Here is a 57379-nt window from a genome sequence, read left to right on the forward strand (position 1 = left end):
TGCGGGCGATCGGGAGCCCGGCGGCGGCCGAGGGTGATACTGCCGTGCGTACCTTCCCCGGTGGTACGCACGGAAGTGGTACGCCAGGCGGTGGTACGCCCGGTGCGCGTACGTCCGGCGCGCCTACGCAGGGGGTTCGTACGAAGACCCTTGGTCTGGCTGGCCCGATCGGCCCGCCGCAGCCTTGAGGACATGACGAACGACACGCACCACAGCACGGCAACGACGACCACCACCGAGAGCACCACCGCGAGCACCACCCGCACCGTCGCCGCCTACGCGGCGGAGCGGCCCGACGCCCCGCTGGCGAAGACCACCGTCGTCCGCCGGGCCGTGGGCGAGCACGACATCCTGATCGACATCCGCTACTCCGGCATCTGCCACTCGGACCTCCACCAGGTCGGCGAGGACTGGGGCACCGGGATCTTCCCGATGGTCCCGGGCCACGAGATCGCCGGCGTGGTCAGCGAGGTCGGCCCCGGCGTGACCCGCTGGAAGGTCGGCGACCGGGTCGGCGTCGGCTGCTTCGTCGACTCCTGCCGCACGTGCGACAACTGCCGCGCCGGCCTGCAGCAGTACTGCACCGGCGAGGGCGGCGCCGTCTTCACCTACAACAGCACGGGCAGGGACGGCCTGCCGACGTACGGCGGCTACTCGGCGGAGCTGGTGGTGGACGAGGCGTACGCGCTGAGCATCCCCGACAACCTGCCGCTGGACGCCGCCGCGCCGCTGCTGTGCGCGGGCATCACCCTGTACTCGCCGCTCGCGCACTGGGGCGCCGGACCGGGCAGGAAGGTGGCGATCGTGGGCCTCGGCGGCCTCGGCCACATGGGCGTGAAGTTCGCCCACGCGATGGGCGCGGAGGTCACCGTGCTCAGCCAGTCGCTGCGCAAGCGCGAGGACGGGCTGAAGCTCGGCGCCGACCACTTCCGGGCCACCGCCGACCCGGCGACCTTCACCGAGCTGGCGGGCGGCTTCGACCTGATCGTCAACACCGTCTCCGCCGACCTGGACCTGAGCGCCTACCTGGGCCTGCTGCGCACCGACGGCACCCTGGTGCAGGTCGGAGCGCCGGAGAAGCCCGTCTCCGTCAACGCCCATGCCCTGATCAGCGGACGCCGCTCGGTGGCCGGCTCGATGATCGGCGGACTGCCGGCCACCCAGGAGATGCTGGACTTCTGCGGCGAGCACGGCATCACCGCCGAGATCGAGCTCATCCGGGCCGACCGGATCAACGAGGCCTACCAGCGCGTCCTGGACGGCGACGTCCGCTTCCGCTTCGTGATCGACGCCTCGACCATCTGATCCGCGGCGGCTCGACCCGCAGGCCCCGGCTGCCATCGCTGCCCCCGCTGCCCCTGGGCAACCGCGGCAACCGCGGCAACCCGCAGACAGGCGCCCCGCGTCCCGGTGCTCTCCCATCACCAGGGCGCGGGGCGCCCGCGTTCAGGCCGAGGCGGTCTTGGCCGCCCGGCGTTCCTCGCGGCGGTCCAGCCGGCGCTGCCTGCCGCGGCGCAGCGGCTGGTCGGGCAGCCAGCCGAAGGTGAGGCAGGAGCCCACCACGCCGAGCGTCATCCCGATCAGGAAGCCGCCCAGGTTGGAGGTGACCCAGGTGGCCAGCGAGGCCAGCACGGCGAGGATGGAGTAGAACAGCCGCTGCGCCGGGTTGAACAGGATCAGCAGGCCGCACAGGACCATCACCGCCGGCACCAGGTATCCGGCCAGCCCCTGCATCCCGATGTGCAGGACGACGGGCAGCGGGGCCCGCAGGGTGAACAGGATCTCGGCGCCGCCGAGCAGCACCAGCAGCCCGCCCCAGAACGGTCGCCTGCCCCGCCAGTCGCGCTTGACCGGGCCGGTGGCGGGTCCGGTGGTGGCGCCTGCTCCGGCGGTGGCGGAGGCCGAGGCGGAGGCGGAAGCAGCCGGTTCGGCGACGGCCGGGGCCGCGGTGCCGGGCGCGGCGGCCGTCCCCTCGGCCGCCACCCCCTCGACCCCTGCCTCGACCCGTGCCTCGGCGCCCGGGCCGGTCCCGGCCGGCTCCGGTACGGACTCCGTCACGGTCAGCAGCCCTGGGAGCTGAAGCTCAGCCGCAGGTTCGGCAGTTTGAACCCGACGGCGGTGCTCGCGTAGTTGTGCTGCTTGAGGTGGTTGATCTGGACGGTGTCGGCCTGCTGGCCGAAGACGCCCGGGTTGCCCTTGCCGACCGGGCCGGCCTTGGTGAAGGTGCTGGCGTCGCCGCCGATCTCGATGTTGGTGAACTCCGCGTCGCCGGACAGCAGGTCGGAGTCGGTGGTGAGGTTGCTGGCGGAGACGGGGGTGCCGCCGTCACCCGCGTGGATCACCAGGTTGATGCCGCCGAGGTCGACGCTCTGGCACAGGTTGGTGATCTGCGCGGTCTTGATCGCCGACACCGCGACCAGCACCTGGCCGCCGGTGGAGCCCGCGTTGGGGCTGTCCGGGATCATCGAGTCCAGCGCGCCGAACTGCGCGAAGCCCTGGCCGTCGAGCTTGTCGGCGGTGATGGTGAACGGCATTCCGGAGATGGAGAACTGGGCGGCGAGCACGCCCTGTGCGGTGAGCGCCATCAGGACGCCCCCGGCCGCGATGGCGGGAACGGCCATCAGGGCGGTGCGCTTCAGCCGTACCCGGCCTCTTCTCGGCCCGACCGGCTGCGGGGTCTCGGCCGCGGCGGCGGCGTCCTCGGACATGGCCATGTGTGCTCCCTGGGGGTGGATGGGGTGTGCAGGCACTGGCACGTTGCCCTGGCGCGGACAGCGTTCCGCGGCCCGACCGGGCCGTCCGCCCCTCGGCAGCGGGGCGGATCCGATCGGTACGCGGTGGGTAACTGGGAAGCTACTGCCCGGTATTGGCCGGGTCAATACGGGTGCACGAAGGATCTTCACCAGTCCCGACCCCGAGCCGCTCGGCCGCCTCCACCGGGCCGAGGAAGGGCGCCAGGCAGAACATGCTCAACACCGGCAGGAGATCCGGCAGTTGATCCGTTCGCCCGGAGGCGATCCGGCGGTAGAGCGTGCTGTAGACGCCGCCCACCACGGCGTCCACCATCTCCTCCACACCCACACCGCCCGGCAGTTGGGGGACTTCGGCGAAGAACGCCCGGAACCTGGTGAGGAGTTGGTCGCGCTCGCGCCGCCCTTCCGGGCCGACCGCCTCGATCTCGATCACCGCCATGGTGGCGAACGCCGGTGTTCCGGAGAGCAGTTGGAGCATCGCGCCGAGCGAGCGCCGGATCCCGTGGCACCAGTCGGACTCGGCCGCGAAGGCCGCCGCCATCCGGCGGAGCACCACGCCGGTGCCGTACCGGTGGGCGGCCAGGAAGGCGTCCTCCTTGCCGCTGAACAGCTCGTAGAAGACCGGCCTGGTCACACCCGCCGCGCGGCAGATGTCGCTCACCGTGGCGTGCTGGTAGCCGCGTTCGGCGACGGTCTGGACCAGCCCGTCCAGCAGCCGTTCGCGCTGGGTCGCGGCGACCACGCCGGCGGGCTGCCGGCGTGGGCCGGGCTTGATCGACCGGGCCGGGTCACGGCCGGTCCGCGCGCCCGGCAGCAGGACCACGTCGGCACTTCGGAGGTAGTCCCGATCCATCACCAACTCCTGTGTCCTGTATTGACATTGACGTAACACCGGGTTTACAACACTGACAGGTTTCCAACCGGTGGGCGAGCAGGCCCCACCGGTCGACCTCCAGGGGCTCCCACGGTCCGACGAACCTCCCGGACCACGGGACCACGGCGGGCGTAGGCCCGCGGCGGTGGCAGCCGCCGACGTACACCCCCACAGCACCGAACGTCCGCGCCGGGCCGGCGCCGTGCCGCCGGACCAGTGCCGCTGTGTCGCTTCGAAGGTCCTTCGGAGCTCCTTCGAAGTCCGCCGTACCGCACGAGCGGGCCCGTGGCGCCGGGCCCGTCCGCACCGCGGCCCCGCCGGAGCCCCCGGTACGCCATGCACCTCCCCCGTCGTGCACACCACCACACCCGCACGCCGGGACTCCCCCCACCCGTCCCCGGGACGGAGAGAGGTACCCCCATGCGCATCCGCCGCACCCTCGCCACCGCCGCCCTCAGCGCACTCGCGCTCACCGGCGCGGCCGTGGCACCCGCCGAGGCCGCCAGCGCCGTTCTCACCACCGGCAGCCCGTCCGGCCCGGCCGTCGCCGTCGGCGACGTGCTGACCGCCAACCTGGCCCCCGGCAGCTTCGCGACCTTCTACAACAGCGCCACCGGGACGAGCGGCATCAAGTGCGCCGCCTCCTCCTTCTCGGCGACCGTGACCGCCAACCCGGCCGCCCCGGGCAGCGCCGTCGAACAGCTCAACACCCAGACCTTCGGCTCCTGCACCTCCAACGTCCTCGGCGTCACGGGCGTCAAGAGCATCACCGTCACCAACCTGCCGTACACCAACACGGTCAGCGACGCCCCCGGCAACCCGGTCAAGCTCACCCCCGGCGCGGCCGGCCCGATGGGTACCACCGTGGTGCTCAGCACCATCCTGGGCAGCATCAGCTGCAACTACCAGAACGCCACCGGGATCAACGGCACCACCTCGAACACCGGCAACACCATCGGCTTCTCGGCGCAGCCGTTCAGCCTGGTGTCCGGCCCGGGCCTGTGCTTCTCCACCGGCTACTTCAGCGCCACCTACGGCCCGGTCACCGACACCTCCGTGTCCGGCAGCCCGGTCCTGTTCGTCAACTGACCCGTCGGTGCCCGGCCGGGCACCGACGCACCACAGCGGCGTACGGCCCCGGGCCGTACGCCGCTCCCCCGTGCCCGACGCCCCAGGCCCGTGCCCGCGGCGCTAGCACGCCGGAGACACCGAAGTGACCGGCCGGTAGGGTGGCGCCGCACGGAGACGGCGAACCGGAACGGAGCTGGGCGCATGAGCGGCAACGACAGTGGCAACGGCACGAAGGGCACGGGCTTCTTCACCTCGGTGACGGACGCCGCCGAACAGCTCGCCGCCACCGGCTACCTCGCCTCCACCGCCGTCGCCACCACCGTCTTCCTCGCCGACCGCCTCGGCAAGCCGCTCCTGGTCGAGGGCCCCGCCGGGGTCGGCAAGACCGAGCTCGCCAAGGCCGTGGCCGCCGTCGGACGGGCCCGGCTGGTCCGGCTGCAGTGCTACGAGGGCATCGACGAGGCCCGCGCGCTGTACGAGTGGAACCACGCCAAGCAGCTGCTGCGGATCACCGCCGGCCGCGACGAGGGCTGGGAGGAGGCCCGCGGCGACATCTTCGGAGAGGAGTTCCTGCTCACCCGCCCGCTGCTGACCGCCATCCGCGGCGAGGAGCCCACGGTGCTGCTCATCGACGAGATGGACAAGGCCGACGTGGAGGTGGAGGCGCTGCTGCTGGAGGTGCTCAGCGACTTCCAGGTGACCGTCCCGGAGCTCGGCACCATCACCGCGAGCCGCCGCCCCTTCGTCCTGCTCACCTCCAACGCCACCCGGGAGCTCTCCGAGGCGCTGCGCCGCCGCTGCCTGTTCCTCCACCTCGACTACCCGGACGCCGAGTTGGAGCGCCGGATCGTCCGCCTCAAGGTGCCGGGGCTGGACGACACCCTGGCCGAGTCGCTGGTCCGGATCGTCGGCGCCCTGCGCGCGATGGAGCTGCGCAAGGCGCCGTCCGTCGCCGAGACCATCGACTGGGCGCGCACCCTGCTCGCCCTCGGCGCGGACACCCTCGACGAGGCGGCCGTCCGGGACACCCTCGGGGTGATCCTCAAGCACCAGGACGACATCCGGAAGGCCGCCCAGAAGCTCACCCTCGCATGACCGCCCAACCCCTGCCGAGCGGCACCGCCGACACCGCCGCCCGCCTCACCGGCCTGGTCCGCGCGCTGCGCGGCCACGGCCTGCGGATCGGCCCCGCCGAGACGGTGGACGCCGCCGCCGTGCTGGACGTGCTCGGCTTCACCGACCGCGAGCGGATCCGGGCCGGACTGGCCGCCGCCCTGCTGCGCTCGGAGGGACAACGGGCCGTCTTCGACGCCACCTTCGACCTGTTCTTCCCGCTCGGCGTCGGCACCCCCGAGGCCGTCCGCGCCGATCCGCCGGCCGTCCCCGACGACCCCGAGCCGCCGCGCTTCGGCCGCCCCGACCCGCTCCGCGACGACCTGCGCGAACGCCTCGCCGCCGCCCTCGCGGCCGACGACCGCGCCGCCCAGGCCCGGCTCGCGGGTGAGGTCATGGAGGCCTTCGGCCGGTACGGCGCACCCGGCGCCTCCGGTGCCCCCGGCTCGGACGGCTGGTCGGCCCAGCAGGCGCTCGGCCGGCTCTCCCCCGAGACGCTGCTCGCCCGGATCCTGGCCGCCCTGCGCGACGGGCCCGGCCCGGCCGACCTCTCCGACCTCGTCCTCGCCGACGAGGTCCGCCGGCGGATCCGCGACTTCCGCGCCCTGGTCACCACCGAGGCCCGCCGCCGGGTCGCCGAGCTGCGCGGCCCCGAGCGGATCGCCGAACGCGCCGTCGCTCCCACCGCCGACCGGGTCGACTTCCTCTACGCCGGCCGCGACCAGCTCGCCGAACTGCGCCGCACCGTCCACCCCTTGGCCCGCAAGCTGGCGACCCGCCTGGCCGCCCGACGCCGCCGCGCCGCCCGCGGCCACATCGACCTGCGCCGCACCCTGCGCCGCTCGCTCACCACCGGCGGCGTGCCGCTGCGCCCCGCCTACCGGCTGCGCCGCCCGGCCCGGCCGGAGCTGGTGCTGCTCTGCGACGTCTCCGGTTCGGTCGCGGGCTTCGCCGACTTCACCATGCTGCTGGTCCAGGCGATGAGCGAGCAGTTCGGCAAGGTCCGGGTGTTCGCCTTCGTCAACCGCACCGCCGAGGTCACCGACCTGCTCCGCGACGGCGACGACCCGGCCCGGCTGGCCGCCCGGATCCTCACCCAGGCCAAGGTGACGGGCTACCACGGCAGCAGCGACTACGGCTCCGCGTTCGGCGGCTTCGCCGAGCACCACCTGGACGCCGTCGGCCCGCGCACCTGCGTCCTGATCCTCGGCGACGCCCGCACCAACCACCGCGACCCCGGCCTCGACGCCCTGCGCCGGATCGCCGCCCGCGCCCGGCGGGTCATCTGGCTCAACCCCGAGCAGCCCGCCCTCTGGCCCACCGGCGACTCCGCCGCCCACGCCTACGCGGGCGTGGTGGACATGCACTCCTGCCGCAACGCCCGCCGCCTCGGCGACCTCATCACCCGCCTCCTGCCGGTCTGACCGGCCGGCCCGTCGGACTCCCGGCCGAGCCGCGACGACGGCTGACCGGCCCCCTGGTACGCGCGGCGCGTCCCGGGCGGCCGGCGGAGGCCGCCCGGGACGCGCCGGACCTCGCCCAGGGGCGCGCCGGCCCGGGCCTCAGTCCAGCGACGCGAGGAAGTCCAGCAGGGCCTCGTTGACCTCGGCGGGGCGCTCCTGCTGCGTCCAGTGGCCGGTCTCGGGGAGCCGGACGTGGCCGTGCAGGCGCGGGGTCACCTGCTGCAGCAGGTAGGCCATCACCCCGGGCGGGACCATCGCGTTGACCAGGTCCTGCTCGCCGACCACGTAGAGCGCGGGGGACTCGATCCGCCGGCCGTGGAAGGCCGCCATCAGCTCGTTGTTGCGGTCGATGTTGCGGTACCAGTTGAGCCCGCCGGTGAAGGCGCGTTCGCCGTGCCGTCCGTAGTCGGCGGCGAAGGCGTCGACGTCCGCCTCGGTGAGCCAGCCGGGCAGCCGCTCCGGCTCCGGGATGGTGTCCAGGAGCTTCATGCCCTCGGGAACGACCCAGGCCCTCGGCTCCCCGCCGGGGCGCAGGCCGGTGCCGAGCAGGCGCCGGAAGGTGGACTTGGGGTCGGCGGCCAGTTCGGCGTCGGCCCGGCCCGGCTCCTGGAAGTAGATCTGGTAGAAGCCCTCGCCGTACTTCTCCCGGGCGGACGCCAGCGGGGTCGGCCCGGACGGCAGCGGCGGCACGCTGAGCCCGGCGACGCCGCGCACCAGGTCGGGGCGCAGCGCGGCGGTGGCCCAGGCGACCGGCGCGCCCCAGTCGTGCCCGACCACCACCGCCCGCTCCTCGCCGAGCGCGGCGATCAGCGCCGTCACGTCGCCGACCAGGTGCAGCAGGGTGTAGGCGTCCACGCTCGCGGGCTGCTCGCTGCGGGCGTACCCGCGCTGGTCGGGCGCGACCACCCGGTAGCCGGCCTCGGCCAGCGGCGCGAACTGGTGCCGCCAGGAGTACCAGCTCTCCGGGAAGCCGTGCAGCAGCAGGACCAACGGCCCCTCCCCCTGCTCGGCGAGGTGCAGCCGCACCCCGTTCACCTCGACCTCGCTGTGCTTGATCGATTCGTACGACACCTGGATCCCCAATCGTCAGAACATCCGTCCGTTTCCGAACCTGCCCAGCCGGCCGGCCCAGGAACCCCGGATCGTCGCCGGGACGACAAGCGGCCGAGGCCGCCCCGGGAATCCGGGACGGCCTCGGCCTCGAACGTGCCTGACCGGAGGTCAGTTCACGGTGTAGCTGTACGGGATCGCCGCGAGCACCGCACCGGTGGTGTTCAGGACGTTGTTGGCGGTGGCCACGCCGGTCGGGCCGGACACCAGGTACAGCACGCCCTTGACGGTGCTGCCCTTCGGGCCGTTCGGGGTCAGGGTCACCTGCAGCGAGCCGGTCGCGCCGGGCTCGACGGTCACCGGGTCGGCGGCCTGGGCCGAGGCGTTCACCGAGGCGGCGTACGGGTCACCGGTGCTGGAGGTCAGCGCCGGGTCGAAGGCCTGGGTGTGCGCGGTGGCCGTGATGGTGGAGGTGCCGGTCGGGGCGCCGCCGGTGCCGAACGGGCCGATCTGCTGCACGAAGGTGCTCCAGTTGCCCGGGACGACCGGCTGCTCGGCGGTGCCGTTGTCGGTGACGACCGAGATGGTGGAACCGTTCTGGGCCTTCTTCAGGTCGCCGAAGAGGTCGGGCGAGCCGGTGGTGGCGCTCAGCTCGATCTGCGCCGGCGTCGAGGACGCCGCCACGGCCTTCAGCTGGTCGGTGCCCGGGGGCACCAGGAAGAACGGCACCGAGGAGCTCAGGCTGAGCGGCAGGTTGAGGCTCGCCGAGGCGCCCTGCGGCACCAGCGGCAGGTCCACCCGGCGGTCCAGGCGTCCGTCGGCCGCGATCTTCTGGGTGGCGACGGTGTTGTTGGTGTAGTTCACCTGGACGGTGACCGGCTTGCCGGCCGCCAGCTTGGTGCGCGCGTCGTTCGGGAGCCCGGCCGCGGTGGCCTGGTTCTGGTTGAACGCGACGGTGCCGGTGAAGTCCTGGGCGAGCTGCTGGCCACTGACCGGGCCGAGCACGTTCAGGACGAACCGCCAGCGGCCGGCGGCCGGGTTGACGGTGGTGGCCGAGACGCCGGCCGCGGTGCCGGTCAGGTTGCCCTGGGCGTCGAACCGGCCGTTGCCCTCGATGTCGATCGGGGTGCCGTTCGGGCTGATCAGGGCGCCCTGCATGAGCAGGTTGGAGTCCTTGCCGACGGTGACGCCGACCCGCAGGTCCTTCTGGCCCTTCGGGACGTCGAAGCCGTAGGTGAAGCTCTGCGTCGGCGAGGCGCTGCGGCCGTTGCCACCGGTGATGGTGCCGGTGAAGGTGCCCTTGCCCTGGTTGACCGGGACGAGGCTGCGCAGCGTGACCGGGACGCTGGTGGTGTTGCCGTTGGAGCTGGAGACGACGATCGCCTCGCTGGAGTCACCGCTGGTCGCCGGGGTGGTCAGCTGGACCTTGAGGGTCTTGGTCTGACCGGGCTTGAGCTCGGTGCTGCTCGGGCTCACGGCGCCGGCCGGCACCGCGCGCTGGGTGGCGGTGCCGAACTGCACCGGACCGGTGAAGCCGTTCTTGCCCGCCGGGGTGTAGAGGATCGCGGTCCACTCGCCGGCCACCGGGTGCGGGACGTCCACCAGGCCGAAGTTCGCCGGGGTGGCGCCGCCCTGCGGACGGGTGTTGGTCTCGAAGCGGCCCGACGGGTCGAGCAGCGTCATGCGGACGACCGGGCCGTTGGTGACCGGGTTGGGCGCGCCGTGCCAGGCGATCGAGGCAGCGAGGCGGTCGGCGCCGGCCGGGACGGTGAACTTGACCTGCTTCTGCACCCAGTCCACGCCGTTGGTCGCGTACTTGAAGGTGTCCGTCGAGGCCGAGTCCAGCTGGACGGTCTGCTGGTTGCTCGACTGCGGGGCGAAGCTGCGGGTCGCGGCGCTCACCGTCTGCGGCTCGTCACTGGTGTTGGTGACGGACACGTCGGTGGTGTGGGCCGAGCCGGGGGCGCCGGCGATGTCGACCTGGCCGGTGTTGACCACGACGGTGTTGGCGCCCTCGGTGCCGTCCCCGTCGTCGTAGCCGCGGGCGGCCTCGACGGCGGCGCGGACGTTCAGCAGGCCGGCGCCCTGCTCCTCGGCGGGCACGCCGAGGTCGGTGGCGGTGCCGGTGAGGAACTTCTTGACCAGCGCGGGGGACGGCGAGTCACCGCCGTGGGTGTCGCGGTAGGCCTGGATGACCAGGGCCGCGGCGCCGGTGACGAACGGGGCCGCCTGGCTGGTGCCGCCGAAGGGCTGGATCGGCGAGGGCTTGCCGTTGAAGCCCGTGCAGTCCTGGTACTTGGCGGTGTCGGGGGTGCACAGCGCCCAGTCCGACTCGCCCGGCGCGACCAGGTCGACGGTGCGACCGGCCTGGGTGAAGCCGCCGGAGGAGAGCGCGGAGATGCGGTTGTTGCTCCAGGTCTTGTTGGAGAACTGGGCGGCCGCGTAACCGGTCTGCTGGTAGTTCTGGTTGTCGGTGGAGGCGCCGACCGAGATCACGTACGGATCGGTGGACGGCGTGCCGACGGTGCCGCTGATGCCGGCGTCACCGGAGGAGACGGCGACGGTGACACCGGCCTTGACGGCCTGCTCGTTGAAGAGCGAGATGGTGTCGTGGGCACCGCTGTCCGGGGTGACGTTGCCGCCGAAGGACTCGTTGAGGACGTCCACGTGGGCGACCCGCACCGCGTAGTCGATGGACTGCAGGATCGACGAGTTGGACATCAGCTCGCCGCCGGCCTTCAGGGCGACCAGGTCGGCGTCCGGGGCGAGGCCGCGGATGCGGATGTTGCAGCCGGCCGGCAGCGGGTGCGAGGGGTTGACGAACTGCGAGACGTCGTAGGTCTGGCGGCCCTGGGCGATGACCGCCGAGGCGTCGCCGAAGGCCTCGGCGGCACCGGTCGGCGCGTCCCAGCCGTCGCCCGCGAAGTCCTTGTAGTCGACGACGGCGTGCGAGCCGTCGGCCCGGATGAAGTCCGGGTTGTTCGGGTCGAGGCCGTCCGCGATGTAGGCGACCTTGACGCCCTTGCCGGTGGCCAGGTTCTCCACGCCGGCCTTGCCGTTGCCGGTGTAGGCCCGGACCGAGTAGAGGCCCTCGGGCTCCAGCAGCGGCTTGCTCGGGTCGGAGGGGCACGCCGTGTTGGTCGCGTTCTCCTCGGCGCCCTGGCCGTTGCTGCCCGTAACGGCCTGCGGTGCGGCGGCGGCCTTGGGCGCCTTCGCGCCGGCGGCGTTCGCGGAGTCGGCGGCGTCCTTGGCCTGCTTGGCCTTGCCGGCGGCGGCCGGGGCGACCTGGACCTGGGTGTCCGCCACCACGGAGGAGACGGCCGGGTCGGCCTGGAGCTGGGCGCGCAGGGCGGGGCTGACGGTGGCCGAGAAGGCGTTGCCGACCACGAAGGTCTTGATGTCGGTGCCGCCGCCCGCCTTCACCTTGTTCAGCAGCGGTGCCTGGGAGTCGGCGGCCTTCTGCTGGCGGGCGCCCAGGTGACCGTGGTCGGCCGGGGCATCCGTTATCTGGTCCTTCAGGATCACGATCACCGGCACCGGGGCCCCGTCCGCGGACGCCGCCTGGGCGTTCTGCGGTTCCGGGGTCGGAGCTGCGTTGGCGCCGGTCCCGAAGCTCAGGACCATGGACGCGGCGGTGACCGTGACGGCAGCTGCTAGCTGGGTTTTCCGCCAGCCGATCATGGACATCCTTTCGTCTGATGAATGGCTGACGCAATCCAACGCACCTGAACGCGATCACGACAAGGGGGTAAATCCCCATCAGAAAGTAAAGTTGACCATCTCTCAGTAAAATTCGCGGCGGAAATCGGGCCGAATCCGCATCTTTCAGCCGATCGGCCCTGTCCGGCCCCGAACACCCGCTCGCCGGCGATTCCGGTGGCGAACTCCGGACACTGGCGAAAACCCGCCACCGGTCGGCCGCTTTGTCGACACCGCGACATTCCCTTCCCGCGTCGGCGCCACCGGAAACGGGGCGCGCCGGAAAACGGGGCCCCGCGCCGGGAGCGGGGCCCACGCCGGGAACAGGGCCCCGCGCGCCTGGTTCAGTGGCCGGCCAGGCGCTCCTGAGCGTCCGCCAGGTCCTCGGCGGTCGGCGCGTCGTCCTGGGTCAGCCGGTGGCGCCAGTAGCCGGTGAAGTCGACGGACGGCTTCGGCACCCCGCGCTCCTCGACCAGGTGGCGGCGCAGCGCCCGGACCGCGCCCGCCTCCCCGGCCAGCCAGGCGAACGGGGTGCCGGCCGGCAGATCGGCGGCCCGGACGGCTCCGGTCAGCAGGGCGCCCGGGGCGGCGCCGTCGCGGTGCAGCCAGTGCACGGCGAGTTCGGCGCGGCTCTCCAGCGGCTGCCGCTCGGCCTCGTCCGCGACCTCGACGTACGCGAGCGCCCGCACCCCGGCGGGCAGGGCCCCGACCAGCGTCGCGAGCGCGGGCAGCGCCGTCTCGTCCCCGGCCAGCAGCACCCAGTCGGCCGCCGCGGCGGCCTCGGCGAACGGGACGGGCGGGGCGTACAGCGCCGAGGGACCGACCATCCCGAGCCGGTCCCCCGGTGCGGCGCGCCGCGCCCAGGCGGCGGCCGGCCCGGTGTCGCCGTGCAGCACGAAGTCGATCTCGACCAGGCGGGTGCCGGGGTGCCGCCGGCGCAGGGTGAAGCTGCGCATCGGGGGCCGCTCGGCCTCCGGGATCGCCAGGTAGGCCTGGTACCAGCCCGTCGGGTCGTCCTGCGGTGCGGGCAGCACCGGCTCGGCCTGCCCGGGGCGCGGGAAGCAGAGCTTGAGCTGCTGGTCGGGCGCGCCGCCGACGGTGTCGGCCAGCTCCTCGGCCGCGAAGGTGATCCGGGCGGTGCGCGGAGTGATCCGGCGCGTCTCCACGACCTCGACGAAGGTGACGGGCAGTGTCATCGCGAAACCCCTTCGATTGATAACCTTACGGCATAAAGCGTTGCCGCCGGGTCGACATTTTACGCCATAAGGAGATGCTGGATGACCGTCTACGCCGGACAGGGCGACGCCCGCCGCTCGCTCGCCCTGCTGTGGGGCGCGCCCGAGGAACCGCGCACCGGACGCAGCGGGCCCAAACCGGGCCTGAGTGTGGACGCGATCGTGTCCGCCGGAATCGCGGTGGCCGACACCGAGGGCATGGACGCGCTGTCGATGCGCGCCGTGGGCGAACGACTCGGCCGCACCGCGATGGCGCTCTACACGTACGTCCCGGGCAAGGCCGAGCTGCTCGACCTGATGCACGACCGGGCCTTCGCCGAGCTCGGCCCACTCGGCGCACCGCCCGCCGGCGCGGCGGCCCCCGAGGACTGGCGGGACGCCGTCACCGCCTGGGCCGAGGCACTGTACGCCTGCTACCTGCGCCACCCCTGGGTGCTCCGGATCTCGCAGGCCCGCCCCGTCCTCGGCCCGGCCGAACTCGCCGCCATGGAAAGCCTGTTGCGCGCCCTGCGGCCCGCCGGGCTGGACCCGCGGCGGCTGCGCGGCGCGGTCGCCGCACTCTGGCAGTTCGTCCGCGGCCTGGCCGCCACCACCGCCGAGACCCGCGCCGCGGCCGCCGCCACCGGCGTCGCGGACGAGGACTGGTGGATCGCCCGCTCCAGCCGACTGGCCGAACTCGCGCCGGACTTCGCCGATCGCTTCCCGCTGCTCACCGGCCTGCAGAGCGCCACCGGCGGCTCCCCCGAGGACAGCCACCGGGAGGCGTTCCGCACCGGCCTCGCCGTCCTGCTCGACGGCGTGGCGGCGACGGCGGCCGCTCCGCCCGCTTCCGCCTGACCGGCGGGCCGGCTGACCCGCGTCAGCCGGCCCGGCGGGCCTTCCGGCGGCGCAGCACGAGGATGGTGCCACCTCCGCCGACGACCAGCGCCGCGGCCGCCCCGACCAGCGGCGCGGTGCGGTCGTCCGTACCGGTCTCGGCGAGGCCGGAGCCGCCCTGCGCCGGCGCCTGGACGGCGTTGGCGGCCATGGTCGCCTTGATCCAGTCCGCGTACGCGGGGGCGCTGGTGTACAGGCCGGGGCCCTGCGAGCAGGGCGTCTTCGGGACGCCGGGACCGGAGGTGACCCCGACGAGCTCCCACCGCTCGTCCCGGCCCTTCTGCAGCTGCGGGCCGCCGGAGTCCCCGTGGCAGGCCATGGCCCCGGGCTTGGGGCTCACCGTGCACAGCCGGTCCGGGCCCGCGTAGCCGGGCGCGCACTCGGACTCGGTGCCGAGGCGGGTGTTCAGCTCCTGGAGCCGCTCCGGGAACCGGAGTTCGCCGTCGACGGTGGTCCCGAAGCCGAGGAGCCGGGTCGCGGTGCCCGCCCGCCCGGCCGCCGGGGCGATCCTGATCGGCTGCTCGGTGACCGGCCGGTCCAGGCGTACCAGCGCGAGGTCGTCCTTGTTGGCGCCCTTGCCCTCTCCGTTGACGTACCCGGGGTGGACGAAGGTCCGGTCGATCGTCCGGACGGTGCCCCCGGTCTTCCGCCGGTCGCTGCCGACCCGGACGGTGCCCTCCAGCTCCAGCCCCTCGCCCGTGACGCAGTGCGCCGCCGTCAGCACCCACTGCCGGTCGATCAGCGCCGCCCCGCAGTTGCCCTCGGGAATGCCGAGCGTGGGGGCCGACTCCGGGATCGTCGCCATGAACGGGTAACTCTCGCCGGAGTCGGCACCGTTGACGATCGCCCCGGCACTTCCCGCCATGAGCGTGGCACAGGCGGCGACGGCGAGGGCTCCGACGGCGGCGACGCGGACGGTGCGGCCGCGGGGGGACTTCAGGCTGAACACTGGGCGTTTCCTTCGGTTCGGGAGTACGTCGGTGTCCAGCCTGTCCGTCGAAGATCCACCGGACCACGGTGGCAGCAGGTGGATGGATCCTCAGGTCAGCGGCCCGCAGGGGGTGGGGTTATCCCCCCCTGTGACGAGTCCGGCGCCCAGCGTGCGCGGATGCGGCGCGCGGTGCGCAGTCCCTGCTTGGCGGCGGTCGCGACCAGCCCGCCGAGGCCGGTCCTGGCCTGGTCCTGGGCGGCGAGGCGCGCCAGGACCGGCAGGGCCCGGTCGTCGGCGGTGGCGCCGAGGGCGCGGCAGGCCAGTGCCCGTAGGTCCGGGTCGGGGCCGGCGGTGAGGGCGATCAGGTCGTCGACCACCGGCGGGCCGAAGGCGGCGATCGCGGCGGCGAGGTGACCGGCCTTCGGGTTCCGGCGCTCCGTCATGGCCCGCCAGAGCGCCGCGAGCGCCGCGTCGCCCCCGATCTCCCCGAGGGCGCGGGCGGCCGCGCCGCCCACCCAGTGGACCTCGTCGTCCAGCCGCGCCGCCAAGGCGGGCACGGGGGTGCGCTCCCCGAGCAGCCCGAGCGCCTCGCAGGCGCCCTCGCGGACCATCGGGTCGGGGTGCTCCAGCAACGCCGTCACCAGCGGGACGGCCCGGCGCAGGCCCAGTGCGGCGCAGGCGAGCGCGGACCACCGCACCCCGCCGTGCCGGGTGTCGGCGAGGGCGCGCAGCAGGCCCGGCTCCAGGGCCTCGTCGCCGAACAGATCGATCCGGTTGAGCGCCTTGGTCCAGACCGTGAGGTCCTGCGTCCGGTGGTCGCCGGCGACCTCGCGCAGGGCGGCCAGCGCCTGCGGGTGGCCGCGCTCGGCCCACTCCAGCAGCGCGTCGACAGCCCGCACCCGGACGGCCCGGCCGCCCCGCAACTCGGCGGCGTGGACGGCGACCAGGGAGTCCGGCCCGTCCGGCGGGTGGCCGAGCGCGGCGCCGAGCGGGCCGGCGAGGGCCGGCTCCAGGGCGCCGAGCCGCAGGGCCAGCGGGCCGATCCGGGTGCCGACGTCCGCGTCGTAGCGCCCGTCGCCGCGCAGGTTCGCGGCCAGCTTGGCGACGGTGCGGAACAGCGGTTCGGCCAGGTCGGACGAGCCGTCCGACGGGCCGTGGGCGAGGGCGTCGGACGGGCCGTCGGCGAGGGCGCCGGCGAGGGCGCCGAGGCGGCCGGACATCGCCGCCTCGACGGCTGCCGGTGGCCGGCCCGCGGCCCGCAGGACCGTCTCCGCCCAGGCGAGCGGCTCGCCCTGGCGCTCGTACAACTGGCGGCCCCAGAGGCGGAGCAGCGCGTCGCGCTCGTCGATCATGCCGGGATCCTCCCAGCGCGGGCGCCGGGCTCCCAGCGGATTCCCGCCGGGGCAGGGGCATGCGGAAACGAAACTGTAACGCTTGCGTGAAAAGTCATCAGGCGTAAAGTCTTCCCCAAGTCCCGGTCTATCTGGCATGTTTCCTTCAATTCCCGTGCGATCCCCGCGATCCCCCTCACGCACGGGCCGAATCGGAGGACACGTGTCACCCCTGATATCCCGGCGGCTCGGCCGCCCGGCCGCGGCCCTCGCCGTCGTCTCGGCGCTGGCCCTCGCCACCCCCACCGCGTTCGCGACCGCCGCCCCCGCGACCACCGTTCCCGCCGTCCCCGGCACCGCCGCCAAGGCCCCCGAGGCGCCCGCCGCACCCGCCGGCGCGGCCGCCACCGCCGCCGGCTGGGCCGCCGGCACCCGGGCCTACCTGGTGATCAGCGCTCCCGCCGACGTCGCCGCCGCCAAGGCCGCCGTCGCCGCGAAGGGCGGTACGGTCTTCGCGAGTTACGACGCGATCGGCGTCATCGTCGCCCACTCCACCGACGCCGGCTTCGCCGCCGCGCTGCGGACCGTCGCCGGCATCCAGCAGGTCGGCGCGACCCGCACCGCCGACGTGCCGGCCGACGCCTACAACCCGGCCCTGCCGGCCAACCCCGCCCAGGCGGCCACCACGCTCACCGAGTCCAACCGCTGGGACATGACCCAGATCAAGGCCGACCAGGCCTGGGCCGTCAGCCTCGGCTCCCCGTCCGTCAAGGTCGGCGTGCTCGACACCGGCGTGGACGACCAGCACCAGGACCTCGCACCGAACTTCGACGCCGCCGACTCGGTCTCCTGCGCGTACGGCAAGGCGGACACCCGCACCGGCGCCTGGCGCGACGTGGACTCCCACGGCACCCACGTCGCCGGCACCATCGCGGCCGCCAAGAACGGCAAGGGCGTCATCGGCGTCGCGCCCGGCGTGAAGATCGCCTCGGTCCGGATCGCCGAGCCGACCAGCACCCTGTTCTACGCCGAGAACACCGTCTGCGGCTTCGTCTGGGCCGGCGACCACGGCTTCAAGGTCACCAACAACAGCTACTACACCGACCCCTGGCAGTTCAACTGCCCGAACGACCTCGACCAGGCGGCCCTGATCGAGGGCGTCAAGCGTGCCCAGGAGTACGCCGAGGGCAAGGGCTCGCTGCAGGTCGCGGCGGCCGGCAACGCCAACTACGACCTGGCGAACAAGACCACCGACACCGAGAGCCCGAACGACTCCACCCCCACCACCCGCACCATCAGCAACGCCTGCCTCGACATCCCCACCGAACTCCCCGGTGTGGTGACCGTCGCTGCCACGGGCAGCGGCAGCGGCAAGGCCTCCTACTCCAACTACGGCCGGGGCGTCATCGACGTCGCGGCGCCCGGCGGCGACGGTGCCACCTCCGTCTACTCGACCCTGCCCGGCGGCAAGTACGGCACCAAGAGCGGGACGTCGATGGCCTCCCCGCACGTCACCGGCGTGGCCGCGCTGATCGCGAGCACCGACCCGTCCCTCGCCCCGGCCGACATCCGGGCCCGCCTCGCCGCCCAGGCCAACGACCTGCCGTGCCCCGCCTCGGACAGCCGCTGCACCGGCACCACCGCCAACAACGGCTTCTTCGGCGAGGGCCAGGTCGACGCGCTGAAGGCGGTCGGCGGCGCGACCCCGCCCACCGGCAAGTACTTCGAGAACCTCACCGACGTGGCCATCCCCGACAACACCACGGTGGAGAGCCCGATCACCGTCACCGGCGTCACCGGCAACGCGCCCGCCACGCTCAAGGTCGGCGTCGACATCAAGCACACCTACCGCGGTGACCTCGTCCTCTCCCTCGTCGCCCCCGACGGCACGGTCTACCTGCTGGAGGACTTCCCGAACAACGACAGCACCGACAACGTCGCCAAGACCTACACCGTCAACGCCGCCGCGAGCGCGGCGAACGGCACCTGGAAGCTCCGGGTGAAGGACGGGGCGGCCGGCGACACCGGCACCATCGACTCCTGGAACCTCACGTTCTGACGGTCCTGAAGGCTCTGCCCCACCGCGGCACGTCCCGTGCCCCGCTGCCCCGCGCCCGAGCGCGCCGGCCGGCGGGGCACGGCCGTCCGGGCCCGGCCGTCAGCCACGCCGGGCGGCGGGGATCGCCAGCAGGACGCCGAGTGCCAGCAGGACGGCGAACCCGGCCGTCTCGTGACCGTCCGGCACCAGGTACCGGACGAAGCCGAACAGCCGGAAGCCCCCGAGCCGGTCGGCCAACAGGCCGGAGGCGCCGCCGAGGATCAGCACGAAACCGAGGTAGCCGAGCAGGGTCTTCATACCCGTGAGCGTAGGAGTCCGCCGCCGCCGGAACATCAGACTTTCGGCGCGACCGGGCGCCACCAAAGTCGTCCGCTCCCCACGCCGGCGCGGTCCACCGGACGGGCACGGACGGAGCAGCAGGCACGGCGGCCCGGCAGCGGCGCGGGTACGTTCGCGGTGTGCAGCCCACGCGCATATCCCGGAAGTCCCCGTACATCGCCAGGGCCGCGGCCGGCGCCGCCGCCTCGGCCCTGGTCCTGGCCGTGGCCGCCACGGCGGCCCCCGCCGCCCCGGCAGCCCCAGCGCAGGACGCCGCCGGGGTGGTCGGCGGTGAGCGGCTCGGCAGCCCCGACGTCCAGATCTCGCCACTGGCCGGGGCGCCCGCCCTGCCGGCCGAGCTGTCCGGCCGGTCCTGGCTCGTCGCCGACGCCGCCACCGGCGAGGTGCTCGCCGCCCGCAACGCCCATCTGCCGCTGCCGCCGGCCAGCACCCTGAAGATGCTGTTCGCCGACACCGTGCTGCCCAAGCTCGACCGCGCGCTGGAGTACCGGGTCACCCCCGCCGATCTCGCCGACCTCGGCGCCGGGAGCAGCCTGGTCGGCGTCAAGGAGAACCTGCCGTACCGGGTCGAGGACCTCTGGCGGGGCGTCTTCCTCGCCTCCGGCAACGACGCCGTCCACGTCCTCGCCCACATGAACGGCGGCATCCAGCGGACCGTCGCCGAGATGCAGGCCCGCGCCGGGGCGCTCCAGGCGAAGGACACCAAGGTCGTCTCCCCCGACGGCTACGACATGGACGGCCAGGTCTCCTCCGCCTACGACCTCACCCTGTTCGCCCGCGCCGGGCTGCGCAACGCCGACTTCCGCTCCTACTGCGCCACCCGCACCGCGCGCTTCCCCGGCGGGCTGGACAAGCTCACCGGCCAGCGCACCAGCTTCGACATCGCCAACACCGACCGGCTGCTCGGCAAGTACCCGGGCCTGATCGGCGTCAAGAACGGCTACACCACCAACGCCGGCGCCACCTTCACCGGCGCCGCCGAACGCGGCGGCCGCACCCTGCTGGTGACGGTGATGCACCCCGAGGCGCAGGGCAAGGTCTACGACGAGGCCGCCGCCCTGCTGGACTGGGGCTTCGCGGCGGCCGGCAAGGTCCAGCCGGTCGGGCAGCTGGTCGAGGACACCGCCGCACCGGCCTCGGCGCCAGCCAACGCCCCCGACGCGCCCCATGCCCCCGACGCCCCCGGCGCCTCCACGGCCCCGGAGGCGGCGGCCGACTCCCAGCTGCCGCCGTGGTCCCGCCCGCCCGTCCTCGGCGGCGACGGCCCGGGCGTCGCCCCGGCGGTCTGGTCGGCCGCCGCCCTCGGCGCCGCCCTCGCCGCCTGGGCCGGCACCCGGGCCGCCACCCGCCGCCGCACGGCGCCCCTGCCGGTCACCGCCACCCCGGTCCGCGGCGGCCGTACCACCCGGGCGTACGGCGGCGCGAGCGCCCTGGGCGGCTCCACGGGCGTCGGCGGCCGCGGCCGGCGCCGGCTGGCCCGCCGCGCCCGCGCGCTGGTCCACGGCGCCCGCACCCGCCGAACCCGGTGAGCGACCGTACGGCATCCTCGACTGCGGGGTGCGGCTGCTGTGCGTCGGGTCGGTGGCCGCGCTGATCGGGTTCGGCCTGCTGCTCGTCCTGGTGCCGGCCCGGTGCTTCGCCGGGGACCTCAGCGTGTCCCCCACGTCGTTCAAGGAGAGCGCACTCGCCCGCTTCCAGTGAGCGGAGCACCGGCCCGGGCCCTCTAGACTTCCGGCCATGACCACGCCCGACCCCACCGCCGCGGACCGGCTCGCCCGGATCGTCCGGCTCTCCAGCGGGAGCTACCTGCTCGTCACCACGTACAAGAAGGACGGCACGACCGTCCCGACCCCGGTGTGGGTGGTCCGCGACGGGGAGGCGCTCGGCGTCTGGACGGTCGCGGACTCCTGGAAGGTCAAGCGGATCCGCAACCGGGCCGACGTGCTGGTCGGCCCGTGCGACGTCAAGGGCCGCCCCACCGGGGAGCAGTACCCGGCGACCGCCGAGATCCTCGACCCCGAGCGCACCGCCGCCTACCGCACGCTGCTGCGCCAGAAGTACGGCCTGCTCGGAGTGCTCACCCTGCTCGGCAGCCGGCTGCGCCGCGGCGAGCGCGGCACCGTCGGCATCCGGATCACCCTGGCGGACTGACGCCCCGCGCGTGCCGCGCGGGAGCCGGCGGACCTGCCGCGGGCGTCGCCGGTTCGGCTCAGCCCGGGAAGGGGTGGCAGGCTTGGCGGCCATGGACGAGAACGAGGGCCTGCCCACGCTGCTGGTGGTGGACGGCGCGAACGTGGTCGGCTCGGTGCCGGACGGCTGGTGGCGCGACCGGCGGGGCGCCGCCGAGCGGCTGCGGGACGCCTTGGTCGCCGTCGCCGAACGGGGCCTGCCGGACCACCCGGGCCCGCTGGAGGTGGTCCTGGTAGTGGAGGGCGCCGCCCGCGGCGTCGCCGGGCTGCCCGAGGTCCGGGTGGTCGAGGCGAGCGGCAGCGGGGACGACCGGATCGTCGAGCTGGTCCGGGCGGCCCTCGCCGAACACCCCGGACGGGACTGCCTGGTCGCCACCGCCGACCGTGAACTGCGCTCCCGCGTAGGCGCGTTGGGCGCCACCGTGACCGGCCCGCGCAGCGTACGGCCCTGACGCCAGAGGTGCCGGACGGGTCCGGTCGGCCGCCGGTGCGGGCACGTCGGTCAGAGCGCGCTCACTGATCCGGGGGGACCGCGGCCCGGCCGGGCTGGGGCTTGCCGGTCTGCTCAGGCCGGGTCGGCGGGCAGGACGGAGTAGGGCCGGGAGATCCGGGTGACGCCCGAGCAGTGGCACGGCGAAGCCGGTGCGATCCGCACACAGTGCACCGAGGACCTGGTGTTCATCGGGTACATGTACGACCTGTCCGCCGCCCCCGGCAGCCTGACGTCGGTGCCGTTCGTAGGAAAAATGCCGCGCGTGCCGCTGGGCGAATGATCATAATGACCGTACCCTGTCCCGACCTGTTCCGGAGGCCGTTGTCCGGCGGGAAACGGGAGAGCAGGAGACACCCCTTTGACGCGGTTCGTCGTCCGTGTGGCGCCGGTGATGCTGGCGATGACCGGTCTGTTGGCAGCTTGTTCCTCCGCGCCGGCCCCAGGGTCTCCGTCGCCGGCCGGTCCTGACCATGGTGCCGCTACGTCTCCGTCGGCTCCACCAGCCCCGGTGCCCCCGCTGGCCTCGTCGGGCGCGCCGTGGCGGCCGCGCGCACCCCTGTCCCGCGAGCAGCTGGAGGCCTCGCTCCTCCAGGTCGCCGACCTGCCGTCGGGCAGCACGACCGAGCACGGCGGTTGGTGTCCGGGATGCCCGTACCCTGCCGAAGTACGAATGATCGGTTTGAGGTGTTGTCGGGACGATTGTCGCCTCAGTCCTCGCCAAGCTGGATCAGGATCGCGAAGTACTCACCGTCGCTTCCGGCGACCACGCCGTCGAAGGTGCAGGCGCTGACGGGCTCCCAGGAATTTCCTTGTCGGTTGGTCCACCAAGTCGCACCGGACCCGAGCCACGTCACAAGGCGCGTCACGGTGTGGTGGGCGATCTCACGGTCCATCAGTTTCGAGCTGGGCCATACGAGGTCGTCGGAGGCGAGCGCGGTCATCAGTTCGATGGCCTCGTCGGCGGTGAGCGGCTCCAGGCGAGCCTCGATCTGCGAAGCGCTCGGGGGAACGGCCCCGCGGGCGATGTACCGCTCCCATATCGGGTGAAGTTCGGCGACGAGGTCGTGCACGTGGCCGGCAAGGGGCCCCAGCCCGTGATCAGGGGTCGCGCCATCCGGGAACCGGCCGTACCGCACGGAGACGACGGGCCTGTTCGACAGCGACGTCAGCAGGTCGCCGAGCTCAGACAGCTTCTCCGCACGTTCTCTACTCTCCACTCCGGCATCGTGCCATGCCGGGAAGCGGCCGAACGCTGCGGCCGTGTGCCCGTGGGCACTGGGCCCGCCGGTCCGTCAGGCCCCGCGTGCGGGTGCAGAGAGGGTCACCGGGCGAGTCAGTGGCTCATGACCCTGCTCATCGAGCATCGGATCATCGCCTCCGAGGTGTCGGGGCGGCTCTCGTGGTCGCGGGGCGAGGCGGCGTCCGCCGCCGTTCGAGACCGTTCTCCACGCCGCCGAACCCGGGGTGTCGCCGCTTCGTGAAAACTGACCCCCGGGCGATCTCCGAATAGTGACCCCCCCTGAGACTTGGAGGGTGCTGAAAGTCGACGGCGGCGCCACCACCCTGGACCGGGGCACCCTGCCCTTCACCTACCGCATCGCCCCGCGGGGGACCGTCGGCTGACACTCGGGTCGTGCGTCAGGAGCGATCTCAGCGGCGGACCTTGGTGAAGCAGAGCGTGAAGTCGGTGCTGCGGCGGGAGGAGTACCGGATGCCGTAGTCGAACTCCTTGCCGCAGTGCTTGTCCGGGCCGATCAGCCGGTTCGCCGTCTTGTACTCGGCCTCGGGGGAGGCGCAGTCCACGATGGTCGGCTGGGGGTCCCCCTCCGGGTCGGCGATCTTGACGCAGTCCCCGATGTTCGGGTCGTGCGTCTTGGCCTCCGCCGCCTGCGCGGACCGCGTCGCCTCGGCCTTGGCCTTGCCGCCGGTGGGGCTGGTGTTGTAGTCCCACACGTACCAGGCGACGCCACCGAAGACCGCCAGCACGATGCCGACGGACAGCAGCGAGTGCAGCGGACTGCGCCGCCGAGGCCCCGACGGCCCGGCCGGCGGGCGCGGCCCGGACCCGGGCGGCGGGCCGTAGGCGGGCTGACCGGTGTACGGCTGGCCGGCGTGCGGCTGGCCGGCGTGCGGCTGCGGGGCCGGCGGCTGCCCGTACGGCTGGTGCGGGTGGGGCGTCGGTGCGGACATGAGTGGGGACCCCCGTGGCTGACGAATGCGAATGACCACCTGAATGGTGATCACTGCAGAGTAGTCAGTCGGCGCACCCCCTCCACCCGCCGATCGGTGTTCCGGAGAATCCCCCCACAATTCCTGCACTTTGCTCGTCCTTGACCTCCACGGGTGCCGCATAGCTGCCGTGCCGTGCAGCACCCCGCCCCGGCCCTCACCCGGTCCGGCAGCCGGGAGGACTGAGCCTGCTCCGGTTCGACGGACGCCCTCGGTTCTGAACGGTCGCCGGTCGACGCGCCGGTGGGCGGCCCGCCGGACCGTCGGCGGCCCCATCCGTGCAGGGTCTTCGCCGTGACCCTGAACAGCTTTGTCGTGCGTCCCGGCGGGGGCTCCGGCTGCACCGGACGGACGTCCCGGGTCGTCCGCGGGGGTCAGAACCTCCGCGCCTGGGCGACCCGGTGCAGGTGGATCAGGACGTCGTAGGCCCGGCCGAGCGCGAGGCGCGGCTTCGGGTCGCTGACGTAGACCGAGCCCGCCTCGTAGGTGGGGCGGGAGGCGTCCAGCCAGTCGCGGGCCGCCCGGGGGGCGGTGCGCAGGTCGACGTAGTAGTCCCGGTGGCGGACCCGGTCGAGGGTGTACTCGTTCATGTCCGGCGTGGCCGGCGGCACCGTGACGGTCTTCCAGTCGTCCGTCAGGACGGCGTCGTTGGTGAGGAAGGAGCCGCTGTCGAAGGTGAAGCCGATCGCCGCGTAGTCACGGCCGTAGGTGTCGCGCAGCCGCGAGCCCTGCGGCTCGGGGTACAGGAAGGTGTCGGTGGCCAGGTAGCCGACGTGCCCGTTGTGCGCGGACAGCAGCACCTTGCCGCCCGTGTGGCGCTGCCACCACGCGGTGTTGTCCGCCATCGCCCGGTCGCGCAGCTGCTCCGCGGCGGAGACCGAGGCCCGGTCGGACATGTCCAGGGTCGCGAAGGCGAAGGTCTCGGCGATGTTCCGGGCGTGCTGGACCGCCCACGCGTGGGCGTCGTCCAAGGCGCCGGCGCCGCTCGCGGTGACCAGGTCGAGCGCCTGCTGAGCCTTGGCGGCGTTCTCCCGGCGCTCGGCGAGCGGCCTCTTCAGGTAGGCGAGGACGTCGTCGAGCGGCCGCAGGCCCGCGTACAGGCCTTCGAGCCGAGGCAGGGCGCCGGGGCGGGCCCCGCGCACGTACGAGGTGACCCGTTCGAAGATCCGGTCTCCGAGCCTGGGCAGGCCGAGGTCGTCGCCCACGAAGTGGACCGGGTTCCGCGGGTGGCTCCGGTTGTACTCCCGCATCCAGGCGATCAGGTCGGCGAACTCCTCGCGGTCCCACGGGCTTGCGCCCAGGGCGTCCTTGACGAGCTGCCGCGCCTCGCCGGGTCCGCCCTGGACGTACTCGTCGATCTGCAGGCCACTGCTCCAGCTCGTCTCCAGGGCGAAGGCGGTGAAGCCCTTCTCCTCGACGAGGTAGCGGAACAGCCGCTGCTTCATCGCGAAGAACTCGTGCGAACCGTGGGTGGCCTCGCCCAGGCCGACCACCGTGGCGTCGCCGATCATCGCCCCCAGGGCGTGCAGGTCGGTGGTGCGGCCGCCCGGCTCGGTCGTCCGCAACGGCTGGGCGACGCCCTCCAGGGCGCGCACCACGGCGGAGCGCTGCGACGCGGCCGGGTCCCCGGCCGTGATGCCCGTCCCGGGCGTCACCGGCGCGGCGACCGCCGCCACCGGGACCAGTGCGGCTGCGGCGGCCACCGCCGCCGTCAGCAGTCCGCGCCGCCCGATCACCCTGGTGCCTGCCATCGTCGTGATCACTCCTCGACTCGACGGAACGCCGCTGCCTGCGGCGTTCGGTGAGTCGATCTTCACCGGGGCAGGGCCTGCCGCGCGCTGGGGCGGACCGCCGTCTTCACGGGGGGGTAACCCCCCGACCGGATTCGGCGGTCGTCCCCCGGCCGCCCTCGGCCCGCCGGCCGTCGGCGAGGGCGAGGTAGGGCGAGGGCGAGGTAGGGCGAGGGCGAGGGGGCGGATCCGAGGAGTGGCTGCACGCACTCGGCTCGTCGGTGATGGGCGGGGAGGCGGACGGGCGGCCGTCGCGCTGCTGCGCGGGCTGGTCGCGGGGTCTCGGGCGGGCGCCGGGGCCGGGCGCCGCGTGGGAGGGGCGGGGGATTTCCGGGTGTACGGGAACCGACCGTGGCGCCCGTCCGACTGGTGGGGGGTGAGTGCGAAGTCGCCGGGAGTCCGGCCGTTGAGTGTGCTGGCGGGGTTCGCCCTGCTGCTGGTGGTGGTGTTCGTGGTGGCCTACGAGGTGGGCCGGCAGGTGGGGCCGGTGGCGCCCGGGTTGCGGCCGGGCAGCGGGAGCGGCACCTCGCCGGGGATGCACGGGCACGACATGGGCGGGATGCGATGAGCGCCGTCGCGGAGCCCGGCGCCCTGGTGTCCACCGACCTGGCGGTGGGCGGGATGACCTGCGCGGCCTGCGTGGGCCGGGTGGAGAAGCGGCTGGGCAGGATCGACGGGGTGACGGCCGGGGTGAACCTGGCGACCGGCCGGGCCCGGGTGCTGCACCCGGCCGGGGTGTCGGTCGCGGAGCTGGTGGCGGCCGTCGAGGGGGCCGGCTACACCGCCGAGTCGGTGCCCGAGGGGGCGCCGGTCGGGGCGGCGGCGGAGGAGCCGGACGAGCGGTGGCGGCTGCTGGTCACCGCCCTCCTGGCCGTCCCGGTGCTGGTGCTGTCCATGGTGCCCGCGCTGCAGTTCACGGCCTGGCAGTGGGTCTGCTTCGCGCTCGCCGTCCCGGTGGTGACCTGGGGGTCGGCCGCCTTCCACCGACGGGCCTGGCAGGGCCTGCGGCACGCGGCGGCCACCATGGACACCCTGGTCAGCCTGGGTGTGGTGGCCTCCTTCGGCTGGTCAGCGTACGCGCTGCTGTTCGGCGGGGCCGGGGATCCGGGCATGCGGATGCCGTTCTCGCTGACCGCCGACGGCGGCGGTACGGCGCACGTCTACCTGGAGGCGGCCGTCGGGGTGCCGCTGTTCGTGCTGGCCGGGCGGCTGCTGGAGGGCCGGGTGCGCCGGCGCAGCGGCTCCGCCCTGCGGGCGCTGGCCGAGCTCGGCGCGAAGCAGGTGTGCCTGCGCGGGGCGGACGGCGAGGAGCGCCTGGTGCCGATCGAACTGCTCCTGCCCGGGCAGGAGTTCGTGGTACGCCCGGGCGAGCGGGTGGCCACCGACGGGGTGGTGGTGGAGGGCGGTTCGGCGCTCGACCTGAGTCTGCTGACCGGCGAGAGCGTGCCGGTCGAGGTCGGCCCCGGGGACCGGGTGGCCGGCGCGACGGTGAACGTCGGCGGCGCGCTGGTGGTCCGGGCCACGGCCGTCGGCGCGGACACCCAACTGGCCCGGATCACCGCCCTGGTGGCGGACGCCCAGGCCGGCAAGGCCCGGGCGCAGCGGCTGGCGGACGCGGTCGCCGGGGTGTTCGTGCCCTGCGTGCTGACGGTCGCCGCCGCCGTACTGGGCTTCTGGCTGGGCGCCGGCGCGGCCCCGCAGGCGGCGGTGACGGCGGGCGTCGCGGTGCTGGTGGTGGCCTGTCCGTGCGCGCTCGGGCTGGCCACGCCGACCGCCCTGCTGGCGGCGACCGGGCGGGGCGCGGAGCTGGGCGTGCTGGTGCGCGGGCCGGAGGTGCTGGAGAGCCTGCGCCGGGTGGACACCGTGGTGATGGACAAGACCGGGACGCTCACCACCGGCCGGATGGAGCTGACGGCGGTGACCACGGCCGGGGATGCCACCGGGGATCTCGGCGGGGATCCCGCCACGGCCGGGGATCTCGGCGGGGAGTGCACGGAGGAGGAGGTGCTGCGCCTGGCCGGCGCGGTCGAGCACCGCTCCGAGCACCCGATCGGCCGGGCCGTCGCGGCTGCCGCCCGGGAGCGCTGCGGCACGCTGCCGTCCGTGCACGGCTTCGCGGCCACCACCGGGCTCGGGGTGTCCGGGCGGGTCGAGGGCCGGACGGTCCGGGTGCTCCGCCCGGACGGTGCCGCGCTGCCCCCGGCGCTCGCCGCGGCGGTGACGGCGGCCGGGGACACGGGCCGCACGGCCGTCCTGGTCGAGCTGGACGGGCGGCCGGCGGCCGTGCTGGCGGTCGGCGACACCCTGCGCTCGGGCAGCTGGCGGGCCCTGCGCCGGTTGCGCGGGATGGGCCTGGAGACCGTCCTGCTGACCGGGGACGGGCCCGGCGCCGCCAGGGCCGTGGCGGCCGAGCTCGGCATCGAGCGGGTGCACGCCTCGGCCTCGCCCGAGCGCAAGGCCGAGGTGGTGGCCGAACTGCGGTCCGCCGGACGGACGGTGGCGGTCGTCGGCGACGGCGTCAACGACGCGGTCGCGCTGGCCTCGGCCGACCTCGGGGTGGCGCTGGCCTCCGGCAGCGACGCGGCGATCGGCGCGGCCGGGCTGACCCTGGTGCGCGGCGACATCGAGGCCGTGGTCGACGCCGTACGGCTGGCGCGGCAGACCCTCGCCACGATCCGGGCCAACCTGCTGTGGGCCTTCGGCTACAACCTGGTGCTGATCCCGCTGGCGGCGGTCGGACTGCTCAACCCGATGCTGGCGGCGGTCGCGATGTCGCTCAGCTCGCTGCTCGTGGTGGGCAACAGCCTGCGGCTGCGCACCTGGGAGCCGGGGCGCGGCCGCTCGGCGCGTGCGGCCGGCGTCGGCGGGCGGACGGGAGGCCGGCGATGAGCGCCCTGACGCGACTGGGAGTGGTCGGACCGCCGGTCGGCGCGGCGGCGCTGGCGCTGGTCCTGCTCACCGGGTGGACGGCGGTCGGCGGGGCCGGCCGGACCCGACCGGTGACCGCGGAGCCGGGTTGGGTCCTGCTGCCCACGGCGGGCGCGGCCACCGCCACGGCGGCCTTCTTCACGGTCCGCAACCCGGGCGACGTCCCGGACGAACTGACCGGCGCCAGCTGGGAGTTCGGCGGCAGGATCACCCTGAAGCGGCACCTCCACCAGGGTGCGGCGGGCCGCTGGGAGCCCGTCCCGTCCGTGCCCGTCCCGGGCGGCGGCGAGCTGGCGATGTCCCCGGAGGACGCGGACCTGATGATCGCCGACCCGCCACCGCTACGGGCCGGCCAGCGGGTGGAGTTCACCCTCACCTTCCGTCACAGCCCCGGACTCCGCCTCACCGCCCAGGTGTTGGCACCGGCCGACCGGCCGCGCTGACCCGCTCCGGGCCGGCCTCCGGCAGTGTGGCCCACTCCCTCGGGACGACGTGACCCGACCCCTCGCCGGGTCACGCAGCGGGCAGGCGGAAGCGGCAGGCGGACGGCAGAACGGCAGGGCCGAACGCCCGGCGACCGCCGGGCCGTCGGTCCGTCGGCCCGGCCTCACCCAACCCCTGCGCCTCACCCGTGCGGGACGACCGCGACCGGGGCCTCGGCGTGGTGCAGCACCGCGTGGGCGACCCGGCCGAGGCGGGGGCCGAACTCGCGGTGGCGGCGGCCGACCACGACCAGGGCGGCCCCGGCGGAGGCCTCGACCAGGCCGCGGGCCGCGCCCAGCCGGACGTCCTCGACCACCGGGACGTCCGGGTGCCGCTCGCGCGGCCCGGCCAGCGCGAGCGAGAGCAGCTTCGTCTCCAGCGCCTCCAACTGGGCGACCTCGCCCGCCGGGACGGCCCCGCCCGCGTAGCCGAACAGCGGCGGCAGGTCCCAGCCGTGCACCGCCCGGACCCGGGCCCCGCGCAGGGCGGCCTCCCGGAAGGCGAAGGCCAGCACCTCCTGCTCCTGCTCCGGCCCGTGCGCGTCGACGCCGACCACCACCTCGGCCGCGCCGTCGGCACCGCCCGCGTCCTCCCGCACCACGACCACCGGCACCCCGCTGCGCCCGGCCACCGCCATGCTGACCGAGCCGAGCAGGAGGCCCGCGAAGCCGCCTCGGCCGCGCGAGCCGAGCACCAGCAGCTCGGCGTCCGCGGCGGCGGCCACCAGGCCGTCGATCGGCGCGTCCAACACCGCGTCGGTCCGTACGGCCAGCTCCGGGTGGCGGCCCCGGACGTCGGCCGCCACCTCGGCCAGGGCCCGCTGGACGGCCTCGGGCAGGTGCTCGGGATCGGCGAACGAGTCCACGCCGTCGGTCAGCCACGGCCACGCGTGCACCAGGCGCAGCGACGCGCCCCGCCGCACCGCCTCGTCGGCGGCCCAGTGGGCGGCGGCGGTGCTCTGGGGCGAGCCGTCCACCCCGGCCAGCACGGTCGACGTCGGCTCGCTTCGCTCGGTCATGGGCGTTCCTCCACGGTGTCGGCACTCATCGGTTCGGCGTCAGGCGGTTCGTCACCGGGCGCTTCGGCGCCAGGCGCTTCGACGTCCGGCGGTTCGGCGTCCGGCCGGTGCGCTGACGCCCCGTCCGCTCCTCCCCACCCTGGCAGTCGCCCCCGGCCCGGCGACAGGGGCCGCAGGACCCTCGGCCGCGGGACGAAAGGCCCGCCGGGCGGAGCCTACGGGTGACCCCGCCGTACCGGCCGCCGACACCCTGCCACTACCGTGAACCGGACGATCCCGCTGGTCGGACGGCACCCGGCCGAGACCGGCGCGGTCGCGGTCGCGGGTCGGCTGACGGCCGGTCAGGGGCAGGACGACGAGGAGGACAGCGGTGGGCGGAGCGGACGGCGGCGCGGCGGGTGGCGGCGCGCGGATGCCCCGGCTGCGCCTGGACGAACTGCTGGAGGAGCTCCAGTGGCGGATCGACGCGGCGCGCGGGACGCAGAACCGGGTGCACAGCCTGCTGGAGGCGGTGCTCGCGGTCGGCCGCGAGCTGGACCTGGCGCAGGCGCTGCACCGGATCGTCGAGGCCGCCGTGGACCTGGTGGACGCCCGTTACGGCGCGCTGGGGGTGATCGGGCCGGACGGGCACTCCCTGTCGCAGTTCCTGACGGTGGGGCTGACCGACGAGGAGATGGCGGCGATCGGCCCGCCCCCGGCCGGCCGGGGCATCCTCGGCGAGCTGATCCGCGAGCCGCGGCCGCTGCGCTGCCCGGTGCTGTCGGACCACCCGGCCTCGGCCGGGTTCCCGCCGAACCACCCGCCGATGCACACCTTCCTGGGGGTGCCGGTGCGGGTGCACGGCGAGGTGTTCGGCAATCTCTACCTGACGGACAAGCGCGGCGGGCTGGACTTCGACGAGGACGACGAGGCGGTGATCGCCACCCTGGCGGTCGCGGCCGGGGTGGCGATCGACAACGCCCGGCTGTACGAGGAGGCGCAGCTGCGCCAGCGCTGGCTGCGGGCGAGCACCGAGATCACCCGCAGCCTGCTGTCGGGCGCGCCGCGCCTGGAGGTGGTCGAGCTGGTCGCCCGGCGGGCCCGGGAGATCTCCGGCGCCGAGCTGGCGGACGTGTCGGTGGCGTTGGCCGGGCCGGAGGAGCGGGCCGAGGAGCTGGCGGTCGAGGTCGCGTTGGGCGGCAGGCCGTCCGCCCGGCTGGGGGTGACGGTGCCGGTGGACGGCACGTTGTCCGGTGCCGCGTACGCCTCCGGTTCGCCGGTCACCAGCGACGACCTGGCCGGTGACGCCCGCTACCCGGCCGGCCCGGCGGGCCGCTTCGACGGGCTGGGCCCGGCGGTGGCCGTACCGCTGGGCACCGGGCCCGGGTACGGGCGGGGCGTGCTGCTGCTGGCCCGGGCGCAGGGGCAGCCGGCCTTCGGACCGGAGGAGACCGGTCCGCTGCTGGGCTTCGCCGACCAGGCCGCACTCGCCCTGGAGCTGGCCGAACGGCGGCGCGACGCCGAGCAGTTGAACCTCCTGGAGGACCGCGACCGGATCGCCCGGGACCTGCACGACCTGGCGATCCAGCGGCTGTTCGCGACCGGGATGACGCTGCAGAGCGCGGGCCGGCTGATCGAGAGTCCGGCCGCCGCGGACCGGGTGGCCCGGGCGGTGGCGGACCTGGACGAGACCATCAAGATCATCCGCTCGACCATCTTCGGCCTGCGCGCCCACAGCGAACCCGACCGCGGCCTGCGCGCCCGGGCCACCCGGGCGGTCACCGAGGCACAGGGCCCGCTCGGCTTCGCGCCCCGGCTCAGCATGGAGGGCCTGCTGGACACCGATGTGCCGCAGGAGCTGGCGGAGCACGTGGTGGCCGTCCTCGCCGAGGCGCTCAGCAACGCCGCCCGGCACGCCCGTGCCTCCCGGGTCGAGGTGACGCTGCGCGCCCTCGCCGGACGGGTGACCCTGACCGTGACCGACGACGGCGTGGGCGTGCCCGGCGGAGGACGGCGCAGCGGGCTGCGCAACCTCGCCGAGCGGGCCGAACGGGTCGGCGGGACCTTCGCCGTCGACCCCGCCGAGGGCGGCGGCACCCGGCTGGCCTGGGAGGCCCCGATCGGGTCGTGAGGCCCCCTGGGCCTCCAGGGGGACCGGCCCGCACCGCGGACCCGACCGCGGCGAGTGTCGCGCGCTCCGCCCCCGGTCGCGGGGGCCGGCCCCCGGTCAGGCCCCGGTGCGGCGACGGTCCCGCCGACGGAGCAGGGCCAGGGCGCCACCGGTCACGATCAGCCCGGCACCGGCGACGGCGAGCGGACCGAGGGCGCTGCCGGCACCGGTGGAGGCGAGTGCCGACCCACCGGCACCGCCCGGAGGCGTCACGCCGGAGGACGGCGCCGCCGTCACGCCCGGGGCCGCACTCGTGGTCCCGCCCGCCGTCGGCGTGTCCGCGGGGCCCGGGGTGGTCGGGTCGGCGGTGGCGGTCGGGGCCGGTGTCGTCGGCTGGGTGGTCGGGGCCGCCGAGTGGGTCGGGGACGGGCTCGGCCGATCGCTCGGGGTCGCGGTGGGCGACGGCGACGCACCGGTGACCCAACTCGCCTTCGCGGCCGCGGTCACGGGGATCCGGTCGCCCCTCACGAGGGCCAGCGCCTGACTGTCCGGGCTCACGAGCGCCTGCCCCGCCCGTACGGGCACGGAGGCCGTCGCGGACACGGTGGCGCTGCCCGGTCGCGCGCCGGCCGGGGTCTTCAGGAACAACGATTCGCCGTTCTTCGCCGGTCGGGTCAGCTTGCCGCCGCCGTCGGACAGGACGGTGCCGTCCCGGTCGGTCAGCGCGGCACCGGCCGCGACGGCCGCGGGGTCGAGGGAGACCTCGGCCTGGTCGCCGGTCGTGGTGAGTCCGATCGGCCCGAGGACCGAACCGCTGGTCCCGGTCACCGCGTCGGGTGCGAGGGTCAGTGGGCGGGCGGGCGCCTCGGCCTCCTCGGCGTGCGTCACCAGGTAGTCGGCGAGCGTGGCCGCGGCCGGGTCCCAGGGGACCGCCCTGACGTGGTTGGTGAGGCGCCAGATGGCGGCCTGGGTCCCGCCGGCCGCCGCGCCCTTGGTGAGCTTGCCACCGGTCAGTTCGCCGAGCGCGGTCTCGGAGACCGTCGGATAGGAGTGCTGCAGGATCCAGTTGATCTTCCCCGCGACCGGGTTGCCCTGCAGGGTGGGCACCTCGGACCAGTCGTCCTCCCGGTAGGTGGCACCGCCCTTCACGGGGGTGCGGAGGTCCAGGCAGTACGCGAAGAGGGTTCCGCCGTCACGGGTCGCCACCTTGATCAGGCCACCGGGCAGCCCGTCGTCCTTGCCCTCGGGCTCCAGGACATGGGCGATGTAGTCGCTCTCGACGATCCAGCCCTCCGTGATCACGATCCGGCCGTCGTGGCCGCCGCCCTCCGCCGCGACCGCCGTCATCGGCGTTCCGCCGACCAGGATTCCGCCCGCGAGCATCGCGATGGCGGATCGGACTGTTTGCACACGTGTCACTTCTTCTCTTCTCCCCTGCGGCACAGAAAACTTCGGACCCGGTCGATCCGGCCCGCACTCCGGGCCGTCGCGGGGCGACCGCCTCGGATTCGGCACGCCGGGCCCGAGAAAAGCTATCGGCGGCACGAGCGGTTCGCGGCCGGAAATGTCGCGTACTTCCTGCGATCAGGCTGCAACTTGCTGCACGGCCGGCCACCGGTCCCGGCGACGTGCGCCGGGACGCGGTCGTTCTATGGCCCCATAGGTCGGCCCTATGGGGCCACTGCCGGGTCGAGCCGACCGTACGCGCGCCGAGCCGATCGCCGACGCACCGTCAATCGCGCGGCGCGAGAGGCCGTTTCCGTGCCGGACTCGACGGTTGTCCGCGCTGATCGGATCCCGGACGCCCCACGGATCCTCCCGGCCCGTCCCGGGCACCAAGTCCCGTCGGGCACGGACTTTGGCCCCTGGGGGGATTCCGGTGCCCGTTGGACGATCTCCGTCGGCGGGTGGCCCGATCCGACAGGCTCCGGTCGCCCGCCTCCTCGGACGTCGGCAGGAAGTCAGGATGGACACGGTGGAAGGCAATACGCTCGCGATCCTCGGGGTGGGCGCCTCCGAGGAGGCGGTCTACCGGATGACCCTGCGGTCGCCGGGCATCGCACTCACCGGGATCGCCCTCGGGTGCGGACTCGACCGGGACGACGCCGCAGCCGCGGTCGAGAGGCTCCGGGAGCTCGGAGCGGTGACCACGGACGACCAGCGGACGTACCACGGCGCGGATCCGGCGTCCGTGGTCGACCGGTTGACCCGGACGCGGATCCGCGGGCTTCAGGGCGAGATCCGGCGGGTCGCCTCGTCGCGCCACCTGGTGGACAGCCTGGCCGCCGACCGGCGGACGGGGGCGCAGGCCCCGGTCACCGAACTGCGGTATGTCGAGGGCGTGGATCAAGTCGTCGCCTGCGTGGAGGAGTTGTCCTTCCTCGCCCGCGAGGAGCGGCTGACCGCCCACCCGGGGCCGATCCTCGCCGCAGCCCTCGACGCGGTCAGGAGCTCCGACCTGAAGTGCCTGCGGCGGGGCCTGCGGATGAGGACCATCGTGCACGCCGGGGCACTGCGCGCCCCGGAGGTCGAACGCTTCGCCGCGGAGCTGTCGGACCGGGGAGCCCGGGTGCGGCGAACCGCCGGCCCCTTGGAGCGCGTCGTGATCTTCGACCGGCGCACCGCCCTGGTGGCGACCGACACCACGGACATCACGAGCGGCGCACTGGTCGTCCGGCAGCCAGGACTGCTGTCACACCTGCTGGCCCTCTTCGAATCCCGCTGGTCACGGGCCTGCGACCTCGCGGACGACCTGCCGAGCGAGACCGAAGTCCGCGTCCTGCACACCATGGCGCGGGTCGACAAGGACGAGGCGGGCGCGCGCGAACTCGGCATGTCCCTGCGGACCTACCGGGGGCACGTCGCCGCACTCCTGCGCCGCCTGGGAACACCGAACCGCTTCCGCGCCGCGCTCGCCGCCCGGGAACGGAACTGGCTCTGACGGCCGCCGGACGGCGGCGGCCGCGCCGACGGCGGGCGGAGGCGAGCCGGCCGCCCTCCGCCCCGCCCCGGCGCGGGGGCACCGGAATCCGACGAGTCGTCAGACCGCCGGCCGCGCACCGTCTTCATCCGAACGACCGAACCCCTGAGGGCGGTTCACAGTTCCGTCACGGCTTCGTGGAACAACAGCCTCAACATCCATTGTCGCCACGCATGTTCGAAGGTAGAGTCGCCGTTCGCCGAGCACGGATGAGCACTTCTCAGCGCCATTTGGGGCGGGCATGTCAAATAGTCACGGTTCCCTCCAGGTCGCCCCCGACCTGCTCGACGTGTTCAGCGATATCGCACGTCGAAATCCCCGTCGTCCGGCGATCGTCCACAACGGACTCGCCCTGAGTTACGGCCGGCTCCTGGAGTCGGCGAACGCCCTGGCCACCCGGCTGGGCCCGGATCCCGGCACGGTCGCCGTGCCGGCCCTCCACGCACCGGAAACGGTGGTCGCACTCCTCGGCGTGCTGACCGCCGGGGGCACCTATTGCCCCGTCGATCCGGCATTCCCGACGGCCCGCCGACACGCCATGGCGGCGGCCGCACGGTGCCGTACCGCGGTGTCCGGACGATCCGGCGACATCCTCCGACTCGACACCGCATTAGTGGAGTTACCGGAACCAACGGAATTCACCGGGGACCCCCCGGGAAGGCACCCGGCGAAGCCCGCCGGGACCGGCCCGGAACATCCGGCCTACATTCTCTTCACGTCGGGTTCGACCGGGCAGCCGAAACCCGTCGTGACGCCCCGCCGGGCCGTCGCGGCCACGGCCCACGCGCTGGGCGAGCTGTTCGGCCTCACCCCCGAGGACCGGGTGCTCCAGTTCGCCTCGCCCAACTGGGACACCTGCTTCGAGGAGATCCTCCCGACCCTCACCCGGGCCGCGACCCTCGTCCTGGACCGGGACGCGCACAGCGGCTCCTTCCCCCGGTTCCTGCGGATGGTCGAGCGCGAGCGGATCACCGTGCTGGACCTGCCGACCGCCTTCTGGCACGAACTGGTCCACCACCTGGTCGACTCGGGCGACCGACTGCCCTCCTGCCTGCGCCTGGTGGTGATCGGCGGGGAGGCCGCCGGGCCGGCCCGGCTGGCCGACTGGGCCCGGCTGCCGACCGCGGGCATCCGACTGCTGAACACCTACGGCTGCACCGAGACCACCCAGATCACCCACGCCGTGGACCTCGCCGGCCCGCTGGCACCCGGGCGGGCCTGGAACGGCACCACCCCCGCGCCGATCGGGCGCGCCCTGCCGCACGTCGTCGAACACCTCGACGAGCAGGGCGAGTTGCTGATCGGCGGACCGGGCGTCGCGCTCGGCTACCTCGGCCTGCCCGAGGCCACCGCGGCGCGGTTCACCACCCTGGACGACCAGCGGTTCTTCCGCACCGGCGACCGGATGGGCCGCGATCCGGACGGGCTTCTCACCCACCGGGGGCGCCTGGACGGCGAGTTGAAGGTCCGCGGCATCCGGGTCGACCCGGCCGAGGTCGAGGCGCACCTCACCGCGCACCCCGACGTCACCGCGGCCGCCGTCACCGGCACCACCACGGCCGGCCGCACCACCCTGGTCGCGTACGTGGTGGCGCGCCCGCACGACGCGGGCCGGGCGTTGGACCGCGACCTGCTGCACCACCTGCGGGCCCGGGTGCCCGGCCACCTCGTACCGGGCCGGATCACCCTGGTGCCCCGGCTGGTGCACACCCCGAGCGGAAAGATCGACCGGGCCGGCTGCCACCTGCGCTACGCGGCTCCCCCCGACGGGTCGAAGGAGACCTCCCTTGAGCACTGACCTGAGCAGCACTCCCCTGAGCAGCACTGACCTGAGCAGCACCCCCCTGAGCGGCACTCCCGGGAGCGGCACCGACGGGGGCGACACCGACCGGAGCGGCGGGCCCACCGCCCCCGCCGTCCCCGCCACCCCGGACGCGCTGGTGGCCGTCTTCCGGCGCGTCCTGGAACGCGATGACGTCACCGTCGACTCCGACTTCTTCGATCTCGGCGGGGACTCGCTGGTCGCCACCCGGGTGCTGAGCACCGTCGCCCGCACCCACGGCGTCGAGCTGACCTTCGACGACTTCCTGCTCGCGCCCACCCCCGGCCGGCTCGCGCAACGCATCACGGCCGCCGCATGAGCGAGGAGCACAGACCCGAGGAGCACAGACCCGGGGGCCACCGGCCCGGGCACCCCACCCGCACCGCGGTCGTGGTCGGCGCCGGCCTGGCCGGCCTCACCGCCGCGACCGGACTGGCCGCCCGCGGGATCGAGGTGACCGTCCTGGAGGCCCGGGAACGGGTCGGCGGACGCACCCACGGCATCGAGGCCGCCCCCGGCGCCTGGGTCGACGCCGGCGCCGCCTACCTCGGCGACCGGCACACCGAACTCCTCTCGACGGCCGCCGAGTTGGGCCTCAAGACCACCCCCACCACGATGCTCGGCGCCAGCCGTTTCGCCCTCGACGGCGAAACGGGCGCCGACCCCGAAACCGAAAGCCCCGGCACCGGCACCGACCCAGGGCCCGGCCCCGACCCCAGCACCGGCCCCGGCGCCGCCGACGGCGAGGCCGCCACCCGGGACGGCCGGTTCCCGCCGCTCAACGCCGTCGCCCTCGGCGACCTCTTCGACCGACTGGCCGAACTCACCGCCGGCGTAAGGCCGGAGGCCCCCTGGCTGACCCCGGACGCCGAGCGGCTCGACACCACCACCGCCGCCGAGTGGGCCGAGCGGCACCTCACCCACCCGGACGCCAGGCGCTTCTTCCCGCTCTTCCTGGGCGAGATGTGCGCCGCCGATCCGGCCGACGTCTCCGTCCTGCACCTCGCCTTCTACCTGCGCTCCGGCGGCGGGCTGCGCTACCTCAACGCCTTCGCCGGCGGCGCCCAGCAGGACCGGATCGACGGCGGCGCCCACCAGGTGTGCGAGCGGCTCGCCGAGCGGCTGGGCGGCCGGGTACGGCTGGGTGAGCCGGTCCGGGCCGTCCACCAGGACGATCGCGGGGTGACCGTGCACACCGACCGGGGCAGCCACCGGGCGGACGTCGCGGTCCTGGCGCTGCCCCCGCTGCTCGCCGACGCGATCGAGCACCGGCCCGCCCTGCCCGCGCCCCGGGCCGGCGAGCGCACCGCGCGGGGCTGCGCGGTCAAGGTCCACCTGGTCTACCCGGCGCCGCTCTGGCGCGAGCACGGCCTCTCCGGCTGGTCCGTCAACGCCCGGGGGCCGCTGCTCTCCACCGTGGACGACTCCCCCGAGGGCGGGATCGGCGTCCTGACCGGGTTCGTCACCGGTGCCGAGGCGCACCGCTTCGCCGCGCTCACTCCGCGGCGGCAGCGCGCCGAGGCCTTCGCCCAGGCCGCCCGGCTGTTCCCGATGCTGCCCGAGCCGACCGGCTTCCACGTCACGGACTGGCTCAACGACCCGTTCAGCCGAGGCTGTTACGCCGCGCTCCTGGGCCCCGGCGACTGGCTGCGGCTGGGCCCGACGCTCACCACGCCGCACCGACGGGTGCACTGGGCCGGCACCGAGACCAGTACCGCCTTCTTCGGGCTGATGGAGGGCGCGATCCGCTCCGGTCACCGGGTGGTCGCCGAGGTCCTCGACCGATAACTCCCCTCTCCCCCCGCACTCCCACCCCCCTTCCCCCAGGCGCCGGCTGCACGAGAGCCCGCGCACGGCACCCCACGTCCGGAGACCGCCATGAGCGACCAGAGTTCCCTCACGCCCCTCGCCGCCAGAGAGCGGCTGATGACCGAACCCGACCTCGGGGCGGGCAACTTCCTCGACCACGCGGTCGCGGCCAACCCCCACCGCTCCGTCCCGTTCGTCTTCACCCACCGCACCGACCACCGCGGCGAGGTCGCGCTGCGCGGCCACAGCCTGCTCGACCTGGTCGCCCTGCGCGACCGCTACGCCGCGTGGTACCACGCCAACGGGGTGCGCCCGGGCGAGCCGGTCGCCGTCGTGATCGGCGAAGGCCTGGAGCCGCTGCTGCACTTCCTCGCGCTCAGCGCGCTCGGCGCCGTCCCCGCGCTGGTCAACGACGCGATGCGGCACGACGTGATGGTCCGCTACCTGGACCACGTCGGGGTGGTCGGCGTGGTCGCCGACGACACCACCCGGCTGGCCGCCGCCTACCGCGAGGACCCGCAGCGCCGCCCGCGCTTCCTCGCCCTGGCCGCGGAGGTACGGGCCTTCGACGCCGCCGCCGCGCGGCTGCCCGCCGCCTACCCGTACCGGCACGCCGCCGAGGACGTGGTGGCGCTGATCCACTCCTCCGGCACCACCGGCACCCCCAAGTCCACCATGCTGGCGCACCGCCGGTTCTGGGACGGCAAGCAGCCCCGGATGGTGCGCTTCCCCGCCGAGCCGTACGACCGCCTGATGTCGCTGATGCCGCACACCCACGCCGGCGGCCTCAGCTACTTCCTCACCGCCGTGCTGCTCGGCCTGCCGACCGTGGTGATGTCCGACTGGCGGCGCGCCGTGGTGGAGCCGGTGATGGAGGCCTTCCAGCCGACCATGGTCGCCTCCTTCCCTCGCACCTTCGTCGAGTTGGCCACCGGCGAGCTACCGGTGCGCGGCGCGGCCCGGGTGCACTCCTGGTTCAACACCGGTGACAGCGCCCACCACGGGCACATCCGCCGGCTGGTCACCCTCGGGGAGCGGCCCGCCGGGCTGATCCGCCCCTGGCTGCTGCCCCAGCAGAAGGCCGGGCAACCCGCCCTGCCCGGTTCGCAGTTCATCGACGGGCTGGGCTCCTCGGAGATGGGCATGGCACTGTTCGGCCAGGTCACCACGCCGGAGAGCGCCCGGGACGACCGCTGCGTGGGCAAGCCGCTGGAGGTGGTCCGCAAGGCCGCCGTGCTGGACCACGACGGCACCGAACTCCCGGACGGAACCGTCGGGTTGCTCGCCGTCGACGCGCCCTCCCTGACGCCCGGCTACTGGAACGACGAACGGCTGACCGCGAGCTTCGAGCTGGCCGGCTACTGGCTCACCGGCGACGTCGCCCGCCGGGACGCCGACGGCCGCTTCCACCACCTCGACCGCACGGTGGACGTCATCGACACCGTCGACGGCCCGGTCTACAGCCTGCCGATCGAGGAGGTGCTGCTGGCCGACTGCGCGGAGCTGGTCCGCGACTGCTCGGTGGTCGGCGTCCCCGCCGGCTCCGGCCGGGGCCAACAGCCGATCGCCGTGGTGCAGTTGCAGGCGGAGGCGGCCGAGGCGGGGGCCGACGAGGTGCAAGCCGCCGCCAACAAGGCGCTGGCCGGGGCCGGCCTGGCCGCCCTCGCCGCCGTCCGGATCGCCCGGACCCCGGAGGACTTCCCGCTCGGCCCGACCGGCAAGGTGCTCAAGCGCGAGCTGCGCACCCGCTACGCCACCCTCCTCACCGGCCGGTAGGGCGCGGTCGAGCACGATGGACCACCCCGTGATCCGCCAGCCGTACCAGTACGCGCGGACGGCGCTGGTCGAACCCGACTGGCGCCGGCTGCCCGGCTGGCGGCAGGTCACCGCGGCGCAGTGGCGCGACGCCCAGTGGCAGCGCGCCCACTCCGTCAAGACCGCCCGCCAGCTGCGGGCGGTCGCCGGTGACCTGCTCACCGACCGCTTCTACGAGGAACTCGCCGCCGACCAGGCCGAGTTCGCCACCATGCCGATGCTGCTGCCGCCGCAGGTGCTGAACACCATGGCACCCGGCGCGCCGGGCCGCCCGGAGGCCTTCACCGAGGCGTTCCTGGCCGACCCGGTGCGCCGCTACATGCTGCCGGTGCGCGCCGACCGCCACCCCCGCTGGCCCAGCCACCCGCTGGCCGAACGGGACTCGCTGCACGAGGCGGACATGTGGGCGGTCGAGGGCCTCACCCACCGCTACCCCACCAAGGTGCTGGCCGAGCTCACCGCCACCTGCCCGCAGTACTGCGGCCAGTGCACCCGGATGGACCTGGTCGGCACCTCCACCCCGCAGGTGGCCAAGACCCGGCTGCTGCTGCGCCCGGCCGACCGGCAGGAGCAGATGCTGGACTACCTCAAGCGCACCCCCTCGGTGCGCGACGTCGTGGTCTCCGGCGGCGACCTCGCCAACGTGCCCTGGCCGCGCCTGGAGTCCTTCCTGCTGCGGCTGTTGGACCTCGGCACGGTGCGCGACATCCGGCTCGCCAGCAAGGCCGTGGTCGGCCTGCCGCAGCACTGGCTGCAACCGGAGGTCCTGGCGGGCGTGGCGAAGGTCGCCGGGACCGCCGCCCGCCGCGCCGTCAACCTGGCGGTGCACACCCACGCCAACCACGTCCGCTCGGTCACCCCGCTGGTCGCCGAGGCGGCCCGGGCCCTGCTGGACGCGGGCGTCCGGGACGTGCGCAACCAGGGCGTGCTGATGCGCGGCGTCAACGACACCCCGGAGGCGCTGCTGGACCTCTGCTTCGCCCTCCAGGGCGAGGCGAACATCCTGCCGTACTACTTCTACCTCTGCGACCTCGTCCCGGGCGCGGAGCACTGGCGCACCCCGCTGCACCGGGCGCAGCACCTGCAGGAGGCGATCATGGGCTACCTGCCCGGGTACGCCACCCCGCGCCTGGTCTGCGACGTCCCGCACGTCGGCAAGCGCTGGGTGCACCAGGCGGTGGAGTACGACCGCGAGCGCGGTGTCTCGTACTGGACCAAGAACTACCGCACCAGCCTGGAGACCGACGGCGGCCCGCAGGGCGCCCTCGACCGCCGCCACCCCTTCTACGACCCGGTGGACACCCTTCCGGAGGCCGGCCGCCGCTGGTGGGCCGAGTCCGCGGCCGCGCCCCGGACCACGGCAGCACCCGCGGCACCGGCAGCCGTACGAGCACCCCGAACCGCACGAGGAGCCCGATGAGCACCCCCGCCCCGCCCGGCGAACTGCGCCGGATGTGCTGGATCTTCCCCGACCGGGAGTCCTCCCGGATGGCCGAGATGTGGCACGGCTTCTTCTGGGACCTCTACGCCGAGAGCGCCGCCGACCTCGGCCTGCGCTGGAGCCGGCACGCCCCGGACGCGGTGACCGTGGACGCCACCGGCCCCGGCCGCCCGCGGGTGTACGTGGACGACGAGCCCGTCACCCCCGAGGACACCCTGTTCATCACCGCGCTCTACTCGCTGCCGTACCAGTCGATGGACGTCTTCAACCAGTACGCGCTCTACGCGGTACTCGAACAGGCGGGCTTCTACCTGCCGTTCCCACCCCAGGTGTCGCTGATCGGCAACGACAAGCTGGCCACCCTGCTGTTCCTGGCGGGCTCCCCGGTGCCGACCGTCCCGACCGTCCGGATCGGGACGGGCCGCGACATCAGCAAGCACGTCTACGAGGTCGCGCTCGGCGGCATGACCTACCCGGCGATCGTCAAGCCCGCCGGCTGGTGCGGCGGCGGCGGGATCAACCTGGCCCGCGGCCCCGAGGACGTCCGGGGGCTGGCCAGCCTCGCCCAGGGCGGCGACACCACGCTGGTGATCCAGCCGTACCTGGGAGACGGCACCATCGACTACCGGGTGTACGTGGTAGACGGCCGGCCGTACGCGGTGATGAAGCGCACCCCCGAAGCCGGCTCCCCGGTCGCCAACGCCAGCCGCGGCGGCGCCATGGAGTTCCCCCCGGTGCCGCCCGAACTCGCCGCCGCCACCGCCTGGTTCGCCGAGCGGCTGCCGATCCCGTTCTTCTGCGTCGACTTCCTGTACGACGGCGAGCGGTACTGGTTCTCCGAACTGGAGCCGGACGGCGTGATCGCCCCGGACTTCACCGACCCGCACCGCACCCTCCAACGGGACGTCACCCGCGCCCGCTTCGCCGCCTACCGGGACGGCCACGCCAGGTGGCTCGCCGACGGCGCCCGCCCGCTCACCCTCGACCTCGCCGCCGCGCCCTCCCGCGCCCCCCACCACCGGACGGACGACCGATGACCGCCTTCTCCCTCTCCCCCGAGGCCGCCGCGCCCCGGCTGCACGTGGCCGGACGCACCCTGGAGCGGCTGCGGAGCGTCCCCGGGCTGGCCGCCCGCTACCCCGGGCACCTCGACGCGACCAGCCTGGACCGGCTCGCCGAACTCCCGCCACTGGCCAAGGACGACCTCAACACCGCCCTCGCCCACCTGGAGCCGACCGCCGGGCAGTCGGCCACCTGGCTGTTCCAGAGCGGCGGCAGCACCGGCGCCCCCAAGGTCGGCTACGCCCCCACCGGCTTCTACATGGCCGGTGTGCACGCCCACTGGCAGCCGCTCGACCGCACCGACGTCTTCGTCAACGCCTGGGGCGCCGGGCGGATGTGGGGCGCGCACTTCCTCGCCGCCGCGCTCGCCGACCTCTCCGGCTGCCGGATCATCGCGCTCGGCTCGGTGGCCAGGGAGGAGTACGGCGACTGGCTGGCCTTCCTCGGCGCCCGCGGGGTGACGGCCATCGGCGGCACCCCCAGCGTGCTGCGGCTCTGGTTCGCGCACGCCCGGGCCGCCGGGGTGCGACTGCCCACGCTGCGCAAGGTGTTGTGGCTCGGCGAGGCCTGGCAGCCGCAGCTCGACGAGGACCTCGCCGTCGTCGCCCCGCGGGCGCGGCGCTGGGGGATGTTCGGCAGCACCGAGACCTGGGTGGTCGGCACCAACACCCCGGACTGCCCGGCCGAGGTCTTCCACCCGCTGCCGCACCAGCTGGTGCACACCGACCCCGACGGCCTGCTGGACTTCACCACCCTGGACCCGGAGATGCTCAACCCGGTGCTGCGCTACCGCACCGGCGACGCGGGCGAGTTGACCGCCTGCCCGTGCGGCCGCCCGGAGCCGGCGATGCGCGTCCTGGGCCGGCGCGACAGCGTCGTCCAGGTGCGCGGCCTCGGGCTGGACGTGGACGAGCTGATCGCCCGGGCGGAGCGCGAACCGGGGGTGGCCCGGGCGCAGGTGGTGCTCACCGAACAGGGCGGCCGGGCGAGCGCCCTGGAGGTCCTGCTGCTCCCCGCCGGACCGGACGCGACCCCGGACGCCGAGCGGGTGCGCACGGAGCTGCTGACGGCCACCATCACCCTCGGCACCGCCTTCCAGCACGACCCGGAGTCCTTCCGGGTGCGCCCGGTGGAGGAGCTGGTCGGCAACGGCCGCACCGGCAAGACGGCGGCGCTGGTCGTCCGGGAGGAGTCATGACGGCGGCCGCCGAGCCGTCGGGGACCGGGGGCACCCCGCTCGGCCGGAGCTTCTCCCTCTTCTGGGCCGGACAGACCGTCAGCCTGGCCGGCGACAAGGTCACCGTCTTCGTCGTCCCGACCCTGATGATCTTCGTGCTGCACGCCTCCGCGCTCCAGGTCGGCGTGGTGGCGATGGCCCAGTACCTCGGCATCCCGCTGCTCGGGCCGATCGCCGGGGTGCTGGTCGACCGGTGGGACAAGCGCCGCACGATGCTCGTCTGCGACCTGATCCGGCTGGTCGCGGTCGCGGCGGTCCCGCTCGCGTACGCGCTGGACGCCCTCTCCACCCCGCTGCTGTTCGGCTGCGTGGCCGTCGTCAGCGGAGCGACGATCTTCTTCAACGTCGGCTACCTGGTCGCCGTCCCCGCCGTGGTGCCCGAGGACGGCATGGTCCGCGCCTACGCCCGGCTGGAGGGCAGCGGCTCGGTCTCCGAGGTCGCCGGCCCCTCCGTCGCCGCCGCCCTCTACAGCGCGCTGGGCGTGGCCGCGCTGCTGGTCGACGCGGCCAGCTACCTGGTCTCGGCGGCCTGCTTCCGCGCCATGCGCCCCTGGGGCGAGCGGACGGTCGAGGAGGGCTCGATCCGGGAGCGGCTGGCCCGGGGCTTCCGGCTCAACTGGGCCGACCCGGTGCTGCGCCGGGTGGTGCTGGCGGCCGTCACGCTCAACTGCGGCGGGCCGGTCTTCGTCACCGTGCTGCCCGTCCTCGCCTACCGCGGCCTGGACGTGCGGGTCGGCGTCTTCGGCGCGGCCATGTCCGTCGCGGCGCTCGGCGCGCTGGCCGGGGCCGTCGTCGCGCCCCGGCTCAGCGGACGGTTCGGCCTCGGCCGGACGATGGCCTGGTCGCTGCTGCTGCACTGCCTGGTCGGCCTCGGCGTGCTCGCCGCGCCCGCCCTGCCCTCCGGGCCGGTGATCGCGGTGACCATGGGCTGCTACGGCTTCTTCATGTCCTGCATCAACGTGTGCAGCGCGCCCACCCGCCAGTCCCGGATGTCCGCGCGCGACCAGGGCGTGATGCACGCCGCCTTCCGGACCGTCACCTGGGGCGTGATCCCGCTCGCCGCCCTGGTCGGCGGGCTGGCCGTCGCGCTGCTCGGCGGGCCCCTCGGGATCCTGGACGCCGCCCGGGTGGTGATGGCCGGCGGCACCCTGCTGGCCGCCTGCTCCTTCCTCCCCGCGCTCGGCCTCCAACCGCTGCTGGACGCCGCCGCGCGCGACCGGGCCGCGGCCGAACGCACGGATGCCGCCCCCGCCCCGGTCGCGGAGGGCACCGCATGACCGACGATCCGCTTCCGGACCCGACCGGCCGCGTCCTGCTGATCACCGGCACCTCCTCCGGCATCGGCCTGGCCACCGCCGTCGCCGCGGCCCGGGCCGGCTACACCACCGTCGCCACGATGCGCGAGCCCGCCCGCGCCGGAGCCCTGCGCGCCGCCGCCGGGGCCGCCGGCGTCGCCGTGGACGTCCGCCGGCTGGACGTCACCGACCACGGCTCGGTCACCGCCTGCCTGGAGGCCGTGCAGCGGACGTACGGGCGGCTGGACGCCCTCGTCAACAACGCGGGCGTCTCCAACTGCGACCCGACCCTGGAGATGTCCACCGACGCGGCGCTGCGCGCCAACCTGGAGGTCAACTTCTTCGGCGTCGCCGCCGTCAGCCGGGCCGCGCTGCCGCTGCTGCGCGCCGCGGGCGGCCGGCTGGTCACCGTCGGCAGTGTGCACGGGGTGGTCGGCCAGCCGTTCAACGAGGCGTACTGCGCGGCCAAGTTCGCCGTCGAGGGGTTCATGGAGGCGCTCGCCCCGGTCGCCGCGGCGCACGGCGTCCGGGTCTCGGTGGTGGTGCCGGGCTTCGTCCCGGACACCGCGTTCGGCGTCTTCCCCGACATCGACCGCACCACCATCCAGGCCGCCTCCGGCCCGTACGCGCCGACCTTCGCCGGCTACCTCGACTGGGTCGGCGGCCAGGGCTGGGAGTCGGCCGGGCAGCCGGCCGGGGAGGTCGCCGAGGTCGTGGTCCGGACCCTGCGCGCGCCGCGGCCGCCGTTCCGGGTGCCCACCAACGCCTGGGCCGCCGACCACCTGGCCGCCAAACTCGCCGACCCCGACGGCTCCGCCGTCCAGAACCTCGCCCGGACCTGGCTCGGACAGCCGGCCACCGGTCATCCCCTCTCCTGACCCCACGGAGCCCCCATGCCCGCGAAGCCCCTCGCCGAGCTGATCCGGTTCGCCCGCGCCAACTCGCCGTTCTACGCCGAGCTCTACCGCGACCTGCCCCCGGCCGTCGACCGGCTCGACCTGCTCCCGGTGATCGACCAGGCCGCGTTCTGGGCCGCCAACACCTGGCCGGACAACCGGGTGCTGACCGGCCCGCTCACCGACGCCGGCGTCTACAAGACCGGCGGCACCACCGGCGTCCCCAAGTTCTCGCCGTGGACCCGCACCGAGCACGCCGACTCGGTGACCGCCTTCGGCGCCGGACTCGTCCGGGCCGGCCTGCGGCCCGGGCACCGGGTGGCCAACCTCTTCACCGCCGGCGAACTCTACGGCGGCTTCCTCTACATCGAGAACGCCCTGCACCACGCGCCGGTGGACAACGTCCGGCTCGGCGTCGGCGGCGCCGCCCCCGACCCGTACGTCGCCGATCTGATCGCGGGCTTCGGCGTGCACGTCCTGGCCGGTGAGCCGATGAAGCTCAGCGCCGTCGCCGAGTGCCTGGTCGCGCGCGGGGAGAGCGCCGAGGGCGTCGAACTGCTGCTGTTCGGCGGGGACCTGCTCTTCGCCGACCTGCGCCCGCTGCTCTCCCGGGCCTTCCCGAAGGCGGCCGTCGCCTCGGTCGGCTACGCCTCCAACGACGCCGGACTGGTGGGCGCACCCGTCCCCGGGGACGACGTCCGGGTCCACGAGGCCTTCGCCGGCCGCACGGTGGTGGAACTGCTCGACGAGGTCACCGGCGAGGCGATCACCGCCCCGGGCACGCCCGGCCGGGTCGTGGTCACCAACCTGTTCCGAACCCTGATGCCGATCCTGCGCTACCCGACCGGCGACCGCGCCGAGTGGGTGGACGGCGACCACCGCCGCTTCCGCCTGCTCGGCCGCGCCGGCGAGGGCGCCCGGGTCGGCACCGTCGCCCTGCCCACCGAGGACGTCCGTCGCGTCCTCATGGCCGCCGACCCGGACCGGCACATCGCCGGGATGCAGCTCGTCCAGCGCCGCCTGGACGGCCGGGACGGCCTGATCCTGCGGCTCGGCCACATCGGGCAGCCGCCGCCCGCCGACCTCGCCGACCGGCTGGTCGAGGCCGTGTACCGGGCCGTCCCGCTCTACCCCGCGGAGGTCGCGCTGGGCAGCGTCCGCCACCTCACCGTGGAGTGGGTGCCGCGCTCGGAACTGGTCACCAACCCGCGCACCGGCAAGCTCCAGCAGGTCCTGGACGAGCGCCCGAAGGACTGACCGGGGCGGGCCGGCCGCTCAGTCGCCGCGCGGCCGGCCACCGATGGTCACGCTCTGCCCGCGGAACTCGGCGATCACCGTGCCGTCCGCCACCCGGCGCACCGTCACGTCGTAGATCCCGCTGCGCCCGGACCGCGAGCGCTCCACCGCCTCGGCGACCAGCTCGTCCCCGACGGCCGCCGGCGCCAGGAAGGCCACCTGCGCGGCCTGGGCGACCGTCACCGGGCCGTGGCTGTTGCAGGCGTACGAGAACGCGGCGTCCGCCAGCAGGAAGAGGAAGCCGCCGTGCGCCGTGCCGTGCCCGTTGACCATCGTCGCGGCCAGCGTCATCCGCATCACCGCGCGCCCCGCCGACACCTCCTCCAGCACGATGCCCAGCGACCGGCTGGTCTCGTCCCGCTCGTACAGGGCGGCGGTCACGGGGTCGAACATGGCGGCGCGGTCCCTCCGTCGGCGATGTCCGGGCCAGCGTAGGGGACGGTCCGCTGCCGCGGGGCCTGCCGGCCGGGCGCGCGCCGTGAGATCCTCCGCGGGTGATCAACGCGCCCGCTGCAGGGGCGACTTCAGGCCGACCTGACGACCGCATCGGCTCCGCCCTGCGGTTCGCGACCGAACTGGCCGCCTGGGTGGCCACCCCTGGGCCCTAGCCGGGCACTCCTGGCTGCTCGCCGCGCTGTCGCTGCTGGTCCTGATCGGCCTCCCGACCGTCTTCGCCACGCCGGGCGACAAGACCCGGGTGATCGTCGCCGTGCCCGGGTGGGCCACGATCGTCCTGGTGCTGCTCCGACTCGCCGCCGCCGTGGCCTCCTCCTGGCTCGGCTGGCCCGCCTGGGCGGCCGTACCCGTCACCGCCCTGGCCGCCGCGACCCTCGTCACGGAGCGGCGCCGCTGGTCCTGGCTGCTCTCCCCCGGCTGACGCACCGCCCCGCAGGTACCCGGGCCCTCAGCCCCGGCCGCCGCGCAGCGGGGAGGACGGAGCCGCGGACGCCTGGCGCAGCTCGCTGGCGATCAGGGCCGCCTGCACCCGCCGCTCCACGCCGAGCTTGGCGAGCAGCCGGGAGACGTGGTTCTTGACGGTCTTCTCGGCGAGGTAGAGGCGCTCGCCGATCTGCCGGTTGGTCAGGCCCTCGCCGATCAGGGCGAGCACCTCCTGCTCGCGCACGGTCAGCCCGGGGCCGGCGGTGACCGGCTGGGCGGGTTCGGCGTCGCTGCGCAGCCGGTTGAGCAGGCGGGTGGCCGCGCCGGGGTCGAGCATCGAGCGGCCGGAGGCGACGGTGCGGACGGCGGCGACCAGGTCGGTGCCGCTGATCTGCTTGAGCACGTACCCGGCGGCGCCCGCCATGACGGCGTCCAGCAGCGCCTCCTCGTCGTCGAAGGAGGTGAGCATCAGACAGGCCAGGCCGGGCATCCGCGAGCGCAGTTCCCGGCAGACCGAGACGCCGTCACCGTCGCCGAGGCGGACGTCCAGCACGGCGACGTCGGGCCGCAGCGCCGGTACCCGGACCAGTGCCTGCTCGGCGGTCGCCGCCTCGCCGACCACCTCCAGGTCCGGCTCGCCGTCCAGCAGGTCGTGCACGCCGCGGCGCACCACCTCGTGGTCGTCCAGCAGGAACACCCGGACCGGTGCCGGGGCCCCGGCACCCTCCGTCTTGGTCGCCATCTCGCGGTTCCACCTTCGTCACCCCCGCGCACTCCCGGCGGGGCCCAGCGCATCATCGCCCACCGGGCGGCCGCGCCCCAGGGTCGAACGGCCCCATTCCGCCGGGACCCTCGCCGTACGGCCCCGTACGGCCCCGGACGGCCGGGTTCAGCGGCGGCCCTGCCGCCGGAGGTTCCCCAGCCCCATCAGCAGGAACGCCAGGGCGAGCGCCGCCCCGCTCACCGCGGCCGGCACCACCCGCGGGCCGATCCCGCCTGCGCCGGACAGCAGGACGGCGGCCGCGCCGAGCGAGGCGACGGCGGCGCCGACCACCAGCCAGCCCGCGAGGGCGACGGCGAGCGGCCGGGCGCTGCGCGGGGCGGGGCCGGCGTCCAGCGCGGCCCAGCGCGCCGCCGTCTCCCGCACCTCCCTCCGGCGCTCCCGCAGCGCCCGTGCCCGCAGCGCGCCGCCGCCGACCAGTCCGGCCAGCGCGAGCTGGGCGGCGGGTCGCCAGTCGGGGACGACGAGCAGCAGTCCGCCGGCCAGCGCGAGCGCCGCCCACCACAGCACGCAGGCCGCCGCGGCGGTCCGGGTGGAGCGGGGGCGGTCGGCGCCGGCCTGGAGGTCGGCGATGGCGGGCAGGTACCAGACGCAGCCACCGGCGGTGAGGGCGGCGGTGCCGATGGCGAGCACGGTGTGGTTCACGGACCCGGCCTTCCTGGTCGACGAAGGGGCGAGGGGAGCGGGCGAGGTGCGGGGGCGGGGGAAGGGGCGAGGGACGGGGTGTGCGGGGCCGTCCCCGCCCGCCCGGGGGCGGGGACGCGGGCGGGGACTTGCGTGCGGGGGCGGCCTCAGCCGCCGGAGGGAGGGGCGCCGGCCGAGGACTCGGGAGCGCCGACGGGAGACTCGGGCCGCGTCGGACCGGCGGCCACCCGCGCCCGGTCCGCCCGGCTCAGCGGCCGGTCGTACTTCGCCGGCTCGACGTCGGCCAGGTGCGCGGCGGGCTTGCCGGTGTTCTCCAGCGCGTCCCGGGCCGCGATGTCCGGGTGGTGCAGGTCGAAGGCCGGGGATTCGGAGCGGATCCGCGGCAGCTTGACGAAGTTGTGCCGCGGCGGCGGGCAGGAGGTGGCCCACTCCAGCGAGCGCCCCCAGCCCCAGGGGTCGTCCTCGGTGACCTTCTCGCCGTACTTGGCGGTCTTCCAGACGTTGTAGAGGAACGGCAGGATCGACAGGCCCAGCAGGAACGAGCCGATGGTGGAGACGGTGTTGAGGGTGGTGAAGCCGTCCGACGCCAGGTAGTCGGCGTAGCGGCGGGGCATGCCCTCGGCGCCGAGCCAGTGCTGCACCAGGAAGGTCGTGTGGAAGCCGACGGTGAGCGTCCAGAAGGTGATCCGGCCGAGCCGTTCGTCGAGCTTCCGGCCGGTCATCTTCGGCCACCAGAAGTGGAATCCGGCGAACATCGCGTACACCACGGTGCCGAACAGCGTGTAGTGGAAGTGGGCGACGACGAAGTACGAGTCCGAGACGTGGAAGTCGATCGGCGGGGCCGCGAGCAGCACGCCGGTCAGACCGCCGAACAGGAAGGTGACCAGGAAGCCGACCGTCCAGAGCATCGGAGTCTCGAAGCTCAGCGAGCCCTTCCACATGGTGCCGACCCAGTTGAAGAACTTCACGCCCGTCGGCACCGCGATCAGGAAGGTCATGAAGGAGAAGAAGGGCAGCAGTACCTGCCCCGTGACGTACATGTGGTGCGCCCACACCGTCACCGACAGGCCGGCGATGGCCACCGTCGCGGCGATCAGGCCCGCGTAGCCGAACATCGGCTTGCGGCTGAACACCGGGATGACCTCGGAGACGATCCCGAAGAACGGCAGCGCCAGGATGTACACCTCGGGGTGCCCGAAGAACCAGAACAGGTGCTGCCACAGCATCGCCCCGCCGTTGGCCGGGTCGAAGACGTGCGAGCCGAACTTGCGGTCGCACTCCAGCGCCAGCAGCGCGGCGGCCAGCACCGGGAAGACCAGCAGCACCAGCACCGACGTGAGCAGCACGTTCCAGCAGAAGATGGACATCCGGAACATGGTCAGGCCCGGCGCGCGCATGCAGATGATGGTGGTGATGAAGTTGACGGCGCCGAGGATGCTGCCGAAGCCGGAGAGCGTCACGCCCATGATCCACATGTCGGCGCCGACACCGGGCGAGTGGATCGCGTCGGACAGCGGGGCGTAGAGGAACCAGCCGAAGTCGGCGGCGCCCTGCGGGGTCGCGAAGCCGGCGGCGGCGATCAGCGAGCCGAACAGGAACAGCCAGAACGCCAGCATGTTCAGGCGCGGGAAGGCGACGTCCGGCGCACCGATCTGCAACGGCATGATCCAGTTCGCGAAGCCGGTGAACAGCGGCATCGCGAACAGCAGCAGCATGATCGAGCCGTGCATCGTGAAGGCCTGGTTGAACTGCTCGTTGGAGAGGAGCTGGGTGCCCGGCCGGGCGAGCTCGGCGCGCATCACCAGCGCGATGACGCCGCCGAGCAGGAAGAACGCGAACGAGGACACCAGGTACAGGGTGCCGATCGTCTTGTGGTCGGTGGTGGTCAGCAGCCGGACCAGGGCCGAACCGGGCCGCCCGGGCCGAACCGCCGTGGCCGGCGGGGCGGTTGGCGGTACGGCCGGCGGCGGCACGGCCGCCGGCGGTGCGACCGTCGGCGGTCGGGCGGGGTCGGTGGGGTCGCCCTGGGCCTGGGTGGCGGTCAAGGACCCATCTCCTCGGGAACGTGGTGCGAATGGATGGCGATCCATGATCGGAACAGCGCCGCTCCCCGCCCCAGGGCCCTTGGGCCCGCCGGTCCGGGGCCGCTGGGCCCGAGTTCCCGGGCCCCGACCGGGACCTCCTGGCCACCCTCCCCGTCCGCTCGGGCCGCGCTCGCCCGGTTCCTGAGCCCCGGTCGAGAACCGCCGGAACACCGCGCACCCGCGCGGCCCGAACACCTGGCCGAGCAGCGCCCGTGCGGCGCTCCTCCACCCGCCTCCCCGGCGGCGGCGCACCCCGCCCGACCTGCCGGAACCCCGCCCGCACACGGGTGCGAAAGCACCCGCCGATCCCACCCCCCGCGGCCCGGGTCGTGCGGGCGGCGTGTGCGAACCCGCCCGATTCCGTGCCCTTCAGGGCCGGTCGACGGTCCAGTAGCCTGCGCGGACCGACGACCGCCGTCGAACCACCCGGGAACCGCCCGCAAACCGCCCGACAAGCGCCCGACAGCCGCCACCGAACCGACCTCGAACCGCTCCCGAAACCGCTCCCGAAACCGCGATCGCGCCGCCGCCCGCCCGCCCTCGCCCCGCCCCGCTCTCGCCCCCGGAGGTACGCCGATGCCCCTGGCCCAGCCCGCCGCCCCCGCCCGGCTGCGTTTCTCCGTCCTCGGCCCGCTCACCGGCGAGGCCGGCGCCCGCCCGCTCGCCCTGGGGCCGTTGAAGCAGCGGCTGGTGCTGGCCGTCCTGCTCAGCCGGGCCAACACCGCCGTCCCGGTCGACCTGCTCACCGACGCGGTCTGGCCCGAGGAGCCGCCGCGCACCGCCCGCAAGAACCTCCAGGTGTACATCTGCACCCTGCGCACCCTGCTCGGCCGGGAGGACGGACCCGACCGGCTGGTCCACTCGGCCGGCGGCTACCTGCTGCGGGTCGCCGAATCCGAGCTCGACCTCCTGCAGTTCCGCGCCCTGGCCCGGGCCGGCCGGGCAGCCGCCGACGGCGGTGCGCTCGCCCCGGCCGCCCGGCTGCTGCGCCAGGCCCTCGACCTGTGGCAGGGCCCGCCGCTCGCCGACCTGCGCTCCTCGCCCGCCGTCGAGGCCGAGGCGCAGCGGCTGGAGGCGCGCTGCCTGGGTGTCCACGAGGACTGGGCGGAAACGGAGTTGGAGCTCGGCAACGCCACCGCCGTGGCCGAGGAGCTGGCCGATTTCGCCGAGCGCCACCCGCTGCGCGAGCGTCTCCAGGCGGCCCGGATGAACGCGCTGCACCTGTGCGGCCGGCAGGCCGAGGCGCTCGCCGTCTACGACAGCCACCGCCAGCTGCTGGCCCGCGAGTTGGGCCTGGAGCCGAGCCCCGCGCTGACCGCCCGCTACCGGGAGCTGCTAGCCCGCGGCCGGACCGGGCCCGCCGCCGCCCGCCCGGAGCGCGGCACCGCCCCGCACGGCGTCCTGCTGCCCGCCGACACCGCCGACTTCACCGGGCGGACCACCGAACTGCGCGCTCTGGTCGACGAGTTGGGCGAGGGCGGCGGCCGGGTCGCGGTGCTCTCCGGGCCGGCCGGCAGCGGCAAGACCTCGCTCGCGGTGCACGCCGGCCATCTGCTCGCCGACCGCTTCCCGGACGGCCGGCTGCTGGTCCGGCTGCGCAGGGCCGACGGCACCCCGCGCCCGCTGCCCGAGGTGCTGGCCGAACTCGCCGCCCTCACCGGCCGGTCGGCCGCCGCGCCGACCGGTCCCGCGCCGACCGATCCCGGCCAGGCCGCGGCCCTGTGGCGCGCGTCGCTCGCCGGGCGCCGGATGCTGCTGGTCCTGGACGACGCCCCGGGCGAGTCCGTGGTCCGCGAGCTGCTGCCCGGGCACGGCCCGAGTTCCGTCCTGGTCACCTCCCGCAGCCAACTCGCCGGCCTGGCCTCGGTGCACCGGGTCACCGTCCCGCCGCTGGCGCCCGCCGAGGCCGTCGAGCTGCTGGGCCGGATCGTCGGCACCGGCCGGATCGGCGCCGACCGCGCCGCCGCCGCCCGGATCGTGGACGCCTGCGGGCTGCTGCCGCTGGCCGTACGGGTGGCCGGCACCCGGCTGGCCGTGCTGCGGCACCTGCCGCTCGCCGAGTACGCGGCGCGCCTGGAGGACCCGGCGGGCGCGCTGGACGAGCTGGTCGCCGGGGACGTCACCGTCCGCGCCCGGCTCGACTCCGGCTGGCAGGACCTCGGCGACCAGGGCCGGCTCGCGCTCGCCCGGCTCGCCGCCCTGCCGCTGTCCCTGCTGTTCACCCTCCCCGAGGCCGCCGCCGCGCTCGGCCGGCCCGAACGCCTCGCCCTGCGCACCCTGGAGGCGCTCATCGACACCGGCGCGGTGACCTCACCGACCGGCGAGGTCACCGCCCACGCCGCCCTCTACGCGCTGCCCCGGCTCACCCATCTGCACGCCCGCGAGCGCGCGGCGGCCGTCCTCGGCGCCGCCTCCTGACGACCCGGCCACCGACACCCGCGCGGGGCTCACCCCAGGGTCAGCAGGTCCAGCACGTCCCCGCGGTCCTCCTCCAGCCCCCACAGCGCCAGCAGCACGCCCGCCGCCCCGGTGTGCAGGTCCGCGGAGAAGCGCCGCAGCCGCATCCCGGGCACCAGGAGCCCCTCGGGCCGGGCCACCAGGTGCCACTGCAGCCGCGCCACCTGCTCGGCCACCGCCTCCGCCGGGGCGCCCGGCCGGTCCGGCTCCTCGCCACCCGCACCACCCCCACCCTCCAGTCCGCCCGGGCGGTCCAGCCGGTCCAGCGCCAGGGTCAGTCCGGCCCGGCCCCGGAACAGCCCCGGCTCCCGGATGAACCCGGGCGCGCAGACCTTCCGCACGTCCGCCAGGAACGCCTCCCCGCCGGGCAGTTCGGCCGTCTCCAGGTACTCCCGCAGCACCAGCGCGATCCCGCTGCTCCCCCGGTCCAGGTACGCCAGCCGTCGCCCGGCCTCCAGCACCTGCACCGAGCCGTCCGGCACCCGGACGCACTGCCCCACGGCCCGTTCCAGCGCCGCCCGCGCCGAGTCCCGCAGCCACCGCTCGCCGGTCCGCCGGTACAGCCTCAGCTGCAGCAGCGCGATGCCGGCCAGCCCGTACAGCAGCCCGGCCGCCGAGGGCTGGTCCAGGCCGTCCACGGCCTCGCCGCGGACCACCGCCGCCAGTTCGCAGGCGTCGCGCAGCGCGTCCGCCGCCTCGCGCGGGCTGTCCAGCGCGTCCGCGAGCCGCAGCCGGGCGAGCGCGGCGCCGGCCCGCCCGCCGAACAGGCCGACCTGGCGGGCCGGTCGGGCCGTGCGCGCCCGCGCCGTCAGCTCCTCGGCCGCCTCCGGCCGACCCACCCGGGCCAGCGCCACGGCGATGCCGAGCGGGCCGTCGTACAGGCCCCCGGTGCCCGGCCGGGCTCCGCGCCGGCGCAGCGCCGCGACCAGCCAGTCCGCGTACTCCTGCGGCCAGTCGGCGCCCGCCCGGTGCAGCGCGTACAGCACCCCGGCCGCGCCGTGCGCGACGCCCGTCCCGCCGTCGGCGAACCCGGCCACGTCGCCGGGGAACAGCCGGTCCGGCCGGTCCGGCGTGGCTCCCGCGTGGATGCCCGCGACCAGTTCGCGCCGGGCCGGGGTCCAGGAGGGGCCGGCCAGCAGCTCCCGGCCGCGCCGTTCGCTCACCGACTCCGTCCGCGCCGTCAGCGCCGCCAATGCCGCCGGTCGCACCGGCCCCTCCTCCGGCCCGAGTCCGAACCACTCCCGTGCCCGCCGCTCCAGCGCCGGCAGCTTGCCGGGGTCGCGGTCGGCCAGTTCCTGCACCGGCATCAGCAGCATCAGCCAGGTCGCCCACAGCATGAACCGGTCCGCCTCGGCGCCGTCCAGCCCCGGCGGGATCGACAGCCCGGCCGCTCCCGCGCTCGGCACCCGCCGGTCGTCCAGCGGCGCCGCGTACTCGAAGTCCACCAGCACCACCGAACCGTCCGGCCGGAGCACCACGTTCGCCGGGTGGAGGTCCCCGAACCGCACGCCCCGCTCGTGCAGCGCGTCGAGCGCCTTCTCCAGTCCGGCGACCACCCCGTCGACCCACCGCGCGTAATCGGCGCGCCGCTCGGCCGTGCAGTCCTGGTGCACCAGGGGGTAGCGGCGGACCGCCTCGGTGAACAGCTGGACGCCCTCGATGTGCTCCTGCACCAGGAAGGTGTGCTCCCACACCGTCCGCACCTCGTGCAGCCGGGGCACGCACTCCAGCCCGGCCAGCCGCTCCAGCGCCCACCGCTCGCGCCGCAGCCTGGCCGTCGCGTCCGCCCCGGCGGCGTCCAGGCCGGCGTACGGGCGGGCCTCGCGCAGCACCACCCGTGCGCCGCTGCCCCGGTGCTCGGCCAGGTAGATCCCCCCGGCACTGGAGAACTGCAGCACCTCCAGGATCCGGTACGGCAGGTCCCCGGCGGCGGCCTCCCGGGCGGCGAGGTGCGGGCGCAGCACCGCGGGCGGCTCGACCCACGCCGGCATCCGGAACACCGGTTCGCGCGAGTCCGGCACCAGCGTCCCGGCCGGGTCGCGCAGCGCGGGCACCGGCCGGCCCGCCTCGTCCTCGCACCACAGCTCGACGAACGCGCCGTAGCGCGCGTACACCGGGGCACTGCCGATCCGCAGGTCGGTCAGCACGTACGGGCCGGGGCGGCCGTCCAGCGCCTGCGCCAACTCCCCTGCCAGATCGGCGAACTGCTCCTCCGAGCCCGGGTACACGGTGATGAACTTGCCGCTGCTCCCGCGCCCGGTGTACTTGCCGTTCGCCACCCGCAGGGCCGCCGCGCTGCGCAGGAACTTGAACGCGACCCGACGCTCCGAGCAGATCCGGGCGACCACGGCGAGCGTCTCCTCGGCGCCCTCCTCGACCGCGGACACGTGCAGCTTCCAGCCCTGCTCCGGAAGCGCCCCGCCCTCGGGCCGCAGCGCCGTCCACAGCCCGCGCTGTTCGCGCCGCCAGCCCGCGGGCGGTGCGCCGAGCCCCAGCGGGTAGCGGCCGGCCCGGTCGCGCAGCCGACCGGGGGTGTCGTAGTACAGCGGGTCGGCGAGGCAGAAGAGTTGGGTCTCGTGGGCGCCGGCCATGGCGTCTCCCTTCCGGAACGGCTTCGGACGGCGGGGGCGGGGCGGGGCGGCGGGAACCGCGGCGGCGAGGACGGCGGGGCGGGAGCGGCGGGGCTCAGACGGCCGGGCTGAGCACCGGCCCGCGCCGCACCGGCGGCGCCCAGGTGACCACGGCCGCGCAGAGCGCGATGGCGAGCGCCAGCAGCCCGAAGGTGCGGGTGCCGCCGACGGCCCCGAGCAGGGTGCCGCCCACCAGCGGGCCGAACGGCTGGATCAGGGTGGACAGGAAACCGGCGG

The 57379-nt window shown here is 74.8% G+C and carries 48 protein-coding genes (1 of these 48 only partly in view); 28 read left to right on the forward strand and 20 right to left on the reverse strand.

The genetic code is table 11. The features are described from left to right. The first annotated feature begins 192 nt into the window (after positions 1-192). Entirely contained in the window at positions 193-1305 is a 1113-nt protein-coding gene (locus ACIRD3_RS09360; RefSeq protein WP_402213570.1) for an NAD(P)-dependent alcohol dehydrogenase, read from the forward strand. 141 nt (positions 1306-1446) lie between these two features. Here ACIRD3_RS09360 and ACIRD3_RS09365 read toward each other — a convergent pair whose 3' ends face one another. From ACIRD3_RS09365 to ACIRD3_RS09375, 3 genes are all read right to left on the reverse strand, one after another. Then, the gene (locus ACIRD3_RS09365; RefSeq protein WP_402214027.1) at positions 1447-1809 is read right to left on the reverse strand and encodes a DUF6114 domain-containing protein; all 363 of its coding nucleotides are present in this window, start codon (positions 1807-1809) and stop codon (positions 1447-1449) included. Between the two features lie 251 nt (positions 1810-2060). Then, positions 2061-2714: a DUF6230 family protein gene (locus ACIRD3_RS09370; protein WP_402213571.1), complete on the reverse strand. Its 654-nt coding sequence runs from the start codon at positions 2712-2714 to the stop codon at positions 2061-2063. Between the two features lie 139 nt (positions 2715-2853). Next, the gene (locus tag ACIRD3_RS09375) at positions 2854-3606 is read right to left on the reverse strand and encodes a TetR/AcrR family transcriptional regulator (protein WP_402213573.1); all 753 of its coding nucleotides are present in this window, start codon (positions 3604-3606) and stop codon (positions 2854-2856) included. Positions 3607-4047: 441 nt separating this feature from the next. Between ACIRD3_RS09375 and ACIRD3_RS09380 the strand changes: the two genes are divergently transcribed. The 3 genes from ACIRD3_RS09380 (at position 4048) to ACIRD3_RS09390 (ending at position 7235) form a co-directional block, all read left to right on the forward strand. Further along, positions 4048-4716 (forward strand): Tat pathway signal sequence domain protein, encoded by a 669-nt coding sequence (locus tag ACIRD3_RS09380; protein ID WP_402213575.1) that lies wholly within the window; start codon positions 4048-4050, stop codon positions 4714-4716. A gap of 183 nt (positions 4717-4899) precedes the next feature. Continuing rightward, a complete protein-coding gene (locus ACIRD3_RS09385) occupies positions 4900-5793 on the forward strand; it encodes an AAA family ATPase (protein ID WP_402213576.1) in 894 nt (297 codons plus the stop codon). Next, positions 5790-7235 (forward strand): VWA domain-containing protein, encoded by a 1446-nt coding sequence (locus tag ACIRD3_RS09390; RefSeq protein ID WP_402213578.1) that lies wholly within the window; start codon positions 5790-5792, stop codon positions 7233-7235. The genes ACIRD3_RS09385 and ACIRD3_RS09390 overlap by 4 nt, the downstream gene beginning before the upstream one ends. A 138-nt stretch (positions 7236-7373) precedes the next feature. Here the strand turns inward: ACIRD3_RS09390 and ACIRD3_RS09395 are convergent, their stop codons facing one another. The 3 genes from ACIRD3_RS09395 to ACIRD3_RS09405 all read right to left on the reverse strand — a co-directional run bounded on the left by ACIRD3_RS09395 (position 7374) and on the right by ACIRD3_RS09405 (position 13219). Next, complete coding sequence (locus tag ACIRD3_RS09395; RefSeq protein ID WP_402213580.1) at positions 7374-8345, reverse strand: alpha/beta fold hydrolase; 972 nt, start codon at positions 8343-8345, stop codon at positions 7374-7376. 150 nt (positions 8346-8495) lie between these two features. After that, positions 8496-12005, reverse strand: a complete 3510-nt coding sequence (locus ACIRD3_RS09400; RefSeq protein ID WP_402213582.1) for a S8 family serine peptidase — start codon at positions 12003-12005, stop codon at positions 8496-8498. Positions 12006-12367: 362 nt separating this feature from the next. Beyond that, the gene (locus ACIRD3_RS09405) at positions 12368-13219 is read right to left on the reverse strand and encodes a siderophore-interacting protein (protein WP_402213584.1); all 852 of its coding nucleotides are present in this window, start codon (positions 13217-13219) and stop codon (positions 12368-12370) included. Positions 13220-13300: 81 nt separating this feature from the next. On the opposite strand from ACIRD3_RS09405, the gene ACIRD3_RS09410 reads away from it, so the two are divergent. Continuing rightward, a complete protein-coding gene (locus ACIRD3_RS09410; RefSeq protein WP_402213586.1) occupies positions 13301-14095 on the forward strand; it encodes a TetR/AcrR family transcriptional regulator in 795 nt (264 codons plus the stop codon). Between the two features lie 22 nt (positions 14096-14117). On the opposite strand, the gene ACIRD3_RS09415 is transcribed toward ACIRD3_RS09410, so the two are convergent. Both ACIRD3_RS09415 and ACIRD3_RS09420 read right to left on the reverse strand, forming a co-directional pair. Continuing rightward, complete coding sequence (locus ACIRD3_RS09415) at positions 14118-15083, reverse strand: trypsin-like serine protease (RefSeq protein ID WP_402213587.1); 966 nt, start codon at positions 15081-15083, stop codon at positions 14118-14120. A 95-nt stretch (positions 15084-15178) separates the two neighbouring features. Further along, a complete protein-coding gene (locus tag ACIRD3_RS09420) occupies positions 15179-16417 on the reverse strand; it encodes a HEAT repeat domain-containing protein (protein ID WP_402213589.1) in 1239 nt (412 codons plus the stop codon). Between the two features lie 265 nt (positions 16418-16682). On the opposite strand from ACIRD3_RS09420, the gene ACIRD3_RS09425 reads away from it, so the two are divergent. Beyond that, positions 16683-18455 carry a S8 family peptidase gene (locus ACIRD3_RS09425; protein WP_402214029.1) on the forward strand — a complete coding sequence of 591 codons (1773 nt, stop codon included), beginning with the start codon at positions 16683-16685 and terminating at the stop codon, positions 18453-18455. Between the two features lie 99 nt (positions 18456-18554). On the opposite strand, the gene ACIRD3_RS09430 is transcribed toward ACIRD3_RS09425, so the two are convergent. Then, the gene (locus tag ACIRD3_RS09430; RefSeq protein ID WP_402213591.1) at positions 18555-18752 is read right to left on the reverse strand and encodes a hypothetical protein; all 198 of its coding nucleotides are present in this window, start codon (positions 18750-18752) and stop codon (positions 18555-18557) included. A gap of 161 nt (positions 18753-18913) precedes the next feature. Here ACIRD3_RS09430 and ACIRD3_RS09435 point away from each other — a divergent pair, with 161 nt between their 5' ends. The 5 genes from ACIRD3_RS09435 to ACIRD3_RS09455 all read left to right on the forward strand — a co-directional run bounded on the left by ACIRD3_RS09435 (position 18914) and on the right by ACIRD3_RS09455 (position 21756). Further along, positions 18914-20323, forward strand: coding sequence for a D-alanyl-D-alanine carboxypeptidase family protein (locus ACIRD3_RS09435; protein WP_402213593.1), 1410 nt, complete (start codon positions 18914-18916; stop codon positions 20321-20323). 28 nt (positions 20324-20351) lie between these two features. Further along, entirely contained in the window at positions 20352-20495 is a 144-nt protein-coding gene (locus ACIRD3_RS09440) for a hypothetical protein (RefSeq protein ID WP_402213595.1), read from the forward strand. Between the two features lie 36 nt (positions 20496-20531). Next, a complete protein-coding gene (locus ACIRD3_RS09445; RefSeq protein ID WP_402213597.1) occupies positions 20532-20945 on the forward strand; it encodes a PPOX class F420-dependent oxidoreductase in 414 nt (137 codons plus the stop codon). 91 nt (positions 20946-21036) lie between these two features. After that, positions 21037-21435, forward strand: a complete 399-nt coding sequence (locus ACIRD3_RS09450; RefSeq protein ID WP_402213599.1) for an NTP pyrophosphohydrolase — start codon at positions 21037-21039, stop codon at positions 21433-21435. Positions 21436-21594: 159 nt separating this feature from the next. Beyond that, positions 21595-21756 (forward strand): hypothetical protein, encoded by a 162-nt coding sequence (locus ACIRD3_RS09455; RefSeq protein ID WP_402213601.1) that lies wholly within the window; start codon positions 21595-21597, stop codon positions 21754-21756. A gap of 427 nt (positions 21757-22183) precedes the next feature. Here the strand turns inward: ACIRD3_RS09455 and ACIRD3_RS09460 are convergent, their stop codons facing one another. From ACIRD3_RS09460 to ACIRD3_RS09470, 3 genes are all read right to left on the reverse strand, one after another. Next, the gene (locus tag ACIRD3_RS09460) at positions 22184-22693 is read right to left on the reverse strand and encodes a hypothetical protein (protein ID WP_402213603.1); all 510 of its coding nucleotides are present in this window, start codon (positions 22691-22693) and stop codon (positions 22184-22186) included. Positions 22694-23126: 433 nt separating this feature from the next. Then, the gene (locus ACIRD3_RS09465; protein ID WP_402213604.1) at positions 23127-23666 is read right to left on the reverse strand and encodes a hypothetical protein; all 540 of its coding nucleotides are present in this window, start codon (positions 23664-23666) and stop codon (positions 23127-23129) included. 413 nt (positions 23667-24079) lie between these two features. Continuing rightward, complete coding sequence (locus ACIRD3_RS09470) at positions 24080-25456, reverse strand: erythromycin esterase family protein (RefSeq protein ID WP_402213606.1); 1377 nt, start codon at positions 25454-25456, stop codon at positions 24080-24082. A 445-nt stretch (positions 25457-25901) separates the two neighbouring features. Here ACIRD3_RS09470 and ACIRD3_RS09475 point away from each other — a divergent pair, with 445 nt between their 5' ends. The 3 genes from ACIRD3_RS09475 to ACIRD3_RS09485 are packed head-to-tail and all read left to right on the forward strand — an operon-like array spanning position 25902 to position 28866. Next, positions 25902-26063 carry a hypothetical protein gene (locus ACIRD3_RS09475; protein ID WP_402213608.1) on the forward strand — a complete coding sequence of 54 codons (162 nt, stop codon included), beginning with the start codon at positions 25902-25904 and terminating at the stop codon, positions 26061-26063. Next, positions 26060-28384 carry a heavy metal translocating P-type ATPase gene (locus tag ACIRD3_RS09480; RefSeq protein ID WP_402213610.1) on the forward strand — a complete coding sequence of 775 codons (2325 nt, stop codon included), beginning with the start codon at positions 26060-26062 and terminating at the stop codon, positions 28382-28384. Before ACIRD3_RS09475 ends, ACIRD3_RS09480 begins: the two co-directional genes overlap by 4 nt. After that, positions 28381-28866, forward strand: coding sequence for a copper chaperone PCu(A)C (locus tag ACIRD3_RS09485; RefSeq protein ID WP_402213611.1), 486 nt, complete (start codon positions 28381-28383; stop codon positions 28864-28866). Before ACIRD3_RS09480 ends, ACIRD3_RS09485 begins: the two co-directional genes overlap by 4 nt. Positions 28867-29048: 182 nt before the next feature. Here the strand turns inward: ACIRD3_RS09485 and ACIRD3_RS09490 are convergent, their stop codons facing one another. Beyond that, entirely contained in the window at positions 29049-29924 is an 876-nt protein-coding gene (locus ACIRD3_RS09490) for a universal stress protein (protein WP_402213613.1), read from the reverse strand. A gap of 412 nt (positions 29925-30336) precedes the next feature. On the opposite strand from ACIRD3_RS09490, the gene ACIRD3_RS09495 reads away from it, so the two are divergent. Beyond that, positions 30337-32034: a GAF domain-containing protein gene (locus ACIRD3_RS09495; protein WP_402214030.1), complete on the forward strand. Its 1698-nt coding sequence runs from the start codon at positions 30337-30339 to the stop codon at positions 32032-32034. A 96-nt stretch (positions 32035-32130) separates the two neighbouring features. Here the strand turns inward: ACIRD3_RS09495 and ACIRD3_RS09500 are convergent, their stop codons facing one another. Next, a complete protein-coding gene (locus ACIRD3_RS09500) occupies positions 32131-33423 on the reverse strand; it encodes a Cys-Gln thioester bond-forming surface protein (protein WP_402213614.1) in 1293 nt (430 codons plus the stop codon). Between the two features lie 556 nt (positions 33424-33979). On the opposite strand from ACIRD3_RS09500, the gene ACIRD3_RS09505 reads away from it, so the two are divergent. The 11 genes from ACIRD3_RS09505 (at position 33980) to ACIRD3_RS09555 (ending at position 47627) form a co-directional block, all read left to right on the forward strand. Next, the gene (locus ACIRD3_RS09505) at positions 33980-34954 is read left to right on the forward strand and encodes a helix-turn-helix transcriptional regulator (protein ID WP_402213616.1); all 975 of its coding nucleotides are present in this window, start codon (positions 33980-33982) and stop codon (positions 34952-34954) included. A gap of 280 nt (positions 34955-35234) precedes the next feature. After that, positions 35235-36791, forward strand: coding sequence for an AMP-binding protein (locus ACIRD3_RS09510; protein ID WP_402213618.1), 1557 nt, complete (start codon positions 35235-35237; stop codon positions 36789-36791). Beyond that, positions 36781-37134 (forward strand): acyl carrier protein, encoded by a 354-nt coding sequence (locus tag ACIRD3_RS09515; RefSeq protein WP_402213620.1) that lies wholly within the window; start codon positions 36781-36783, stop codon positions 37132-37134. Before ACIRD3_RS09510 ends, ACIRD3_RS09515 begins: the two co-directional genes overlap by 11 nt. Next, positions 37131-38603, forward strand: coding sequence for a flavin monoamine oxidase family protein (locus ACIRD3_RS09520; RefSeq protein WP_402213622.1), 1473 nt, complete (start codon positions 37131-37133; stop codon positions 38601-38603). The genes ACIRD3_RS09515 and ACIRD3_RS09520 overlap by 4 nt, the downstream gene beginning before the upstream one ends. 90 nt (positions 38604-38693) lie before the next feature. Next, entirely contained in the window at positions 38694-40400 is a 1707-nt protein-coding gene (locus tag ACIRD3_RS09525) for a class I adenylate-forming enzyme family protein (RefSeq protein ID WP_402213624.1), read from the forward strand. Between the two features lie 16 nt (positions 40401-40416). Next, a complete protein-coding gene (locus tag ACIRD3_RS09530; protein ID WP_402213626.1) occupies positions 40417-41859 on the forward strand; it encodes a KamA family radical SAM protein in 1443 nt (480 codons plus the stop codon). Then, on the forward strand, positions 41856-42917 hold the full coding sequence (locus ACIRD3_RS09535) for a RimK family alpha-L-glutamate ligase (RefSeq protein ID WP_402213628.1): 1062 nt from the start codon (positions 41856-41858) through the stop codon (positions 42915-42917). The genes ACIRD3_RS09530 and ACIRD3_RS09535 overlap by 4 nt, the downstream gene beginning before the upstream one ends. After that, a complete protein-coding gene (locus ACIRD3_RS09540; RefSeq protein WP_402213630.1) occupies positions 42914-44140 on the forward strand; it encodes an AMP-binding protein in 1227 nt (408 codons plus the stop codon). The genes ACIRD3_RS09535 and ACIRD3_RS09540 overlap by 4 nt, the downstream gene beginning before the upstream one ends. Next, positions 44137-45456, forward strand: coding sequence for an MFS transporter (locus ACIRD3_RS09545; protein WP_402213632.1), 1320 nt, complete (start codon positions 44137-44139; stop codon positions 45454-45456). Before ACIRD3_RS09540 ends, ACIRD3_RS09545 begins: the two co-directional genes overlap by 4 nt. Beyond that, a complete protein-coding gene (locus ACIRD3_RS09550) occupies positions 45453-46352 on the forward strand; it encodes an SDR family NAD(P)-dependent oxidoreductase (RefSeq protein ID WP_402213634.1) in 900 nt (299 codons plus the stop codon). Before ACIRD3_RS09545 ends, ACIRD3_RS09550 begins: the two co-directional genes overlap by 4 nt. 15 nt (positions 46353-46367) lie before the next feature. Then, positions 46368-47627, forward strand: a complete 1260-nt coding sequence (locus ACIRD3_RS09555) for a phenylacetate--CoA ligase family protein (protein WP_402213636.1) — start codon at positions 46368-46370, stop codon at positions 47625-47627. A gap of 18 nt (positions 47628-47645) precedes the next feature. Here ACIRD3_RS09555 and paaI read toward each other — a convergent pair whose 3' ends face one another. After that, the gene (gene paaI / locus ACIRD3_RS09560) at positions 47646-48059 is read right to left on the reverse strand and encodes a hydroxyphenylacetyl-CoA thioesterase PaaI (protein ID WP_402213637.1); all 414 of its coding nucleotides are present in this window, start codon (positions 48057-48059) and stop codon (positions 47646-47648) included. Between the two features lie 304 nt (positions 48060-48363). Here paaI and ACIRD3_RS09565 point away from each other — a divergent pair, with 304 nt between their 5' ends. After that, complete coding sequence (locus ACIRD3_RS09565) at positions 48364-48543, forward strand: hypothetical protein (protein WP_402213639.1); 180 nt, start codon at positions 48364-48366, stop codon at positions 48541-48543. A 27-nt stretch (positions 48544-48570) separates the two neighbouring features. On the opposite strand, the gene ACIRD3_RS09570 is transcribed toward ACIRD3_RS09565, so the two are convergent. The 3 genes from ACIRD3_RS09570 to ctaD all read right to left on the reverse strand — a co-directional run bounded on the left by ACIRD3_RS09570 (position 48571) and on the right by ctaD (position 52016). Beyond that, entirely contained in the window at positions 48571-49287 is a 717-nt protein-coding gene (locus ACIRD3_RS09570; protein WP_402213641.1) for a response regulator, read from the reverse strand. A gap of 147 nt (positions 49288-49434) precedes the next feature. Beyond that, complete coding sequence (locus tag ACIRD3_RS09575) at positions 49435-49971, reverse strand: hypothetical protein (protein WP_402213643.1); 537 nt, start codon at positions 49969-49971, stop codon at positions 49435-49437. A gap of 146 nt (positions 49972-50117) precedes the next feature. Next, positions 50118-52016: a cytochrome c oxidase subunit I gene (ctaD, locus tag ACIRD3_RS09580; protein ID WP_402213645.1), complete on the reverse strand. Its 1899-nt coding sequence runs from the start codon at positions 52014-52016 to the stop codon at positions 50118-50120. A gap of 615 nt (positions 52017-52631) precedes the next feature. Here ctaD and ACIRD3_RS09585 point away from each other — a divergent pair. Further along, positions 52632-54473 carry a BTAD domain-containing putative transcriptional regulator gene (locus ACIRD3_RS09585; protein WP_402213647.1) on the forward strand — a complete coding sequence of 614 codons (1842 nt, stop codon included), beginning with the start codon at positions 52632-52634 and terminating at the stop codon, positions 54471-54473. A gap of 29 nt (positions 54474-54502) precedes the next feature. On the opposite strand, the gene lanKC is transcribed toward ACIRD3_RS09585, so the two are convergent. Next, positions 54503-57103: a class III lanthionine synthetase LanKC gene (gene lanKC / locus ACIRD3_RS09590; protein WP_402213648.1), complete on the reverse strand. Its 2601-nt coding sequence runs from the start codon at positions 57101-57103 to the stop codon at positions 54503-54505. 94 nt (positions 57104-57197) lie between these two features. Further along, positions 57198-57379, reverse strand: the end of a protein-coding gene (locus tag ACIRD3_RS09595; RefSeq protein ID WP_402213650.1) for an MFS transporter. The gene runs 1204 nt beyond the window's last position; only the last 182 of its 1386 coding nucleotides appear in the window; its start codon lies beyond the right edge, outside the window; it ends in the stop codon at positions 57198-57200.

The organism is Kitasatospora sp. NPDC093550 (genome assembly GCF_044764985.1).
Classification (GTDB): domain Bacteria; phylum Actinomycetota; class Actinomycetes; order Streptomycetales; family Streptomycetaceae; genus Kitasatospora.

Coding starts and splice junctions, on each gene's coding strand:
- ACIRD3_RS09360 (WP_402213570.1), top strand. CDS start 193: ATGACGAACGACACGCACCACAGCACGGCAACGACGACCACCACCGAG.
- ACIRD3_RS09370 (WP_402213571.1), bottom strand. CDS start 2,714: ATGGCCATGTCCGAGGACGCCGCCGCCGCGGCCGAGACCCCGCAGCCG.
- ACIRD3_RS09375 (WP_402213573.1), bottom strand. CDS start 3,606: ATGGATCGGGACTACCTCCGAAGTGCCGACGTGGTCCTGCTGCCGGGC.
- ACIRD3_RS09380 (WP_402213575.1), top strand. CDS start 4,048: ATGCGCATCCGCCGCACCCTCGCCACCGCCGCCCTCAGCGCACTCGCG.
- ACIRD3_RS09385 (WP_402213576.1), top strand. CDS start 4,900: ATGAGCGGCAACGACAGTGGCAACGGCACGAAGGGCACGGGCTTCTTC.
- ACIRD3_RS09390 (WP_402213578.1), top strand. CDS start 5,790: ATGACCGCCCAACCCCTGCCGAGCGGCACCGCCGACACCGCCGCCCGC.
- ACIRD3_RS09400 (WP_402213582.1), bottom strand. CDS start 12,005: ATGATCGGCTGGCGGAAAACCCAGCTAGCAGCTGCCGTCACGGTCACC.
- ACIRD3_RS09405 (WP_402213584.1), bottom strand. CDS start 13,219: ATGACACTGCCCGTCACCTTCGTCGAGGTCGTGGAGACGCGCCGGATC.
- ACIRD3_RS09410 (WP_402213586.1), top strand. CDS start 13,301: ATGACCGTCTACGCCGGACAGGGCGACGCCCGCCGCTCGCTCGCCCTG.
- ACIRD3_RS09420 (WP_402213589.1), bottom strand. CDS start 16,417: ATGATCGACGAGCGCGACGCGCTGCTCCGCCTCTGGGGCCGCCAGTTG.
- ACIRD3_RS09430 (WP_402213591.1), bottom strand. CDS start 18,752: ATGAAGACCCTGCTCGGCTACCTCGGTTTCGTGCTGATCCTCGGCGGC.
- ACIRD3_RS09445 (WP_402213597.1), top strand. CDS start 20,532: ATGACCACGCCCGACCCCACCGCCGCGGACCGGCTCGCCCGGATCGTC.
- ACIRD3_RS09450 (WP_402213599.1), top strand. CDS start 21,037: ATGGACGAGAACGAGGGCCTGCCCACGCTGCTGGTGGTGGACGGCGCG.
- ACIRD3_RS09465 (WP_402213604.1), bottom strand. CDS start 23,666: ATGTCCGCACCGACGCCCCACCCGCACCAGCCGTACGGGCAGCCGCCG.
- ACIRD3_RS09470 (WP_402213606.1), bottom strand. CDS start 25,456: ATGGCAGGCACCAGGGTGATCGGGCGGCGCGGACTGCTGACGGCGGCG.
- ACIRD3_RS09480 (WP_402213610.1), top strand. CDS start 26,060: ATGAGCGCCGTCGCGGAGCCCGGCGCCCTGGTGTCCACCGACCTGGCG.
- ACIRD3_RS09485 (WP_402213611.1), top strand. CDS start 28,381: ATGAGCGCCCTGACGCGACTGGGAGTGGTCGGACCGCCGGTCGGCGCG.
- ACIRD3_RS09490 (WP_402213613.1), bottom strand. CDS start 29,924: ATGACCGAGCGAAGCGAGCCGACGTCGACCGTGCTGGCCGGGGTGGAC.
- ACIRD3_RS09495 (WP_402214030.1), top strand. CDS start 30,337: ATGCCCCGGCTGCGCCTGGACGAACTGCTGGAGGAGCTCCAGTGGCGG.
- ACIRD3_RS09505 (WP_402213616.1), top strand. CDS start 33,980: ATGGACACGGTGGAAGGCAATACGCTCGCGATCCTCGGGGTGGGCGCC.
- ACIRD3_RS09510 (WP_402213618.1), top strand. CDS start 35,235: ATGTCAAATAGTCACGGTTCCCTCCAGGTCGCCCCCGACCTGCTCGAC.
- ACIRD3_RS09520 (WP_402213622.1), top strand. CDS start 37,131: ATGAGCGAGGAGCACAGACCCGAGGAGCACAGACCCGGGGGCCACCGG.
- ACIRD3_RS09525 (WP_402213624.1), top strand. CDS start 38,694: ATGAGCGACCAGAGTTCCCTCACGCCCCTCGCCGCCAGAGAGCGGCTG.
- ACIRD3_RS09530 (WP_402213626.1), top strand. CDS start 40,417: ATGGACCACCCCGTGATCCGCCAGCCGTACCAGTACGCGCGGACGGCG.
- ACIRD3_RS09535 (WP_402213628.1), top strand. CDS start 41,856: ATGAGCACCCCCGCCCCGCCCGGCGAACTGCGCCGGATGTGCTGGATC.
- ACIRD3_RS09540 (WP_402213630.1), top strand. CDS start 42,914: ATGACCGCCTTCTCCCTCTCCCCCGAGGCCGCCGCGCCCCGGCTGCAC.
- ACIRD3_RS09545 (WP_402213632.1), top strand. CDS start 44,137: ATGACGGCGGCCGCCGAGCCGTCGGGGACCGGGGGCACCCCGCTCGGC.
- ACIRD3_RS09550 (WP_402213634.1), top strand. CDS start 45,453: ATGACCGACGATCCGCTTCCGGACCCGACCGGCCGCGTCCTGCTGATC.
- ACIRD3_RS09555 (WP_402213636.1), top strand. CDS start 46,368: ATGCCCGCGAAGCCCCTCGCCGAGCTGATCCGGTTCGCCCGCGCCAAC.
- paaI (WP_402213637.1), bottom strand. CDS start 48,059: ATGTTCGACCCCGTGACCGCCGCCCTGTACGAGCGGGACGAGACCAGC.
- ACIRD3_RS09570 (WP_402213641.1), bottom strand. CDS start 49,287: ATGGCGACCAAGACGGAGGGTGCCGGGGCCCCGGCACCGGTCCGGGTG.
- ACIRD3_RS09585 (WP_402213647.1), top strand. CDS start 52,632: ATGCCCCTGGCCCAGCCCGCCGCCCCCGCCCGGCTGCGTTTCTCCGTC.
- lanKC (WP_402213648.1), bottom strand. CDS start 57,103: ATGGCCGGCGCCCACGAGACCCAACTCTTCTGCCTCGCCGACCCGCTG.